General features: G+C 51.3%; 52 protein-coding genes (2 of these 52 only partly in view). 29 read left to right on the top strand and 23 right to left on the bottom strand.

From position 1 onward, the window contains the following. Positions 1 to 1,080, bottom strand: the beginning of a protein-coding gene (locus Q4E40_RS01320) for an AsmA family protein (RefSeq protein WP_303409597.1). Its footprint begins 2,109 nt before the window's first position; the window shows 1,080 of its 3,189 coding nt (coding positions 1–1,080); its start codon is at positions 1,078 to 1,080; its stop codon lies beyond the left edge, outside the window. 293 nt (positions 1,081 to 1,373) lie between these two features. On the opposite strand from Q4E40_RS01320, the gene Q4E40_RS01325 reads away from it, so the two are divergent. Beyond that, positions 1,374 to 1,706, top strand: a complete 333-nt coding sequence (locus Q4E40_RS01325; RefSeq protein WP_303409598.1) for a hypothetical protein — start codon at positions 1,374 to 1,376, stop codon at positions 1,704 to 1,706. An 80-nt stretch (positions 1,707 to 1,786) separates the two neighbouring features. Here Q4E40_RS01325 and dacB read toward each other — a convergent pair whose 3' ends face one another. The 4 genes from dacB to tcmP form a co-directional block, all read right to left on the bottom strand. Continuing rightward, complete coding sequence (gene dacB / locus Q4E40_RS01330) at positions 1,787 to 3,181, bottom strand: D-alanyl-D-alanine carboxypeptidase/D-alanyl-D-alanine endopeptidase (RefSeq protein ID WP_303409599.1); 1,395 nt, start codon at positions 3,179 to 3,181, stop codon at positions 1,787 to 1,789. 102 nt (positions 3,182 to 3,283) lie between these two features. Further along, a complete protein-coding gene (locus tag Q4E40_RS01335) occupies positions 3,284 to 3,958 on the bottom strand; it encodes a hypothetical protein (protein ID WP_303409600.1) in 675 nt (224 codons plus the stop codon). 166 nt (positions 3,959 to 4,124) lie between these two features. Continuing rightward, positions 4,125 to 4,688, bottom strand: a complete 564-nt coding sequence (locus Q4E40_RS01340; RefSeq protein ID WP_303409601.1) for a DUF1543 domain-containing protein — start codon at positions 4,686 to 4,688, stop codon at positions 4,125 to 4,127. 903 nt (positions 4,689 to 5,591) lie between these two features. After that, positions 5,592 to 6,716, bottom strand: coding sequence for a three-Cys-motif partner protein TcmP (gene tcmP, locus Q4E40_RS01345; RefSeq protein ID WP_303409602.1), 1,125 nt, complete (start codon positions 6,714 to 6,716; stop codon positions 5,592 to 5,594). A 126-nt stretch (positions 6,717 to 6,842) separates the two neighbouring features. Between tcmP and Q4E40_RS01350 the strand changes: the two genes are divergently transcribed. Next, positions 6,843 to 7,277, top strand: coding sequence for a hypothetical protein (locus Q4E40_RS01350; protein WP_303409603.1), 435 nt, complete (start codon positions 6,843 to 6,845; stop codon positions 7,275 to 7,277). Between the two features lie 209 nt (positions 7,278 to 7,486). Here Q4E40_RS01350 and Q4E40_RS01355 read toward each other — a convergent pair whose 3' ends face one another. From Q4E40_RS01355 to Q4E40_RS01385, 7 genes are all read right to left on the bottom strand, one after another. Continuing rightward, a complete protein-coding gene (locus Q4E40_RS01355; protein WP_303409604.1) occupies positions 7,487 to 7,693 on the bottom strand; it encodes a hypothetical protein in 207 nt (68 codons plus the stop codon). Positions 7,694 to 7,778: 85 nt separating this feature from the next. Continuing rightward, positions 7,779 to 8,594: a DUF4097 family beta strand repeat-containing protein gene (locus tag Q4E40_RS01360; RefSeq protein WP_303409605.1), complete on the bottom strand. Its 816-nt coding sequence runs from the start codon at positions 8,592 to 8,594 to the stop codon at positions 7,779 to 7,781. Positions 8,595 to 8,639: 45 nt separating this feature from the next. Beyond that, the gene (locus tag Q4E40_RS01365; RefSeq protein WP_303409606.1) at positions 8,640 to 9,509 is read right to left on the bottom strand and encodes a DUF4097 family beta strand repeat-containing protein; all 870 of its coding nucleotides are present in this window, start codon (positions 9,507 to 9,509) and stop codon (positions 8,640 to 8,642) included. 4 nt (positions 9,510 to 9,513) lie between these two features. Continuing rightward, complete coding sequence (locus Q4E40_RS01370) at positions 9,514 to 10,329, bottom strand: HEAT repeat domain-containing protein (protein ID WP_303409607.1); 816 nt, start codon at positions 10,327 to 10,329, stop codon at positions 9,514 to 9,516. Beyond that, positions 10,326 to 10,892: an RNA polymerase sigma factor gene (locus Q4E40_RS01375; protein ID WP_303409608.1), complete on the bottom strand. Its 567-nt coding sequence runs from the start codon at positions 10,890 to 10,892 to the stop codon at positions 10,326 to 10,328. Before Q4E40_RS01375 ends, Q4E40_RS01370 begins: the two co-directional genes overlap by 4 nt. A gap of 177 nt (positions 10,893 to 11,069) precedes the next feature. Beyond that, the gene (locus Q4E40_RS01380) at positions 11,070 to 13,520 is read right to left on the bottom strand and encodes a TonB-dependent receptor (protein ID WP_303409609.1); all 2,451 of its coding nucleotides are present in this window, start codon (positions 13,518 to 13,520) and stop codon (positions 11,070 to 11,072) included. Positions 13,521 to 13,880: 360 nt separating this feature from the next. Next, positions 13,881 to 16,301: an ABC transporter permease gene (locus Q4E40_RS01385; protein ID WP_303409610.1), complete on the bottom strand. Its 2,421-nt coding sequence runs from the start codon at positions 16,299 to 16,301 to the stop codon at positions 13,881 to 13,883. A gap of 233 nt (positions 16,302 to 16,534) precedes the next feature. On the opposite strand from Q4E40_RS01385, the gene Q4E40_RS01390 reads away from it, so the two are divergent. From Q4E40_RS01390 to Q4E40_RS01430, 9 genes are all read left to right on the top strand, one after another. Further along, positions 16,535 to 17,893: a sigma-54-dependent transcriptional regulator gene (locus tag Q4E40_RS01390; RefSeq protein WP_303409611.1), complete on the top strand. Its 1,359-nt coding sequence runs from the start codon at positions 16,535 to 16,537 to the stop codon at positions 17,891 to 17,893. Beyond that, a complete protein-coding gene (locus Q4E40_RS01395; RefSeq protein WP_303409612.1) occupies positions 17,883 to 19,238 on the top strand; it encodes a sensor histidine kinase in 1,356 nt (451 codons plus the stop codon). The genes Q4E40_RS01390 and Q4E40_RS01395 overlap by 11 nt, the downstream gene beginning before the upstream one ends. A gap of 52 nt (positions 19,239 to 19,290) precedes the next feature. Continuing rightward, positions 19,291 to 19,926 (top strand): phosphatase PAP2 family protein, encoded by a 636-nt coding sequence (locus Q4E40_RS01400; protein ID WP_303409613.1) that lies wholly within the window; start codon positions 19,291 to 19,293, stop codon positions 19,924 to 19,926. A gap of 397 nt (positions 19,927 to 20,323) precedes the next feature. Next, positions 20,324 to 20,764 (top strand): hypothetical protein, encoded by a 441-nt coding sequence (locus tag Q4E40_RS01405; RefSeq protein ID WP_303409614.1) that lies wholly within the window; start codon positions 20,324 to 20,326, stop codon positions 20,762 to 20,764. A gap of 90 nt (positions 20,765 to 20,854) precedes the next feature. Further along, on the top strand, positions 20,855 to 21,316 hold the full coding sequence (locus Q4E40_RS01410; protein ID WP_303409615.1) for a hypothetical protein: 462 nt from the start codon (positions 20,855 to 20,857) through the stop codon (positions 21,314 to 21,316). A 240-nt stretch (positions 21,317 to 21,556) separates the two neighbouring features. Beyond that, positions 21,557 to 21,958 carry a hypothetical protein gene (locus Q4E40_RS01415; protein WP_303409616.1) on the top strand — a complete coding sequence of 134 codons (402 nt, stop codon included), beginning with the start codon at positions 21,557 to 21,559 and terminating at the stop codon, positions 21,956 to 21,958. 65 nt (positions 21,959 to 22,023) lie between these two features. After that, a complete protein-coding gene (locus tag Q4E40_RS01420; RefSeq protein ID WP_303409617.1) occupies positions 22,024 to 22,911 on the top strand; it encodes a dienelactone hydrolase family protein in 888 nt (295 codons plus the stop codon). Positions 22,912 to 22,944: 33 nt separating this feature from the next. After that, positions 22,945 to 23,451: a GNAT family N-acetyltransferase gene (locus tag Q4E40_RS01425; RefSeq protein ID WP_303409618.1), complete on the top strand. Its 507-nt coding sequence runs from the start codon at positions 22,945 to 22,947 to the stop codon at positions 23,449 to 23,451. A gap of 120 nt (positions 23,452 to 23,571) precedes the next feature. Further along, positions 23,572 to 28,038 carry a DUF7619 domain-containing protein gene (locus Q4E40_RS01430; RefSeq protein ID WP_303409619.1) on the top strand — a complete coding sequence of 1,489 codons (4,467 nt, stop codon included), beginning with the start codon at positions 23,572 to 23,574 and terminating at the stop codon, positions 28,036 to 28,038. A 93-nt stretch (positions 28,039 to 28,131) separates the two neighbouring features. Here Q4E40_RS01430 and Q4E40_RS01435 read toward each other — a convergent pair whose 3' ends face one another. Then, a complete protein-coding gene (locus tag Q4E40_RS01435) occupies positions 28,132 to 28,545 on the bottom strand; it encodes a VOC family protein (protein WP_303409620.1) in 414 nt (137 codons plus the stop codon). Beyond that, a complete protein-coding gene (locus tag Q4E40_RS01440) occupies positions 28,546 to 29,475 on the bottom strand; it encodes a 2-hydroxyacid dehydrogenase (protein ID WP_303409621.1) in 930 nt (309 codons plus the stop codon). It lies immediately after the preceding gene. A 187-nt stretch (positions 29,476 to 29,662) separates the two neighbouring features. Between Q4E40_RS01440 and Q4E40_RS01445 the strand changes: the two genes are divergently transcribed. The 5 genes from Q4E40_RS01445 (at position 29,663) to Q4E40_RS01465 (ending at position 35,540) form a co-directional block, all read left to right on the top strand. Beyond that, complete coding sequence (locus tag Q4E40_RS01445) at positions 29,663 to 31,219, top strand: protein adenylyltransferase SelO (protein WP_303409622.1); 1,557 nt, start codon at positions 29,663 to 29,665, stop codon at positions 31,217 to 31,219. 226 nt (positions 31,220 to 31,445) lie between these two features. Next, a complete protein-coding gene (locus Q4E40_RS01450) occupies positions 31,446 to 32,516 on the top strand; it encodes a hypothetical protein (RefSeq protein WP_303409623.1) in 1,071 nt (356 codons plus the stop codon). Positions 32,517 to 32,589: 73 nt separating this feature from the next. Beyond that, on the top strand, positions 32,590 to 33,522 hold the full coding sequence (locus tag Q4E40_RS01455) for a hypothetical protein (RefSeq protein WP_303409624.1): 933 nt from the start codon (positions 32,590 to 32,592) through the stop codon (positions 33,520 to 33,522). A gap of 25 nt (positions 33,523 to 33,547) precedes the next feature. Next, a complete protein-coding gene (locus Q4E40_RS01460; RefSeq protein ID WP_303409625.1) occupies positions 33,548 to 34,222 on the top strand; it encodes a response regulator transcription factor in 675 nt (224 codons plus the stop codon). 1 nt (position 34,223) lies between these two features. Next, positions 34,224 to 35,540, top strand: a complete 1,317-nt coding sequence (locus Q4E40_RS01465; protein WP_303409626.1) for a sensor histidine kinase — start codon at positions 34,224 to 34,226, stop codon at positions 35,538 to 35,540. 163 nt (positions 35,541 to 35,703) lie between these two features. Here the strand turns inward: Q4E40_RS01465 and Q4E40_RS01470 are convergent, their stop codons facing one another. From Q4E40_RS01470 to Q4E40_RS01485, 4 genes are read right to left on the bottom strand one after another with little or no spacing between them, the layout of a single operon-like run. Then, complete coding sequence (locus tag Q4E40_RS01470) at positions 35,704 to 36,636, bottom strand: hypothetical protein (RefSeq protein ID WP_303409627.1); 933 nt, start codon at positions 36,634 to 36,636, stop codon at positions 35,704 to 35,706. Continuing rightward, the gene (locus Q4E40_RS01475) at positions 36,633 to 36,821 is read right to left on the bottom strand and encodes a hypothetical protein (RefSeq protein ID WP_303409628.1); all 189 of its coding nucleotides are present in this window, start codon (positions 36,819 to 36,821) and stop codon (positions 36,633 to 36,635) included. Before Q4E40_RS01475 ends, Q4E40_RS01470 begins: the two co-directional genes overlap by 4 nt. Continuing rightward, positions 36,821 to 37,915, bottom strand: a complete 1,095-nt coding sequence (locus tag Q4E40_RS01480) for a toxic anion resistance protein (RefSeq protein ID WP_303409629.1) — start codon at positions 37,913 to 37,915, stop codon at positions 36,821 to 36,823. The genes Q4E40_RS01475 and Q4E40_RS01480 overlap by 1 nt, the downstream gene beginning before the upstream one ends. Before the next feature lie 15 nt (positions 37,916 to 37,930). Further along, the gene (locus tag Q4E40_RS01485; protein ID WP_303409630.1) at positions 37,931 to 38,329 is read right to left on the bottom strand and encodes a hypothetical protein; all 399 of its coding nucleotides are present in this window, start codon (positions 38,327 to 38,329) and stop codon (positions 37,931 to 37,933) included. A 424-nt stretch (positions 38,330 to 38,753) separates the two neighbouring features. Between Q4E40_RS01485 and Q4E40_RS01490 the strand changes: the two genes are divergently transcribed. The 4 genes from Q4E40_RS01490 to Q4E40_RS01505 all read left to right on the top strand — a co-directional run bounded on the left by Q4E40_RS01490 (position 38,754) and on the right by Q4E40_RS01505 (position 44,424). Then, positions 38,754 to 39,302 carry a pseudouridine synthase gene (locus Q4E40_RS01490; RefSeq protein WP_303409631.1) on the top strand — a complete coding sequence of 183 codons (549 nt, stop codon included), beginning with the start codon at positions 38,754 to 38,756 and terminating at the stop codon, positions 39,300 to 39,302. Positions 39,303 to 39,459: 157 nt separating this feature from the next. Then, positions 39,460 to 41,058, top strand: coding sequence for a M20/M25/M40 family metallo-hydrolase (locus Q4E40_RS01495; RefSeq protein ID WP_303409632.1), 1,599 nt, complete (start codon positions 39,460 to 39,462; stop codon positions 41,056 to 41,058). 223 nt (positions 41,059 to 41,281) lie between these two features. Continuing rightward, positions 41,282 to 42,418, top strand: coding sequence for a putative sensor domain DACNV-containing protein (locus Q4E40_RS01500; protein WP_303409633.1), 1,137 nt, complete (start codon positions 41,282 to 41,284; stop codon positions 42,416 to 42,418). 1,094 nt (positions 42,419 to 43,512) lie between these two features. After that, complete coding sequence (locus tag Q4E40_RS01505; RefSeq protein WP_303409634.1) at positions 43,513 to 44,424, top strand: methyltransferase domain-containing protein; 912 nt, start codon at positions 43,513 to 43,515, stop codon at positions 44,422 to 44,424. Positions 44,425 to 44,630: 206 nt separating this feature from the next. Here the strand turns inward: Q4E40_RS01505 and Q4E40_RS01510 are convergent, their stop codons facing one another. From Q4E40_RS01510 to Q4E40_RS01520, 3 genes are all read right to left on the bottom strand, one after another. Then, entirely contained in the window at positions 44,631 to 45,842 is a 1,212-nt protein-coding gene (locus tag Q4E40_RS01510) for a DUF1501 domain-containing protein (RefSeq protein ID WP_303409635.1), read from the bottom strand. A 24-nt stretch (positions 45,843 to 45,866) separates the two neighbouring features. After that, positions 45,867 to 47,279 carry a DUF1800 domain-containing protein gene (locus tag Q4E40_RS01515; RefSeq protein ID WP_303409636.1) on the bottom strand — a complete coding sequence of 471 codons (1,413 nt, stop codon included), beginning with the start codon at positions 47,277 to 47,279 and terminating at the stop codon, positions 45,867 to 45,869. 121 nt (positions 47,280 to 47,400) lie between these two features. Further along, positions 47,401 to 47,841, bottom strand: a complete 441-nt coding sequence (locus tag Q4E40_RS01520; RefSeq protein WP_303409637.1) for a winged helix-turn-helix transcriptional regulator — start codon at positions 47,839 to 47,841, stop codon at positions 47,401 to 47,403. A gap of 116 nt (positions 47,842 to 47,957) precedes the next feature. Between Q4E40_RS01520 and Q4E40_RS01525 the strand changes: the two genes are divergently transcribed. From Q4E40_RS01525 to Q4E40_RS01540, 4 genes are all read left to right on the top strand, one after another. After that, on the top strand, positions 47,958 to 48,587 hold the full coding sequence (locus Q4E40_RS01525; protein ID WP_303409638.1) for an NAD(P)H-dependent oxidoreductase: 630 nt from the start codon (positions 47,958 to 47,960) through the stop codon (positions 48,585 to 48,587). A 74-nt stretch (positions 48,588 to 48,661) separates the two neighbouring features. After that, positions 48,662 to 49,363, top strand: a complete 702-nt coding sequence (locus Q4E40_RS01530; protein ID WP_303409639.1) for a DsbA family oxidoreductase — start codon at positions 48,662 to 48,664, stop codon at positions 49,361 to 49,363. Positions 49,364 to 49,508: 145 nt separating this feature from the next. After that, the gene (locus Q4E40_RS01535) at positions 49,509 to 50,531 is read left to right on the top strand and encodes an LLM class flavin-dependent oxidoreductase (RefSeq protein WP_303409640.1); all 1,023 of its coding nucleotides are present in this window, start codon (positions 49,509 to 49,511) and stop codon (positions 50,529 to 50,531) included. A gap of 226 nt (positions 50,532 to 50,757) precedes the next feature. Then, entirely contained in the window at positions 50,758 to 51,123 is a 366-nt protein-coding gene (locus Q4E40_RS01540; RefSeq protein ID WP_303409641.1) for a spore germination protein GerW family protein, read from the top strand. A gap of 54 nt (positions 51,124 to 51,177) precedes the next feature. Here Q4E40_RS01540 and Q4E40_RS01545 read toward each other — a convergent pair whose 3' ends face one another. Beyond that, positions 51,178 to 51,795: a hypothetical protein gene (locus Q4E40_RS01545; protein ID WP_303409642.1), complete on the bottom strand. Its 618-nt coding sequence runs from the start codon at positions 51,793 to 51,795 to the stop codon at positions 51,178 to 51,180. A gap of 228 nt (positions 51,796 to 52,023) precedes the next feature. Between Q4E40_RS01545 and hflK the strand changes: the two genes are divergently transcribed. Further along, positions 52,024 to 53,007 carry an FtsH protease activity modulator HflK gene (gene hflK, locus Q4E40_RS01550; protein WP_303409643.1) on the top strand — a complete coding sequence of 328 codons (984 nt, stop codon included), beginning with the start codon at positions 52,024 to 52,026 and terminating at the stop codon, positions 53,005 to 53,007. A gap of 3 nt (positions 53,008 to 53,010) precedes the next feature. Then, positions 53,011 to 53,949: a protease modulator HflC gene (gene hflC / locus Q4E40_RS01555; protein ID WP_303409644.1), complete on the top strand. Its 939-nt coding sequence runs from the start codon at positions 53,011 to 53,013 to the stop codon at positions 53,947 to 53,949. A gap of 142 nt (positions 53,950 to 54,091) precedes the next feature. Here hflC and Q4E40_RS01560 read toward each other — a convergent pair whose 3' ends face one another. Further along, entirely contained in the window at positions 54,092 to 54,931 is an 840-nt protein-coding gene (locus Q4E40_RS01560; protein WP_303409645.1) for an MBL fold metallo-hydrolase, read from the bottom strand. A gap of 257 nt (positions 54,932 to 55,188) precedes the next feature. On the opposite strand from Q4E40_RS01560, the gene Q4E40_RS01565 reads away from it, so the two are divergent. The 3 genes from Q4E40_RS01565 to Q4E40_RS01575 form a co-directional block, all read left to right on the top strand. After that, a complete protein-coding gene (locus tag Q4E40_RS01565; RefSeq protein WP_303409646.1) occupies positions 55,189 to 56,949 on the top strand; it encodes a M48 family metallopeptidase in 1,761 nt (586 codons plus the stop codon). A gap of 60 nt (positions 56,950 to 57,009) precedes the next feature. Then, the gene (locus Q4E40_RS01570) at positions 57,010 to 57,342 is read left to right on the top strand and encodes a hypothetical protein (protein ID WP_303409647.1); all 333 of its coding nucleotides are present in this window, start codon (positions 57,010 to 57,012) and stop codon (positions 57,340 to 57,342) included. A 93-nt stretch (positions 57,343 to 57,435) separates the two neighbouring features. Beyond that, positions 57,436 to 57,671: the 5' portion of a helix-turn-helix transcriptional regulator gene (locus tag Q4E40_RS01575; protein ID WP_303409648.1), read on the top strand. 454 nt of this gene lie beyond the right edge of the window; 236 of the gene's 690 nt are visible here — the first part of the coding sequence; it begins with the start codon at positions 57,436 to 57,438; the stop codon falls past the right edge of the window.

The following is a 57,671-nucleotide window of genomic DNA, read 5'->3' on the forward strand; positions in this document are numbered from 1 at the left end:
CAGCGTGAACGTACTAGACTCCGGTGAATGCTTCGGCCCGTTATCCAATAGCCCGGCTATTTGTATATGCGACAGCGTGATGCGGCTGGTGGGCCAGTGCAGTTTACCGTCCTGCAAGGCAAAGTGCAGTTTGTTTCTGGGCCGTTTTGTCGGCCCGGAGTGGCCGGCAATGTGGTAGTGCAGCTTTACGCGGCCTTCGCTCTCCACCTGCCGGAGCAAAGGGATAGACCGGACCGAGTTCATCTGGTTGAGCAGGAAGAAAAAGGGCTGCTCTCCTTTAAAGTGCAGGTCCAGCTCGGAGCCCGGCTCGTTGGCCGTCTTTTGGTGCGTACCCGAAATCAGTACTTCATTTTCGTTGAGCACAGCCCGGCTCTCCTCAATCTTTCCAAGCTTTTTAGCCAGGTCGTAGGTATAGCGTGCATCGGCCGTAAAGCTTCTGTCTTCGAAAAGGCGCAGGTCACGGCTACTAATGTAGTTGATCTTCCCTTCCAGCTTGCCCTTTATTTTGAGGATGTTACCGCTCAGTTCCGCTGCCAGATCGGAGTCGAGCAGTTGCAGAGAGAAGGCGCTCGCCTTGTAATGGTTTTCGCTCAAAAAGCGAGCGTTCCGGATCCGGAGCTGGGGGATGTTCAGCTCGAAATCGCCTGGACCGTCCTCCTGTTTTTGTCCTTTGCCAAAGCTGAGACCGCGCTTGTGGCCGGTCGAGTCTACCTGCTGATGAAACGTGAGGCCATCGAGGTATACCTTGCTGATGCGGAGCCTGCCATAGGGCCATTGCATCACTGGTACCAGCACCTCAGCATGTGTGACAGCCAGTACTTCCACGGGCTGCGCACCGCTTGTGTCCTTTAGCGATATATTGTCCAGCGTCAGGGTCAGGTAGGGGAAATTTTTCCAGTTGGAGATCTCTGATTCAAATGGCGCAAGCACCAGGTTGGGATCTTTGGTTAGTGCCGTTCTGATGAAAACCGGTAGCTTCTCCTGGTAGAGCGGGGCCAGCAGAAACTGAGCTGCCAGCACTAGCGTGAGCACTAGTCCGATTACCAGCAGAAAGATCTTAACGAGGGGGCGCGTTTTCATAACAGATTGCATTGCCTGACCGGAAGCTTAGTTTCCGGTTTGCTTCTCCTTAAACTCGCTTTTTGCAAGAAAGTTTGGTGCGCCCACCCTTGCCCGGACCTCCTGTGTTATATAGATTTCTACTATATGGCTACTTGATTTTGTTCAGACCAACTGGAAGCTGTTTGTGAAGGATAGAAAAGGGGTTTCCTACGCCATTTTCTAACCTAAACCCGGCCCTCGCCCGTACAACTGACTAACCCTGGAGTCTTTCCGGGGTTGGTTAGTTATGTTCTACCTAAAGAAAACAAACCATGAGCGACAACAATAGAAATATCTCCGAAGATCCGAATTCAAGAAAAGGGGAAGGCACAAGCGGCCTGGGCAAAGGCAAGCAGACAGGCCCGGTGGCAGGCGGCGCTGACAATACCCGTGGCGAGAACAAGCCAAGCCGCGAGGGCAGCAGTGGCGGTGCCAAGAAAGGCAAAGACAACCCGAACGAGCAAAACAGTCCGCAGGGCTCTAATGCCAACCTTACCACCACCAGTCGTGGCGCTGACAGCACCGACAAGGAGTTCCGCAACAACCAGCCGAACCCGAGCACGATCACGGATCCTGATATGCGAAACAAAGAAAGAAACAACTAGGGCTATACCTTAGCCCAAAATGAGAAAAGCCCCGGCATTGGTCGGGGCTTTTGTTTTATACCTGCTGGGAGGGCTATACCTTACTTCAGTTCATCCAGTACCACATACATTTTTTTCACGAGCGATGAGGCCGACCCGTTGTAGTTGTTCACCACGAAAGAGAACAGGTATTCCTGCCCGTCTTTGGCTTTGTGGTAGCCGGTAAAGCCTTTTGCGCCACGTATGGTGCCGCTCTTCATCTTCATATTGTTAAAGGTAGGCAGTGAGGCATGGAAACCCGCGTACCACGGCTGCTGACGGGCATGCAGCAACAACTGCACCTGGGCATGCGTCGTCACGCGGTTAAGCGGAGACAGTCCGGAGCCGTCTACCATGGCCAGTTCAGATTCGGCTATCCCTTTACTTTTCCAGTGCTGGCGGATCTTGTCCAGGCCCTTACGGGTGTCGCTGGTACTGCCATCGGCATACGCGATTGTTTTGGCCAGGGCTTCGCCGTACAGGTTGATGCTCTTGCGGTTGAACCAGTATACGATGCTGTCGAGTGGCGGTGATGTGACGGTATGGAAGAAGGTATAGCCCTGCTGTGGCGTGCCGTTGTGCTGCAACACAGCTTGCTGCGGCATGTTGATGCCAAGAGTGCGAAGCGTATCGGCCAGCATGCTCACAAACTGGTTAGCCCCGGAAGGGAGCGCGCCCGAGATCTTGAAACTGCTTTCGTTGACAGGTATGGTGCCCCGGATGGCAGCCGTGCTGGTTCCCACCGGGAAGTAGATGTAGGCATTGTCACCAGTGCCTGCAGCAGCGGATGTCAGCTCGGAGCGCAGGCCATAGCCGTTGAGGTTCGGCACCGTTTTGACGATCGAAACGGGCTCGCCAATCTGCTTGCCTGACTTGAGGATCACATCGTACTGGTTTTCGCGCCAGTTGAGCTTGGCGGCACCAGCCCCGTAGTAGTTGGCAATATCCTGCCACATCCACCCGTCAGGCACGGTTTCTTCATTCCACCCTTCATTGCTCACCACTACCTCGTTCACCGTTTTTATACCTGCACGCTGCATGGCCCGCACTAAGTCTTTCAGCACAGCATCCTCTTTGGTTACCGGCCAGCGCCAGCTTCCAAAAGTAGGGTCACCACTTGGCTGGATGAGGAGCGACGTTTGTTTGCCGTTTTTGCGAAGGGCAAATTTCGTTTCGTAGCGGTAGGCCTTGCCCAGTAGTTCGTAGGCGCTGATGCTGGTGATGAGTTTCATGGTGGAGGCCGGCGCCAGCCCGACTTTGCTGTTGCGATCATACACAACTTGTCCTGTTTTGGCGTCCACTACATATAGCGAGGCGATGCCGTTCTGCAGCTGCGAGTCAGCTTCGAATTTCTGGAACGCGGTGGTGAGTTTAGACGCAATAGACTGCGCCCCGGCATGCTGTAGCGTCAGCAAACAGGCAATCAGGAAGGTGAATGAGGTAATGCGGGTTTTCATAGGCAAAAAGTACGCATTTCTGCCGGTTATCCCCAAACCTTAAAACAAAACGGCCGCTTATTCCTGCGAAAAAGCGGCCGTCAACAATTCTAAACCCTATTTCTACCAGTCCCGGTTATCACGGTACCTGTTGCGCTCGCTGTAGCGGCGCTCGTCATCGAACCTGCGCTGCTGGTTGTGCCCCCGGTTATTGTTGGCGCTGCGCTCCCGGTCTTCGTCGCGGTTGTTATACCTGGTGGAGCCGTAGCCCGTGTCGCGAAACTCGTCAAAGCTGCGGTTGTAGCCTCTATCGCCCCTGTCCTCGTTCCGGTAACCGGACCTTGACAGGTTGCTGTCCATGTAACCCGTGCCACGGTAGCGGCTGTCTGATTCTTGGTTCATGCGGCCGCGGTAGTCGTAATCGCCGGAACCGCTGTAGTTCTGGCGACTGTGCTCGTTGTGGTCGTAGTAGTTTCTGTCGCCACCCATGTGACTTGGTCTTTCACGACCCGACATTCCATAGTTAGAGGGGCCGTAGGCAGAGCCGCCACCGTAGGTGCTGCCGCCTTCGCCGTAGCGTGTTCCGCCACTGAAGTCGCCATAGGCGCGTGTTCCGTGGGACATCCGGCCGCGCTCGTCACGGTTTTCGTAACGGTCGCGATCACTCCTACGCTGGCTGCTTTCGGGGTTAAAGCGGGAAAGGCTGTGGGTGTTGCCGGTACGGGCGTTTCCGTGTTCATCAAAGTCGGCGTAGTGGTTTTTGCGGGGACGGTCGTTATACTCTTCGTTTCTGTTCATAGCTTCGTTATTTAGGTTAATACACTCCCTCTCATAACGCAGCAAACCAGAGGTTGTTCTTTTCCGCTTTTTAAAACTCGATCCCTAACCTATTGCAAAGTCAATTGCCAGACTGAACCTCTGCCTAATTTAAAGTTTTGTTCACAACACTTTAGCACTGCTATACCTACAGTTTATGCAGTTGAAAATACCCCAGGTGCATCTCGTCTTCTGGCCCTGCTATACCTGGCATGACCTCGAGTCTGAACTGCTGTTTGTCCTTAGCTATCAGGATGTCTTTTACTTCAAAAACCTCGTCCACATCCACTCCAAATTTGTCGTCGATGTGGGAAGTGGCGCCTTTGAAACCGGTGTGCTTGTAAAAGGCAGTTTGTTTTGCCTGCTGCACCGCTCCCGCCTGGTCTTGCGCAACGGCCAGCATCTTGTAATGAAATTCGTCGAACTCCCCCGGCTTATAGCCACCCAGATTCAGGAAGAACAGTTTATCTGAGCCAGCTTCAGCAGGTATAGCCTCTTTGGGGACCACCTTTATCCGGAAGCCGTTTACCTGCGTCACTTCCCGCCAGGCATCGACGTGAATATTGCCCTTTGCCTCCGGCCAAAATGCTTTAATAGCTGGTACAAGGTCGCTTACCTGTTCACCGATGGCAAAGAACATGTCGTGCTGCTCGGTGTTGCGCCCCGCCGGCCGACAGCCCAGCATCAGCATAAAGAGTTTTGGATGTTGCATTGGTGTTTTGTTTGTGTGATTAGTTTAAAATTGTTGAAATTTAGATTCTATCGCTGATGTTACTATCGGCTTACTTATTTGTCATCCAGTAAGGATCTTGTTAAAGAGGGCCCCTACCCCCGCCCGTAGCATCGGCTTAACCTCCCTTTAACCAAGTTTCTTAACAGAATGACAGCATGTTTTAAGTATGTCTTCTTAAAATGAAATGGTTTAGCTATCGGGAGGGGTCCCTACCCAAAATGGTGGAAGGAGTTGTGCATGATTGTCATCTCCCTGCCCTCCTTCTTTGTCGAGGACACCTACCACCAAGGGGACTTTTCGGTAGCTACCAATTAACAGGTATAGCATTCTGGTTCCTGCAGTTCAAGTTATTCCCTTACTCAACCCACCCCTGCCCCTCCCAAGAGGGGATTTTCTGGTGTTACTACTTCACAGGTATAAACTTCGTGGCAACTTTCTAAACAATACCGGGTCCAACCACCCCTAACCCCTCCTTATCTAAGGCGGGGAGCCTGTAATTACCACTTTACAGGTATAAACACTGTAGCAAATGACTACCGGCAGGTATAGCAAGACTAACTTGCCCCGGAAGCTATGAAGCAAATAGCACTAGCCCGGTGCACCAAAGACGATTTTGTGTTTGAGCGGTCAGCGAGTTTAAAAGCGTCTTGATTTTTTTGCTTACTTTTTTCATCAAGGAAAAAGTGAGTGCCCGCCGCACAGGCGAAGCAATGAAACAAATCAGTTAGGTATAGGAAGACAGCAGCTACGTCAGGTATGGGTATAGCCATCGGCAATTATACCTATACCTGGGCCAGAGGCCTCTTACAGTAGACACGAGCAAGGACGCTCGCGCCATAGCGTTATACCTAGCCCCGCCGGCCAGGCGACGACCCTTTCCCCTTACTTATACCCAATAATCGAAGTAAACGAAACCTTCCGCATCGGCTGCCGCGAAACCGGGTTGATCGCCTCCACAACCCCCTCCGCTTTCAGCGCCTCCAATGCTTCTTTGTAATTGCCCCTGATATAATTTGTGCCAATATTATGATGGCGGTAAATGCTGTCGATAGGCAGGTTATGGTAGAAGGAACGCTTGCCGGCTAGGTCAGTGATCAGGTTTTTGATCGAGTAACGGTACTGCTCCTGGAACAGCGATAACTGGTGCTTGATGTTGGCGCCGAAAAGCGGCACGCCGTCTTCCTGGTAATCACTGTACATGAGCATGAGTTCCTTCATTTTCATGTAAGGCGCATCGTTCTTTGACACAAAAAACAGGTAGTGGCTGGTTTGGTTCTTCTTAGGCAGACTGATCTTGAACCGGAACGTTTTGTAGTCCTTCTCCCGGAAAACGTCCTCAAACTGGTCGACCATGAAGTCTTCGCGCTGACCGGTATCCTGGTAGCGGTCACAGAACTCCCGAATCTTCTGCAATCGCTCTTTGCCAAACACATCGGCCATGATGCTGTCGTCCGTAGCACCCTGCACCGCTGCGCGCAGTTTGGCCGGCGTAAAAATCATGAACAGATCGAGCCCCCAGCGTCGTACCGACTGCAAGAGCAACTGCTGTGAAAACTCGTAACCGAACGGATCAAGGTATAGCAGTGTGGGCACATCGTTGCCGAGGAGCTTGGCGAGCGTTGCCAGGCTGGCTTCTTCGTGCAGGAGCACCGGCTTGTGCTGCAAGTCCTGGTAATAAGGTAGCTGCTGCAGGTTTTCTTTTAATTTGGCAGTGACGGTCTTCTTTTCGTCGTTGAAAAAAGTGCGCACCACCTTGTTGAGGTTATACTTGTCAGTGGCCCCAAAGATGCTGTTGAGCACCCGGACAGGCGTGGCGGGCTTACCGTCTTCTGTCTTTCCGTCACCTGCGTACAGGTCAATGAAGGCCAGCACCGGGTTTGACTTGTAGCGCTGCCCCTGCAGCTGGGCACTGCACCAGGCCTTAAAAAATTCGTTCAGCAGCTCTGACTTGATCTCAGCACTGCTGCGCTGTTCTATAAAAAAATCGTTTGTATCGGCCGTAGACATGCAATATGGTCTAATCTGCCCGCACGGCAGGTATAGCAATTCAGTTTCCTATACCTGCGGGGTGGGCCTTGTTTTATGGAAAGGTAAAGTTAGGGCTTGTTTCAATTATAAGCGTAATTTTGCAGCATGAAACTGACCGGCAACATTCTCAATATTAAAAACAAGCGCGACGACCGCAATGCAGATGTATCCATCGAGGTGGACAAGATCGAATACGTGACTTATAAAAAGGATGGTAAGTATTACCAGCCCTTCAACGTGGAAGTGGAGTTGGAAGAGTCGCTTGTGATCACCGGAGACCAGCTGGCCCGCAAATCGGAGAAACACCTGCAGGAAGGCGAGTATGATTTTGATGTGTATGACAAGGCAGAGGCAGAGTATGTGCTCAACGAGGATAAGTTTCTATCGGTGCTGCTGGCCTACGACGAGTTTGAGCAGGAGCATGTGCTCTCGTCGGTGGAGTACACGGTCACGCTCTCAAACGAGGAATTCAAGGTGCTGAAAGAAGAGCAGCACAAACTCCGCCAGTCCCGCAAAGGCACAGGCAAAAAGAAAAAATAACCCGCTACACCCAAGGGTATACAAACAGAAAGACCTGCCTCAAGCATTGCTTTAAGCAGGTCTTTCCTTTTCATGTTCCGTCAAACATGGAAGCAATTCTTCCAAAAGCTTCTACAAGCTTTAATTCAGGTTTACGCCTGTCTGAACGATAACATAAAGTCTATACCCAGGTATACGCAAATCTGCGCAGCAGGTTGACGTCCAATCACTTACTTCTTGTTCATACCCAGATAGATACCATAACCGATTAGTCCGGCACCCACAGCAAAAAGCACATACTGCTTCTGTTTGGTGTCCAGGCCGTTGTAGGTATCCAGTCCGAACTTGCCGGGATTCTTCACTACGTTCATGATCTCGCCCGGATTTTCCATCAGGTAGCTCAAAGGATTGGTGGATTTTGATGTATTGGTTTTCATGGTTGTTCTTTTTTTCCTTTTGCTTACGGGAACAGGCGCCCAATAGATAGGAAAATTTCACAAAAGCTATACCTGCATCCGGTGGTTACTTGGCAGCCTTGCGGAGGTAAATGTTGCCGTTCATGTTCTTGATCATGATCTCCGGCCCGCCGCCATTTACCTTGCCCGTGATAAAATCTGCGGTGCTCACCCGGTACAGGCCCTTCTCATTTCGGGTTCCTGTTTTTGCTTGTGCCTGTGCAGCCTCCCGTGTCATCTCAAAATCCGTGTATACCTCTCCCCTGTCGGATCGCAGCTTGGTGTTGAATTTCGAGTTGGCCGGCAGTGTCACATCCACATTACCGTTCAGGGTAGAAAAGGCCATTGGCGACTTGCCATCCCAACGCAGGATATTGGCTTTCACCTTGCCGTTCGTTGTGTTGGCAACCGCATTGCCTGACACATTCTCCAGCAGAATGCTGCCGTTTACGTTGGAGAGCTCCAGGTTTCCGTTCACATTGCGCACAACCAGGTCGCCGCTATTAACAGTCGATAACCGCAGATTAAAGTTTTGAGGCACTTGTATCTCCAGGTTGGCCTGCCTGGTCACCGCTTCAGTGCTTACCTTCACCTGGTTGTTCTGCTCCGTTATCGTCAGGCCCAGATTGGTGTTCGGTATGCGTTTCAAACCTCCGGCATCTTCACGTTCCCGTACCCGGCCTTCGCCTGCACTAGCCTTTATGATCACCTCTTTGCCCTTCGTGCCGGTCACTGTAATAGAGCCGGTTACCAGGCTGACTTCCAGGCTACCCGCCTCGTTGGGCTTTGTAAGCGGAACCGTAATTTCTTCTCCGGTTGTACTCTGAGCAAATAAAGAGGTGCTCAGCATCAAGAATATCAAAATGATGGTGTTGCGTTTCATGGGTTCTTTTAGTTGTTGTTAATGTATATGATCAGGACGAGTGGCTTAGCTTTGCGCCTTCACAATTACTTTTCCATTAAAGGTTTTCAGATACAGCGAGGCCGCGCCCGCCCCTGTTTTATAAGTTGATTCTTTGCCGAGTTTGTAGGTGGTAGTGGCGCCACTTCGATTGCTCACTTTTTCTACTTTCGGAGCCAGTTGCTGCAGGTCTTCCAGGTCGGTGTAAAAGTCGCCGTTGAAAGCGCTGAAGTTGATGGTGGCTGAAAGCGACTTACGGTACAGCAACTCAACGTTGCCGTTCAGCGTTTCCAGCCTCGCCTGCTTTTTTGGGTTTTCGCGGTATTTCGCCACCACGCTCCCATTCACTGTTTGGGCATCCACGTCTCCCGAAATATTATCCAGCAGGATCGATCCGTTGACATTGTTAGCATGAATATAGCTGGCCGTAAGGTCTTTGATCTTCACGTCGCCGTTGTTGATCGTGGTGAGGGCGATATTGGTGTTCTGCGGTACCTTGATCGTGAAATTATGCGTGAATCTGTATCCGAGTTCTCCCGTGATGTTCACTCCCCGATTGGAGGAGCCCGTTCTGTGCGACTGGATGTAAGGAGCCTTCAGATAACTGATGATGCTGTCGCCGCTCACTTCAAACTCCAGGCTCAGCTCTTTCGATTTTTCCAGGCCGTCTGCTGTTTTGGGCTTGATGATGCGCTCTACTTCGATCAGTACCTTGTCGCTGTTATGCGTTTCCACATGCACAAAGCCGTTAATGTTCTCGATCTTCAGCACATTGGAAGGTGACTTGCGGTTAAAGCGCAGCTCCTTTACAATCTTTTCGGTGTGATCCTGAGCTACCAGTTCACTGCTGACACAGAGGAAGGCAAACAGTAGCACCAGGGATTTCATGACTTTCATAGTTTTAGATTAAGACGTTTATACTCTCTTTGATTTTATCTTTCACCAGTTCGTTGGTGCTTTCATCCTGCAGGAGCTGCTTGAGCTGTGGCACTGCTTCTTTTTCCTGCAAGGCCTGCATCAGGTCTGCCAGGGCGATCTGTACCATGGGCGAATCCTGTTTGCTGATGGACAGGATCAGCCCGGCCCTTACTTCCGGTTTTGAAGTATGATTTTTCAGGGCCTCCACAGCCGCCAGCCGCACGTTCACGTTAGGGTCGTTGTTGAGGGAGTTAAACAAGGCATCTATCACCCGGCTATCGGCATTCGTCATCTCCTGTGAGATATTCACGGCTTGCAACCTGTCTACCGCCAGCGGCTGATCGATTAATGTCGTAAAGAGGACCTGCTTCATCTGGCTCAACTCCGTGGCCAGCATTTTTACATCGGGGTCCTGCTGCTGCTGTCGCTGCTTGGGTGAGAAGGCAAGCCAGGCCACTAAAAAGCCGGTAAAAAAGATGACTAAGGTATAGGCGAATTTCGCCGGGCTTAGAAAAATATTCAGCTGCTGCCAAAGGTCGCCCCAGGAAAAAGCGGGTCCCGAGGGCATTACTTTCTGCTTCTCAGTTGCCAGCAGCTGGTTGAATTTCGCATCCAGCCCAGGTCCTGGCTCCGGATCCGGCAAGGTATGGAAAGCCTGGTAGGCAGCCTGCGTCGCTTCCAACTCGGCAGCAGGTATAGCGCCCGTTGCCACCAGGGTTTCAAATTCCTGCTGTTGCACCTCATCTAGGTTTCCTGTCAGGTAATCCAGGATCAGTTCTTCGTATCGCTCGCTGTTCATATGTTTATCCCTTTCGCCTGTAATTTCAGAAAGACCTCCCGGAGGTCGTTTATAGCCCGGAACACCCGAACCTTCACATTTGCTTCGGTGCAGTTGTGCATTTCCGCAATGTCTTTGTATTTCACCCCTTGCAGCTTGCTCATCAGGAGCAGCTCCTTTTTGTCGTGGCTCAGTTGGTCAAGGGCCATTTCCATCAGCAGCAGGTGCTCCTCTTTCTGCTTCGCTTCGCCCGGTACCGTCAGGTCCGCCAGCACCTCCTGCTTCTCGTCAATGTCGGTGGTAATGCCTGCTCTCTTTGCCTTTTTAATGTGGTCGGCCAGCACGTTGCGGGCCAGGTGATAGAGCCAGGTGACAAACTTGCCATCGCCCCGGAAGGTATGGCGGTACTTGAGCACCCGCTCAAAAACATCCTGCACCAGGTCCTCGCTCAGCTCAGCATTCCGGGTAAAGCGGAAATAGAAGCCATACAGGCTTTTGCCATACCGCTTAAAGAGGAGGCTAAGCTTGTCAAGGTCACCAGACTTTACCTTGAGCATCAAAGCATTGTCAGTCAATATTTCCAAATGAGCAGGCTGTTTTGGTGTTCATCTATACAAACTCCGGTTTGAAGAAAAGTTACAGTATTTTGTCACTTATTTTGCGCAAAAGGAGCAAAATTGCTGCGCACTGCCTGCGCCTAAAAGATAAAGGGGCTCAGAAAGCCCCTTTATTCTCACCTTTACAAACAAGCAATATTTCGATCAACCGCCGGTGCGGTTTAATTCTTCCAGATTGTTTCGGCGGCGCTCTTCTACTTTAGCGCCACTGCTAAACTTGTAACGCAGGGTAAATCCGATGTTACGCTGCCGGAAATATTGATCCCAGTCACTCACGTTGCCCTCGCCCAGCGTAGCTCCAATGATCAGGTGCTGCGTTCCAAAAATATCGTTGGCGTTGATGCTCAGGTCCAGTTTCTCATCCATAAAGCTTTTCTTAACCCCCACATTCAACCACCAGCGCGCATCGGCACGGTAGAGGGCGTACACACTAGGCCCCTGGTATACGCCGTTCAGCTCCAGCTTCACTTTTTTAGGTAACAGGATGGTATGGTTAGACTGCAGCATATAAGACACTTGGTCATTTACAGTCTGCCCTTTGTCGATCGCGACATTGTATTCGCTGTAAGACACGGTCAGCGTGTTGTTCGTCTCCCAGTTTTTCATGACACTGTAGGGCGCATTAGCTGTCAGGCTCAGGTTTTTAGAGTCGTCTGCGTTGCCGATGTAATACACGGTGGTGGCCGTTTCAGGATCAATAGCGACCAGCTCTACAATAACATCCTGCGTGTGCTGATAGCTTAGGGTCAGGTTGTAAGTTTTCTTGAACACCTGCGAAATGCTGAACGCGTTGGTATACTGTGGCTTAAGGTCTGGATTTCCCAGCCAGTAGGTATGAGGGTCGCGGTAGGCGAAAAAGGGATTTAGCTGTCCGTAATTCGGGCGCTGCAGGCGGCGGCTGTAGTTATAGTTGATCTGGTAGTCCTCGCTCACCTTCTGCTGCAGAAACAAACTCGGGAAAAAGTTAAGATAGCTCCGCTTCGTGACCTCCCCCGTGGTTAGCAACTCGCCCTTCGACTGGGTCTGCTCTGCTCGCAAGCCTGACTGCAGGCTAAAACGTTCAGTGAGTTTGGTGTTGAAATTCACATAGGCGGCATAAATGTTCTCATCGTACACAAAGTGGTTCGTACGCGTGGTATCCAGCACCGGAACTTCGGCGTTATTAAAGAAAAAGCGGGAGTCAGCGTCGGATATCACCCGGCTGGCTTTTGCTCCTACCTCCAACTTACGCCCTTGCGCCAGCGGTTTCGTAAAATCTACTTTGGCAGCATAAATATCGAACTCGTTAGGGGTATTGGTATACAAAAAATCCTGCCTAACGGCACCCGGATTGTTGAGATCGTAGTAGTAGTTGTAGAAGTCAGCGTCTCCCCTGTTCTTAATCTTGACGAAGTCCAGATCGGCGGTGAGTGTCGTACCCAAGGTGTCATACTTGCCCATGTAATGCAGATTGGCCGTTCTGTTGGAAAAGCGGTTCTGGTTGAAATTGTCCGCATCTATAAACTGGGTGGGCTGGTTAGGCGCAGACCCTATGTAAGTCTCTGTCAGGAAGTCAGCATGCAACTGGTTAGTGGCATAGTAACCCATGACGCCTACGCTGTGCAGGTCGTTAAAGCTGTAGTCTGTTCCCAGGCGAACAGCAGGCGGACCTTCCACCTTAAAATTGCCATCTGCCACCTGGTCGAAGTATGTAGAGGATTCATCGCCTTTGAACACACGGGTGAAGGTGGCATCGCGCCCTCCGACGCGCCGCGCCATATCCAGGTTCAGGAAAGAACTCCACGGTCCGGTCTTGTAATTAACGCTGGCTCCTGTACTGTAGCCGTACTGCTTAAAGTTGTAGTTTCCTCCGGCATACACACTGCCATTCAAACCTTGCACGGTATTCTTTTTCAGGTTAATGTTGAGGATACCAGAGGAACCTTCCGCATCATACTTCGCTGATGGGTTCGTGATGATCTCAATATTTCGGATATTCTCGGCCGACATGCTTTCGAGCAAAGAGCGCAGATCACGTGCGGAGAGGTAGGTCAGTTTTCCGTCCAGCATGACGGTGACCCCTGCCCTGCCGTTGAGCTGTATGTTGCCTTCCTGGTCTATAAAAACGCCTGGCGAGGTGGCCAGCACATCATAAGCCGTTCGGCCTGCTGCCAGCGCGGTGCCTTCTATGCTCACCACCATGCGGTCGGCTTCTTGGGTGATGGTGGGGCGGAGCGCTTCCACCGTTACCTCCTTCAACTGGGTTGTGCTGGGCACCAGCCTGATGTTCCCGACAGTAGCCTCCGGTTTTGACGCCCCGACCGCCACCTGACTAAGGAACTTCTTATGATACCCCAGGAAACTAATGGCCAACTGATAATTGCCCGGTGCTACTTCCGAAAAGGAGAAGCGGCCTCTGGCATCGGTGAGGGCGCTCTGCAATGCCTGCGTATTGCCGGACTGAAGCAGGGCAACTGTTGCATACTCAATGGGCTTGCCAGTCAGCGAGTCGGAAAGTGTGCCCGATATTTTACCTGCCTCCTGTGCCCATGCGGCACTTGAAACGGATAGGAAAAGGCATAGCATTCCCATCAAAAAAAGTACACTTTTTTTCATAGTTTAAAGAATTGTGATTTTATTTTTCCGCTTTTGTAATCGTGGGGTGTAAGCTAAAGACACACATTCCGCTGCACAGTTGCATCCGCACCAAATTAAATCCGCCAGCTTGCAGCACCTCTCCACAGGGGAGACGACCGGGTCGCGAAAACCTTACAGGGTTTTCAACTTATTTTTCACAGGGGCTGCCAAGGGCTGAGCAACACCCGGGTGATGTACACAAAAGGAAACTCCGGTTTTGGAGAAGGTTACAAAATTTCCTGTTCTTTTTTGCAGGCATAAGGTATAGAGAGCTCCCCCGCTCGCTAAGCATACCTGATGATGCGATGAACGGAGGCGCTTCCATCATTTGTCACCGAATCAGTCGAAGCGCAGGTTTGACACCGGATTAGCCATGGCCGCTTTCAGCGCCTGGTAGCTGATGGTAACAAAGGCGAGAACAGCCGCAAATAACCCGGCCACCAGAAATATCCATACCGGTATATCGATGCGGTAGGCAAAGTCCTCCAGCCAGGTGCTCATGGCATACCAGGCCAACGGAAATGCGAGCAGCGCAGAAACCACGATCAGCATCAGAAACTCTTTGGAAAGCAGCGTCACAATGTCTTTGTTTTCGGCGCCCATCACCTTGCGTATACCTATCTCCTTTTTACGGCGCTCTGCTGCGTAGGCCGCCAGGCCAAACAACCCGAGGCAGGCCACAAAAATGGCTATACCTGTAAAGATCCAGAGCAGCGACTTTAACTTATCCTCCGCCTTGTACATCTTCTCAAAGTTGTCATCCATGAACATGTATTCAATCGGGTATTCAGGCGAAAATTTACTCCACACTTCCTTTACATGATCGATCGAGCTGGCCATACTCTCCGCTTCCATTTTCACGGCCACTTTTATGTTTGCTCCCGGGTATATCTGCAGTACCGTTGGGTCTACCTTATCATACAAGCTCTTGAAGTGAAAATCCTTTACAACCCCAATAATTTTGCCTTCCTTCAGGGAGTCCTGGTTATCCCAGGTTGGCCATAAAAGTGTCTGACCGATCGCTTTCTCCGGAGTCCCGTAGCCTAATTCCTTCACGGCAGTCTCGTTGATCATGAAGGCATGATCTGCATCCGTTTTATATGCTTTGGAAAAAGGCCTGCCCGTTATTGTTTTTACATTGAGGGTGTTCAGGTAATCGAAGTCTATCATCAAGATGGTTGTGGGTTGGCGTATCTGCTCCCCATCTCTGGGAACAATGATGCCATCTCCGGCTGTGGCGTCTCCCGGAAAACCATAGCCTATGGAAGCGCTTTTGATTCCGGGGGCTTTCACTAACTCGTTCTTAAAAGTTTCGTAGTTGGTGAACATATTGTCACCCCGCATCTGGAAGAACATGATCTGTTCCTTGTCGAAGCCCAGGTCCTTGTTGTGCAGATAAGACACTTGTTTATACACCACCATGGCACTTATGATCAGGAATATGGATAGGGCAAACTGCAGAACGATCAGTCCGTGCCGCAGCCACTGGATTCTCCCCAGCTTACTGTCTACCACAACGGCACTTTTCAAAACACTAACCGGCTTATAGCCAGACAGCACCATGGCGGGATAGATGCCTGCCAGAAAACCAACCACAAGTGTTAATGCCAGCAATAGCAAAAGGAGCCATGGTTCCGTGAAGACATTAAAGCTCATACTCTTCCCTGTGAATGCGTTTAAGGAGGGCAGAAGCAAAGAGGTGAGTGCAGCAGAAAAGATAACACTGATCAGCGTGAGCGTGACTGTCTCAAAAAGAAACTGCAACATGAGCTGGCCCCTGCTGGCGCCTACCGCTTTTCGTACCCCCACTTCCTTGGCCCGCTGCATGGACTTGGCAGTGGCCAGGTTAACAAAGTTGAAGCAGGCAATGAGTAGGATGAAGATGGCTATAACCCCAAGCGCTCTGACATAAGTTATATTGCCTCTGATCGACTGGTCGTATTTAAAGCTGGCGGAGTACAGGTAAACCTCCCGCAGTGGCTGCAGAAAAGGAAGGTAATCATGTGGCTTATTGTTGTCCGGGTCGATCTGCTTCGCTACAATCTCTCTGAATTTGGATTGCACAAACGCAGGATCTGATCCTTCTTTTAACTTAACATACGTATAAAACTGCTGCCAGCCCCAGCTTTTCATCCTTTCGGCAGGTAAATCGGCCGCCTTCATAGGCAGCACAAAATTGACAGGCAGATGAAACTTGTCGTTGCTCTCAAACACCCCTTTTACAAGGAGCGTGGATTTGTTCAGGGCAATCTCTTTACCTACGGGGTTTGCATCTCCAAAAACCCTTTCAGAAAATTTATCAGAAATGACGACTGAGGCAGGATCATCCAATACCTTTTCGGGAGAGCCATATTTGAATTTGAGCTGGAAAATATCGAAGAACTGGGGGTCAGCAATGAACATCCCGGTTTCATAGATTTGCTTCTCCCCTACCTCTATGAGCGTTTTAGAGTCAAAGGTTACCATTAAGATACGGACCACCGTCTCTACTTCAGGTATACTCTGCTCCAGGGTTGTACCAAACATGGGCGGTACACTGGCAATAAAATCGCCCCCGTTTTCGCCGGTCTGTTGGTTATAAACACGGTATACCTGTTCCCCTTCCGGCAGAAACTTATCGTACTGCAGTTCATCGTGCACAAACAGGCCAATAAGCAGACAGGCGGTAATGCCCAGGGCCAGCCCTGCTATGTTGATAAAGGAAAAGCCTTTGTGCCTTAATAAATTCCGATAGGCGGTTTTGAAATAGTTTCTGAACATACAGCGCAATTTTTATCTACCCGACTAAATACAGAGCATATGCCATAAATGCATGCTGCTAATTATCAGACACTTACAATCAATACATACTATAGCCACGTACATTTCCGTGCAGCAGGTGTGCGATTTCGCCCGCAGGTGTTTTGCAAAGAAAGCTGTTTCCGCTTCTTAATCAGGGAGTTGTATTAATGGCATAATTATAGTTTATTTAGCTACTATTACTATTTCTGCTTATGCTGCTAAAAAAGGCTTCCGTACTGATTGTGGATGATGATGCCGATGTGCTCACGGCGGTTCGCCTGTTGCTCCGGCCGCAGGTCAGGGAGATAATGACGGAAAAGAACCCGGAACAGCTCCCCGCTTTGCTCAGGCAGCACAGCTTCGATGCCATCCTGCTGGACATGAACTTTAAAAGTGCCATCCATACTGGCAACGAAGGCCTGTACTGGCTTCAGAAAATAAAGGAACTGCGACCGGAAGTGGCTGTCATCATGATCACGGCCTATGGTGAAATCGATCTGGCTATCAGGTCGCTAAAGGAAGGTGCTTTCGATTTTGTAGTAAAGCCCTGGCACAACGAGAAGCTGCTGAGCACCATTACCCATGCGGTGGGCCAAAAGGCAAACGGCAGCAAAGCGATGGTCTCCGGCACAGGCATTCCCTCCAGCGACTTGGAGCTGCTGGGAGAGTCGGATGTGATGCAGGACATCAAGCTCAAGATAAAAAAAATTGCCCCCACCGATGCCAATATCCTGATTCTGGGTGAGAATGGCACCGGTAAGGAACTGGTGGCGAAGGCTATTCACGAGCAGTCGCTGCGGGCCGGCAAGCCCTTTGTAAAAGTGGACGTGGGCGCGCTCACCGACTCGCTGTTCGAGAGCGAACTGTTCGGGCACAAAAAAGGGGCGTTTACAGATGCCCGCGAAGACCGCGCCGGCCGTTTTGAAGCTGCGCAGGGCGGCACCATCTTCCTGGATGAAATTGGCAACATCTCGCTGCACCAGCAGTCGAAGCTGCTGAGCGTGCTACAGAACCGCCAGGTGATCCGGGTGGGCGCCAACGAGCCGGTGCCTGTCGACGTGCGCCTGCTCTGCGCTACCAACGTTCCGCTGAGCGAACTCGCCAACGAGTCGCGATTCCGGAAGGACCTCATCTACCGCATCAACACGGTGGAGATCCTGATACCCCCGCTTCGCAAGAGAGGAAAGGACATTGTGCTGCTGGCGACGCACTTTGCCCAGGTATATGCCCACAAATACATGAAACCGGTACCGGAACTCAGCAAGGCGGCTCAGGACAAACTCTTGCACTACCACTTCCCCGGCAATGTGCGGGAGCTGCAGTATGCCGTTGAAAGGGCTGTCATCATGGCCGATGACGCGCTGCTGGATGCTGATGATATTCTATTTTCGCCCATAGAGGCAGCACCGGCCGGCGAAGCGCTGGAGCGCGGCACCAATCTGGAGGAACTCGAGAAACTGACGATCAACAAAGTGCTGCAGTTGCACAACGGCAACCTGACCCGGACCGCCAAGGAACTCGGCATCACCAGAACGGCCCTTTACCGGCGCATGAACAAGTATGGGCTTTAGGAACCTGGAGTGGGCGCTGATTGCCCGGATAATGCTGTTGCTTATCACCATGAGCATCCCAGCTTTTGTCGTGGCCCAGGGCTGGTCGGAGGCGCTGGTGTTCTGGCTGCCTGTATTTGTTTTTCAGGTACTGGACCTGCTACGCTTTTTGCGCAAAACGCAGACAGAATTCAATCAGTTTATCCAGTCAGTACATTACCGTGACTTTTCCCGGCATTTTGATGTGCAGCAGGCCTATACCCAGTTGCAGCCACTCCGCAAGGGCTTCAACGAGATCAACTCCACTTTTAAAACCATCACGCTCGAGAAAGAAACCCAGTACCATAACCTGCAGAAAGTGATGGAACTGGTGGAAACCGGTATTCTGTCCTACAACATGGAGAACGGGGAAGTGGTGCTCATGAACGAATCGCTCCGCAAGCTGCTGCATGTGCCCTTCATGAAAACGATCCATTACCTGTCCAAGCGGGATAAGGCGCTGTACGAAGCCATACTTGGCCTGGAGCCCGGCCATACCCGCATCGCAACCGCGCATACCACCCATTTCGAGAAGCACACCACCAAAGTGCTGCTCTCCGCCACAGCCCTGCAAAACGAAGGGAACAGGTATAAACTGGTTGCCTTCCAGAACGTGAACGAAGCGCTGGATGAGACGGAGTCACAGGCCTGGCAGAAGCTGCTGAACGTGCTCACGCACGAGATTATGAACTCGGTCGCCCCCATCTCCTCCCTGGCCGACACCCTGAAAAACCGCCTGCAGGAAACCCGGCCCACAGGTATAACTTCAGAAGACCTGGAGGACCTGGAGGTAGGTATAGGCACGATCAAGCAACGAAGCGAAGGGTTGCTGCGCTTTGCCGAAACCTACCGGAATCTGAACAGGATCACCAAACTGAACCTGGACACGGTATCTGTAAAAGACCTCTTCGCCAACCTGCAGCGCCTGATGCAGCCAACCCTGGCGCAAAAGGGTATACAGCTGGAAACGAACCTGGCCAATCCTTACATTTCGCTGCATGCCGACCCTACCCTGCTCGATCAGGTGCTCATCAACCTGCTGGTGAATGCCATGGAAGCGGTGAAAACTGTGCCGGCTCCGCAGATAACGCTGGCTGCCTATACCTCTCCGGACGATAAAACGGTCATCAAGGTCATGGACAATGGCATCGGCATGTCTCAGGAAGTACAGGAGAAAATCTTTATACCTTTCTTTAGCACGCGCAAGCAAGGCAGCGGCATCGGCCTGAGTCTATGTAAGCAGATCGTGCTGTTGCACCGGGGAACCATACAGGTACAGTCGGCTCCGGGAGAGGGCACCACTTTTATGCTGCGTTTCGGGCAATGAAATTGAAAAGGTCACGTATAGGAAGCAGAAATAAAAGAATTAACGCATACTCATGTTCCTGCTCCAGCATCCTGCACTTTTGCTCCTCCTTACTGCCACCCTCTTCGAAACCCTTGCCAATCTGGACCTGGCCACACTGCAGCTGCTGAATGGCAGCCGGGCAACAGACCTGGACTTCCTGCTGCTCACGTTGACAATTACCGCCTACGGACTTGGTGCCCTGGTACCAATTTGCCTATACCTGGCGGGGCATTTCAGGCGGATGGTATCGCTCAAGCTGAAGGCCTACCAGTATGTATTTGCCATGGGGCTCAACATTCTGTTTATCGGCTTGTTGAAGTATACGGTCGATCGCCCCCGCCCCTTTGTGACGCACGATACCATTGAGCAGCTTGCGGAGGCCAGCAGTCCCTCCTTTCCTTCCGGCCACACGGCTTATGCGTTTACAGCAGCCGTCGTGCTTGTGCTGATGTTCCGCAACCCAGCCCTGCGCAGCCTTATCGTGACCTGGGCCTTGCTCGTTGCCTATTCCAGGCTGGCCCTGGGTGTGCACTACCCCAGCGACGTGCTCGGCTCCATGCTACTCGGATCAACCGCCGACTTCCTCTCTACCTACACCTTCCGGAAACACCGGGAGCAGTTCTATACCTTGTTTAGGTGGGGCCGGAATTTAAGGATCGTGCGCTAGGTATAGCAGTCGTCTTTAAGGGGTTACCTGTCAGCTCCAGCCAGCTAAATGCTGCTCCGATGCTACCAACATCCGTTTTTTGAAACGTATAGTTGCGTTTATAAACCCTTAAAGACTCTTCCTAGATTCGTTGCCCATCATTCTGGCTATTTCCTGGCGATAGAAAATGTTGATTCCACTCAGGGGAAAAACTACTAATCCACCCTAATCACTTGATTTACAAAATCTTTACCTCTATGGTTAGCCTCGTGCTGGAAAAATAATGAGTCAGTTGGAGAGTTGCGGTGAAAGCACTATATTAGTAAAGCACTATGGAAGCGATCAGGTTTTGAAGCAATTGCTGTGGCACTCCACACATAGTGCAGATAAGCCGAATAGACTTCCGTTTAGCAACTAGTTGGCAGTAAGAAAGATTATAAAAGAAATGGTTATAGCTGATAAAAACGAAGTCTACGCACTTCAAAAGTTACTGGCGAAGGTCAAGTTCTCTGACCAGATAGACAGCTATGACTTAAATGAATTTGCTGGCAGCCCACTTTTAACAAGCCTTCTGATAAAAGCGAGAGAAGAAGTAATTGAAAACTTCAAGGAAGAAGGGCGTGCTGATGTAGTTGAAGACTGGTTAAAAATGTCAGTTTACAAATTTGATAGCATTACAGGCAAAGCAATAGCAAATCGACTAAAGCATCTCTCTGACTCAACACTTAGCACATTAGCAGGCTGGAGCAGAGATAAAGTAAGAGACTATGCTGTCGGGTTGATCGAACCTTTGGAATATGAAAATAGCGAAGTTGATAAACTGGTTGATTACATATATCAAATTGCTAAAGAAAATTAAAAATTCCTTCTGCCAACAAAGTTCATAATTTAGGTTCGGCTACGCCTCCCCACATTATGCACGAGTAACGTTGTAGGAATATATAATAAAATGAAACTCACTTTACTCTTATTACTAACGCTCTCTCTCAATACAGCCATAGCTTGTTCATGTGGCAGAGTGTCTATATTTAAGAATTTCAAAAGATCCGATAGTGTATTCAAGGGAAAGGTAATTGAAGTAAAAGAGATTAAAACAACAGAACAAACAACGGCAGGGAAAGCAGCGGAATATAGCCGTTATGAATTCAAATTTGAAGTCATAAACAGGTATAAAGGACTAAAGACAAAAGAGCCTATCACTATCACTACTACAGGTGGTGGCGCTGATTGCGGTAATTACTTTAATTTAGGTGAAAGCTATATTGTGTATGCCTACAACTGGGACACTATGTTAACACGGCAATTTATAGACAAAAAAACGGACGAGTTCTTGACCACAAATTTATGCACCAGAACAAAAAAGGTTAAGCCTTGGACAGTTTTTGAATCGGTCGTACTGGACATAATCTAAAAATACATCTGCCAAAACAGCACAGGCAGCATGTTCGGCTAATGCCTCAAGCGTTGCCTGTACGAGACCGTTATCCACTAAATAATAAACCAATGCAACTGAAACAGCATTTTCTGGGTCAATCATTAAAGAGTTAACACCTTATGAAAAATAAGAGTAACGAATCAGCTTTTTCAATACCACGGGCTAAATAACATAGAAATGGGGAAATGCTTTGCTTTATTAATCTCAATCATAGCATTGACAATAGCTTCTTGTTCAAATAACAAGGATGAAACCCCTGCTCCTACTGATATCTTAGGTAAATGGACACTAAACCAGGTATATGCGAATGACCATTGGGGTGGGCCACTATACTGGCAACCAGCGAAATCCGGTATAGAGATCGAATTCACTTCTGACAAGAAATTTTTCAAGAAATATCCATCAGATGGTTTCTATTCTCTGCAAGGCAGCTTTGTGAAGTTAAATGACAGCACCCTCCAAATAACCCGCTTGAATCCTGCTGATCCCTCCTTTCCCACTTATGAGCTGAGTTATTCATTTGAGACCGGAGGGGTTTTAATACTGGGAAACAGGCATATGCATGAAGGGGTGGTAAAAGAAAAGTTTAAAATTCAAAAATCCGATACTTCAAAGTAATAGCTTAGAAGCTCTGTATATAACAAACGTACTTCTCTCAAACTAATCAACAAAACCCAGCCCCTATGGACGAGATCAAGAAAGAAGACATCAAGCAGGAAGTGTTTGACCTGTACGACGACTATGCCCACAACCGCATCAACCGGCGGGATTTCATGCAGAAGCTCTCGATCTATGCGGTGGGTGGGCTAACGGTTGGTTCGCTCACAAGCTTTCTGATGCCGGATTACCAGAACAAAGTTCAGTTGGCAGCTAACGATCCGCGCATCATTTCGGAGTATATCACCTACCAGTCTCCCAAAGGTGGGGGACCGATAAGGGCGCTCCTCTCGATGCCGGCTAAGGCGAAGAAAAAACTCGGAGGCATCGTGGTTGTGCATGAAAACAGGGGACTCAATCCGCATATCGAGGATGTGGCCCGTAGAGCGGCCCTGGCCGGATTTATCTCACTCGCACCGGATGCCCTCACTCCGCTGGGCGGCTATCCGGGTACCGATGACGAAGGCCGTACCTTGCAGAGCCAACGCGACCGCAACGAAATGCTCGAGGACTTCATAGCAGCGCACGACTACCTCAAAAAACACAAGAATTGCAATGGCAAAGACGGAGTCGTGGGCTTCTGCTTTGGCGGCTGGATCTCGAACATGATGGCTGTGCGTATACCTGATTTGGCGGCAGCCGTTCCGTTTTACGGCGGGCAGGCGCCGGTGGAGGATGTGCCACAGATCAAAGCCCCCCTCCTGCTACACTACGCCGAGCACGACGACCGCGTAAACGAAGGCTGGCCAGCTTACGAAGCGACTTTGAAAGCGAACAACAAGAAGTACACCGCCCACTTCTACCCAGGCAGCAACCACGGCTTCCACAACGACACCACGCCGCGCTACGATAAAGCAGCAGCTGAACTGGCCTGGCAACGCACTGTCGATTTTTTCAATCAGTACCTGAAATAACGATTTACAACGGGCTATACCTAAAGCAGGCAAATGATCAACTTCAAACTACGCCCATGGACCATAAAGGACCTCGACAGTCTGGTGCGGTATGCTGACAATTTTAACATAGCCCGCAACATGGCGGATGTTTTTCCGCATCCCTATACTTACGAGAAAGGCAGGGCATTTATAGAAATGGCAAACCAAAGTAACCCGCCCAACATTCTGGCGATCGAGGTCGAAGGCGAAGCCGCCGGAGGTATAGGGTTACATCCACAGCAGGACATCTACCGAAAAAATGCCGAAATGGGTTATTGGCTGGCCGAGCCTTTCTGGGGCGAAGGCATCATCACGGAGGCTATTCGCCAAATGGTGGACTACGGCTTTGCAAACTTGGATATCACGCGGATTTACGCCCGGCCCTTTGGGTACAACATCGGCTCGCAGCGGGCACTCGAGAAAGCTGGTTTTGTGCTGGAGGCGAAACTGGAAAAGACCTTTTATAAGAATGGGGAATACCAGGATGAGTTGATCTATGCGGTGAGGCGGCCGGCGTAATGGCAGTGGTATAACACAAGGCAACTAGCGGAAAAGCGTAACAAGCTTATGTATTAACAGCTAGGTATATATGCTTTAATAGTTATATTTACACCAGTATCATCTACCCTTTTTCAGCCTATGAGAACAACTTTACTGCTGCTAATTTCTTTTTTCTTCATCTGCATCCAATCTAATGCCCAGATTGCCAACTTTGATCTTTACCAAAAAGTAGGGATAACGGTAGGTCTGGAGAACGACATTGCAGTTGACTCCGAGGGAAACATATACCTACCTCACCAAAAGTTGCAAAAGTTTACTCCCGAAGGCAGGGTTATTCATAAGGATCCCTTATGCGACATAGATTTCAGGGGTTATAATAGCTATAGAATAGCTTTCGACGCAAAAGGCAATCTATATGCACTCAGCTATTCCGTCTCAAAACTTTCTAAATACAACAAGGAGGGGAAGCTGCTTTTTGAGATCGGAACAAGGGGGAAAGGGCCGGGCCAATTCAGTTATCCGAATAATATTAAAGTAAACTCCAAGGAAGAAATTTTTGTAGCGGACAGCGGAAACGGCCGAATTCAAAAGTTTGACAAGGAGGGGAATTTCCTGCAGGAAATTCCGCTTGTTACCGGCAGCATTAGCCTGGATGCACACGACAATTTATTCGCGCTTGACGTTCCAAATAAAAGAATCATCAAGTACTCTCCCCAGGGTGAGCAGTTACTGGTATTTGGCAACAGCGAGGATGTCGGCACCAGGCTGAATGGTCCGGTTCAGCTTGATGTAGACAAGAAAACGGGGCAAGTGTATGTGTTTGACAACCTAATAAATGGTTATGGTTACAAAGGCTTCCTTGTGTTTGACGCGAACGGAAACTTTGAAACTAAATCTATTCTGGACTCTGGGCCCGGACGCTTAATGGGATCAAGTCATTTGATAACCGTTAATCACGAAGGCAATATCCTGATAGTTGATCAAAGCCATCAAATCGGCAACAGTCAAATATTTCTTTATGATAAAAAAGGGCAATACCTGGACTCGTGGGGAAGAGAATGGTCACCAAAGGAAATTACTCTGGATGAAGATGACAACATTTACATTATAAACTCTACCGGTAAGGTAACGAAGTTCGATCATGAGGGTGAGGTTGTCATGGAATTTGGATACGCAGGTTCAGGTTGGAGCATTTCAGCTCCCAGTGCTATTTCCGTTGACATCTTTGGAAATATCTACGTCCTCAATAGTTACAAACACGGGAACGCTGGCAATGCCATCTTCAAGTTTAACAGCAAAGGACAATTTCAGCAGCGCTTCACTGATTTTGGTGATGCAAATTCGGAAAACTATTTTACAGACCTTGCACATGACGCTGCAGGGAATATGTATGTGACGGACTATTACAGCGGAGTAGTCCGCAAAATAAGCCCCCAAGGAAAATTCATCACAAAAATTGGCAGCAGGGGTCCAGGTCCAGGCCAACTTTGGGTGCCCCAGGCTGTCGCTGTCGACCTGCTTGGAATTATTCATGTACTCGATTACAAGGGAACACGCATTCAGCAATTTGATGCCACCGGTAAATTCATCCGCGAGTTTGGCAAGTACAGTTCCAGCTATATATCATGGGATGTGGACAGTGATCTTGCACTGGATGGCAAAGGCAACATCTACGTAGCCTCGAACATTGCAGGACTTTTTCAAATTTTTAATGCTAAAGGGGAGCTTCAGCATGAGGAGAAAAGAAGTTTGGATTATGTTTCGGCTAACAGAAGTGGTTCCCGGCTGATTTTGGGAGGCCGTTATGCCAACACTTTTACTATCTACCAATCTTCTGATTATCAGGAACCTAAAAGCCTTATCACAGGATTTGTGTATCATGACACAAACAGCAACTGTACCCTGGATACATCTGAACAGACGCTTGCTGGTATTGTGGTGCAGGCCATGCCAGGTCCTGTTTATGGGGTAACGCGTGCGGATGGCAGGTACCAACTTAAAGTAGATCCGGGCAATTACTCACTTCAGACGATCCTGCCAGACCAGATTGGCAGAAAAATAAGCGCTACCTGTCCGCAGCCTGGGGAACTTAAGAATGTAGCTATTACCAGAGCAGGCGAAATCGTCGATGCCATTAACTTCGGCAACCGCGTCGCCCTCTCCCCCTATCTTTCCGTCAGCGTGTCCTCTACCCGCCGTCGCCGCTGCTTCGAAAGCACGACGACTGTGCATTACATCAATTCCGGATTTGCCACTGCCCCAGACGCGAAGGTATACCTGCAGCTGCCCGGCGAAGTGGCACTCCTCTCGGCCGACAAGCCCTATACCCTTTTGTCGAACGGCACATATGAATTTTCAGTAGGCGATTTGTCAGGAGGCCAGAGCGGCACGATCACCATCCGGGACATTGTCACCTGCGGCGACGAGTCGGTGCGGGGCCGCACGGTATGTACCCGCGCCTGGATCACACCCTCCAACAACAAACCGGCTGAACCCACCCCGACCGTTTCCATCACTGGCCGCTGTAATGCCGAATTGGGCATGATCCGCTTTGTGGTGCGCAACACCGGCACTGCCGACATGGACCAGCACGAGTTGTTCCGCAAGTTTGCGAACGGTGAACTAGCATCGCAGGAGCAGTTCCGCCTGGCAGCCGGCGACAGCCTCGTGCTGTGGGTGCCCTCGTTGGGCTATACCTGGCGCCTGGAGGCCGACCAGCCAGACGGCAACGGCGACAACACCACGGCCAGCGTCACCATCGAGGGCTGCCCCAGCGAGGCGGCAAGTTCGGTAAGCACAGGGATGGTCAACCTCTTGCCTACCGACGACGAGGAGGCCGAGAAGTCGGAGGAGTGCATGCCGATCACCGACTCCTACGACCCCAACGACAAGCTGGTCACGCCCGTGGGCCGCACCGAAGAGTTCTATACCCCGACGAACACGGCTCTCAAATACAAAATCCGCTTCCAGAACACAGGCACCGATGTGGCCTACCGCATCGTGGTGGTGGACACACTCTCCGAGCATCTGGACCTGAGCACGCTGCAGTTGGGGGCCACCTCCCACCCGAGCCGCGTGGAGGTTTCAGGCAAGGGGCAACCAGTACTGACCTGGACCTTCGACAACATCATGCTGCCCGACTCCACGGCAAATGAGCCCGGCAGTCACGGCTACGTCCAGTTCAGCATCAAGCCAAAAGTGGACCTCGCGGAGAAAACCCTGGTGGAGAACTTTGCCGACATCTTCTTCGACTTCAACTCGCCGATCCGCACTAACGTCACCCAGAATCGCATCTTTGACATGCCGCCGGTAATCAATGAAGCGGTGCGCGTAAACCTAGAGGATGTGCTGGCCACGCCAGGTATAGCAGCCTTTGTCCCTAGTGCTGGTAAGTTCGGCAGCGAGGTCACCATATCAGGCAAGCGCTTTGCATCTGTGCCTGCCGACAACAAGGTGTACTTCGAGGGCAAGGTGGCCACTGTGGTGAGTTCCTCGGCCACCGAGTTGAAAGTGCTTGTTCCGGCTGGCGCAACTTCTGGCGCCTTGCAGGTCATTACCCCAGACGGCGGTGTGACTTCCACGACTAAATTTCAGGTATACCAGCCGCCTGTGCTCGCCTCCTTCAGCCCGGTCGAGGGCCTGGTGGGCCAGACGGTGATACTCACGGGGGAGCATCTGCAAACCGAACTAATCGAGGGCATCAAACTGGGCGAGCTGAACTGTGAGATCCTCAGCAGCAACAGTCAAGCGGTGACAGTGCGTGTGCCGGCAGATGCTACGACAGACGTTTTCCAGATCAACACCAAAGGCGGCGAGGCCCTGAGTAGCTCTGCCTATACCGTGTGGTATGCCCCTAGCATTACAAGCCTGAGCAAGAACACTGATATTGTAGGCGCCAGCATCACCATCACGGGGGATAATTTTGCCGCGGACAAAACCCGCAATAAGGTTCGCTTCGGTACGGCAATGGCCGAGGTACTGGAAGCCAGCACACAACAGCTGACCGTGCGTGTGCCGGAGCAGGCCGAGACGGGCTTGCTCTCCGTGGAAACGCCCGGGGGCAAGGCCATTTCTGCTACTAACTTCGAAGTCATTCCGAGTCCGAGATTCACCGCCATGCAACCTACCAAAGGAAAAGTGGGCACCGTGGTTGAGATCACCGGCAAGCACTTCGGCATCATGGGCCTGCAGGACAAGATCATCTTTAACGGAAAGGAAGCCCTGGTGCTGGAAAGCGCCGGCAACAAGTATAAAGTGCGCGTGCCGCGGGGAGCCAGCACCGGCAAAGTGACCATCACCGGCTACGGCGGCCAGGCCCGCAGCAGCGTGGATTTTGTGGTGGAGGAGCTGGCCCCGGCCGAGGCCATCAGCGTCTACCCCAACCCGAACAGTGGGCAGTTCAACGTCAGCCTGCGCCATGCCGACTTCGACGTGCAGCAGATGGAGGTATACGACGCGCTGGGCAAGCGCCTGCACCAGATGCACATCACCGGGCCAAGACCCGAGGCAGTGGACATCAACTTAGCAAATGCAAAGCCAGGATTGTATTTCCTGCAGATCCAGACCGAACGCGGCACGATCACCAAAAAGCTGACAGTGCTGTAAACGTAGCGAACCTAAAACGGAGCGGCCGCTTAGTTCTACCTAAGCGGCCGCTCCGTTTTTTTAAATTATAGGGGCTATACTTAAAACAGTCAATCAAGAAGCAAACACCTCATCCTGATTTTTAAAAGCCTTAAACTCGAGTGGGTTCTTGCTGTGGTCGAGGATGAACATGGTGCGCTGCTCTCCTACCTGCCCTTCGTAGCGGGTATAGGGCTCAACCACGAAAGGTATAGCATGCTGCACCAGTCGCTCGCGCACCTGATCGAACTGCTCGTAGCTGAGCAGGCAGCCAAAGTGCGGCACCGGCACACTGATGCCGGCTACCTGTCCGCAGTAATCGGGCTCGGGTATGTTGGCGCTTACGTGCGCCGAAAGCTGGTGACCGAAAAAGTCGAAGTCGATCCAGTGCTCAGTACTGCGCCCTTCCTTGCATCCTAAAATGTCCACATAAAACTGGCGCGTCGATTCGATGTCCTTCACTTTGAAGGCGTAGTGAAATGGGTTCATTTAATATCCTTTGGTTTTAGAAACAACATTGATGAGGGACTCCCCGTGGCGCATGCGGTCATAGTTTTCCAGAATCTGCGACACCGCTGAGGCCGGATTGGTGATGCTGGCGATATGGGGCGTGACATGGATCAGCGGGTGCTCCCAGAACGGATGCTCCTCCGGTAACGGCTCCTCCCGAAACACATCCAGACTGGCTCCGGCCAAATGCCCCTGATTGAGCAGTTCGATCAGATCGTCATCCACCAAATGCTCGCCCCGGGCTACGTTGATGACATAGGCTCCTTTGGGAAGCCTGCCCAGCGTGTCTTTGTTTAAAATATTGGCGGTCTCGCTGGTAAGCGGCAACAGGCAGATCAGGATGTTGGCTTTTTCCAGAAAGGCGGTTAACTCCTCCGCCCCGGCGTAAGCGCTTATACCTTCTATCAGCTTAGGAGAACGGGACCAGCCGTTCACCTTAAAACCGAGCTTGCTGAGCTGCTGAGCCGTATGCGCCCCCAGTACACCCATGCCCATCACCCCGATCACAACTTCGGAGGTTCGCTTGTAACTATGCTGTTTCCAGGTATGGCTACGCTGCGCTTCCTTATACCTGTGCAGGCCGCGCACATGATTGAGCACCTGGGCAGCCACAAAAGTGGCCATGTCCTGCGTCAGGTCTTCGTCCACGATGCGGGTAATCTGTATACCTGCAGGAAGCTCCGAATCTCGCAGAATGTGATCGACGCCAGCGCCGGTAGAGGCAATGCATTTCAGATTCGGGAAGTTGGTGAAAACACCCGGCGGATGATTCCAAGCCAGTGCAAACTCCACTTGCTCGGCAGGGCCTGTATCCGGGTAAACATGTACTTCTAAGCCCGGTCGGCATTCCTTCAGGGCATTTTCCCAGCGGCTCGTGTTTCTGCCCTGGCTGAATATGGTGATTGACATAAAAGCTGTAAGTCTGTTCGGTGATGCGTGGCCAGGTATAGCCTGGCCCCTTACTATCCGTTAAACAGGGATAGTCTGCTAAATTTAACTAATCTTGCACAAATCTTGTTAAAGAGAAATCAAAAGGCTGGCAAAAGGTTTAGAAGAATTGCCATGGCCAGCTACCTTATACCTAAAACTGAATAAGATGGAGCAACTGAGCTCAAAGATTTATAAAAAAGAATTTGTAAAGGCCTTTGCAGGCGACGACAGCGGTACGCTCACGCCACGCCAGACGCCGGGCGTGCTTTACAGCAAAGCCAGGCCTACGCCAGTTGAGAAAGTGACGCTTCTGGCCTGGTCCGATGAGCTGGCCATTGAGCTAGGTATAGTCAAGCCAACAGTGCAGCAGGAGATTGATATACTGGGTGGCAACCGCGTTGCGGACAGCATGTACCCCTATGCCGCCTGCTATGCCGGGCACCAGTTCGGCAACTGGGCTGGTCAGTTGGGCGACGGCCGCGCCATTACGCTGGGCGAATGGGAAGCGCCTGACGGCAAAACTTGGGAACTACAACTGAAAGGTGCCGGTCTTACCCCCTATTCCCGCCGCGCCGACGGCCGTGCTGTGCTACGCTCTTCGGTGCGCGAGTACCTGATGAGCGAGGCAATGCACTACTTAGGTATACCGACCACCCGTGCCCTCAGCCTGGTGAGTACCGGTGAGCCGGTGCTGCGCGACATGTTCTATAATGGTAATGCGGCCTACGAACCGGGAGCGATCGTCATGCGGGTAGCGCCGAGCTTCCTGCGCTTCGGCAACTTTGAGATGCTGAACGCCCGCAAGGAAGTCGATAACCTGCGCCAGCTCGTCGACTGGACCATCAGCCGCTACTATCCGCACATCACAGGCGAGAACAAAGTAATTGACTGGTACAAGGAGGTCCTGGATCGCACCGCCCGCCTGATGGTGGAGTGGATGCGGGTGGGTTTCGTGCACGGCGTGATGAACACGGATAACATGTCTGTCCTGGGCCTGACCATCGACTACGGCCCCTATTCCTTCGTGGACAATTACGACCCGAACTTCACCCCGAACACCACCGACCTGCCCGGCAGACGCTACGCCTTCGGAAAGCAGCCTTCCATCGGGTACTGGAACCTGGGTGCTCTGGCCGGTGCCTTGCTGCCGCTGGCCGACAAAGACCAACTGGTTGCCACACTCGAAACGTTTAAAGACGTGTACTGGACGGCCTACTATGCCATGATGGGCCTCAAACTGGGCCTCGACCAGGTAACACAGCTAGACCGCGACCTGATCGGTCAGTTCGAGAAAACACTGTCGGAACTACAACCTGACATGACCATTTTCTACCAGTTGCTCATCGACCTGCCATTGACTGTAGATAGTGAAGACGCAGTTGCTGATTTCTTCAAACAGGCTTTGTATGATGACCTGACTGCAGCACAGAAAACAGCACTCTATACCTTGATCAGCAACTACCTGGAGCGACTCAACACGAACAAGATCAGGCGTTCGGACTCACAGGAAATGATGCGCAAAGCCAATCCCCGTTTTGTGCTGCGCAACTACCTGCTGCATCAAGCCATCGAAGGACTGGAGAAAGGTGATGATACCCTTTTCGTGAAATTGCAGGAAGCGATCAAGGAGCCCTATGCTGCCAAGTTCGACGAGTTCTTTCAGACAAGGCCGGAATGGGCCTCGCAGAAAGCCGGGTGCTCGATGCTATCGTGCAGTTCATAGGCTAACAGTACTAAAATATAGATCACCTTAACGATTCCATCCCTTTACCCGGCAGTACGTACCCCGCAATGCCAGGTAGAGGGCCGTTTTTTGGCTATATCAATCAGTCGGAAAATCGTTCCGAAAAAAATATTTTAAAAATTTTCGAAAAAAAACTGTTCTTCATGTTGTCTTCATCTTGACATTATAGTTTTGGTGCATAATCTGATTAAAACCATTTAAAGACATGAAGAAAATAACTATCCTTGCTGCCGCGCTGCTAAGCACCGCTACAGTGTTCGCCCAATCAAACAACACATCTGTAAAAGCAACTTCCAACACATCTGCTGAGGTATCTGCAAATGATAAAGGACAACAGATTAGCGTTAGCAATTCTTCCTCCACCTCAGCTGCTTCTGAGACTGAAGCCGGCCCTGCCAAAGGCAAAGCCAACAGCAAGGCAGCCCTCGATGGCTCGGCTAAAGTGAAGACGAAGAGAGATAAGAGAAAATCAGCAGAAACCACGCCGGCTCCGGAAGCACCTACCCAGGACGGAGACAATGCACCGCAGGAGAACCACGGCAAACTGGTATCTGAAACAGCGCATAACCTGAAAGCAACAGCAGCTACCGAAGGCGAGCAGACAAAGCAGCGCGGTCAGGCGGTAGCCGAAGTGGCACAAAGCAATGCTGCAGCAGTTGAGGCGAAAGGCCGCCAGGCAGCCATAGATGGCGCTGAGGCAGCTGTTGAGGTAAGACAACAGTCTGAAGCGAGCCTGAAAGCCGGAGGCAAAAGAGCTGAAAATACTGGCAGAGCAAACGTAAAAGCAGCGCAGCGCACTGAGGCAACCGTGCAGGCCGACGCAGCCGAGCGGGCTGAAAAAGGCTTGCAGCTAGCGGCCGAATCGTCACAAAAAGGCAAAACACAAGCCGCTGTACAGGCTGAGAATGCCCAGTCGCATGGTCAGGCGGTTGTAGAGACAGCCCAGGGCACGCAGGCCTCTGGCCAGGCAAAAGGCCAGGAGGTAAAAGAAGTGGCCACCGCTAAAGCAAAGGAAAAGCCCACTACTGTAAATGCGAAAGGCGAAGCAGCCAGCAAAGTCAGAGTAACAGGCGGCGCCAGCCGTGCAGCCGGTGTAACAAGAGCGAACGGCGCTTCCCGCACCAAAGCAGGTGTAGGTGCCGGAGCAACTACCAAAGTTGGCAGCACGGTGAACAAATCCACGAGAGTCGTAACGCCAGCTGTTTCTAACCGGCCTGTACAGGTAGGCGGCGCTGTGAATGTAGGCGTAGGCTCCAAAATAAAAGTAGGTAACTAATTCCTATCCATTTCAGTAATGCCTGGCAGTCTGAGTAACCATTCGGACTGCCAGGCTACTAAAGATGAATCAGATGAAGACATTTTGGACACGCATTGGGTTGACACTGCTCCCGCTGCTCCTGTTGGGCACCTTTTCGGTGCAGGCAGAGACTGCAGCTGAAAGCGACACAACCAGGATCGGGTGGTGGGTACTGGGGATGGAAGCTTCTAACAACTCATCTTTTTTTGGCCGCAACACAGCCACACGCTACCCCTACGTCGCCCCATCTGTGACTTACGTTCACCGCACGGGCTTATGGGCTTCGGTTTCGGCTTACCAGCTGTTCAACACCGAAGACTACATCGACCAGTTGGATATGACTTTGGGGTATAGCTTTAAACTACGCAAGCGACTGGAGGTGGACCTGGCTTACTCCCATTTCACCTTTGGGAAGCATACGCCCTTGGTAAATGCCAGCACGACGGATGCCCTGTTGGCAAAAACTGCCTATGACTGGAAGTACGTGTACACCTCCCTGACCGGCAGCTACATCATTGGCAGCGGCAACGATGTGTTCACCGTGCTGGAGAACTCGCGCTTTATTCCGCTCAACCCCATCTGGAAAGGAATCATACCTGTGGGGCTGGACCCGAAGGTGAGTATAACAGCAGGTACACAGCGTTTCTCGGAGACGCACACAGCCACCACTACCCGTAAGAAAGCCGCCTCAGGTGGCTCATCTGGTGGTGGGCCGTTAGGCGGCGTCCTTGATCCGCTGAAGCCCGGAGGCGGTAGCAGCAACCCGGAGGACGGCACAACGGAGGAAACCACCACTACGACCACCACAACCAATGTGAGTCGCTTCAGAGTGCTTAACTATGAGTTGAAAGTGCCGCTGGTGGTGTATTATGGCAGCTTCGAGTTCGAGCCGTCCTGGCGATATGCTATACCTGTTAATAAAATTAAAGGCGACGAATCTCGCGCCCAGTCCTTTTATACTTTAAGCGTGAAGTACACGTTTTAGCACCTGTTATATAGCTCTCCTTAACATGCACGTACTCATAGTAGAAGATGAGGTTAGCCTGGCAAATGAACTGATGCATTTTCTTACCCAGGAACACTACCTCTGTGACTGGGCCTTTACGGGACGTGAGGCCTCAGAGAAAATTGCAGTAAACCGTTACGATTTCATCCTGCTCGACCTGGGTCTCCCCGACTACGAAGGGCTGGATCTACTCCGGGAAACCAGACAACTGGAACATGAGCCGGCCATCATCGTGCTCACGGCCCGCGGTGCCCTCGAAGACCGGATCGAAGGACTCGGTATGGGAGCAGACGATTACCTGCCCAAACCGTTTTCACTGCTGGAGCTGCAGGCCCGCATGCAGGCGATCGTGCGTCGCAAGTTTCAGGTAAAATCGCATGTGCTGGAGTTTCGTGGGATCGAGCTCGACAGCATGGCCCGCCGTGTGACTTACCAAGGCAATGAAATTACGCTCACCAAAAAGGAATTTGACCTACTGCACTACATGCTGCTGCACCGCAAGCGTATCATGACCCGTCTGCAGCTTACAGAGCATATCTGGGGCAATGTTTTGGAGGATAGCTATGACTCCAACTACATCGATGTTCACATAAAGAACCTGCGCAAAAAGCTAGCGGAGTACATCCCGAATGATTGGCTGGAGACCGTTCGTGGCGTAGGTTACCGACTTGTTGCGTAGCATGAAACTGCAGTCCAAGCTCACTCTCTTCAGCGCGGCAACCAAAATCATCATCTTACTGGTGCTGGTGATGGTGTTGCCGTCTGTCGTGAACCGCGTCGCCCTATACAGCACTGATCAGCGCCTGCTCCAGAAAAAGGAGCAAGTTTTTGATATTATTGAGGAAAGGGGAATTGAGTCCTTTCTGTCCGATGGAACAGACGAGACCTACGGAAGCTACAACCTGTTGAAGGAGGAGTTTATCTCCATGGAGCCCATCGACCCGTCGCAGATCAACAACCGCATAGAAAACACGTTGCGGAAAGTAGAGAACGAGGTGGTGGAATACCGCGTGTTGAGTCTGGGTTTTGAACTGCACGGGGCAACCTATCTGCTTGAAATTGGCCGCAGCCTGGACACGATCCGGGAAACAAGCAGCACCCTGCAAAAGTATGCGCTGTACTTCCTGTTCAGTGTCGTGCTGCTGACCGTTTTCATGGATCTGGCGTTCATCAAGGTGCTGTTGCGTCCGCTCACCCTTATCCTGCGTAAACTCCAGCGCATCGGACACCCGGATTCGTTCAAACCCACTCCGCTGCCCACCAATACCAGCGACTTCGTTTTCCTGAACGAAACCATCAATGCCATGATGGGGCATGTAAAGGAAGCTTTCCGCAAGGAAAAGGAGTTTATCGGGAACGTATCCCACGAACTGCTCACGCCCATCTCTATTTTGCAGAATCGCCTGGAGAACCTGATGGCGGACCCCGCAGTGCCTGATACAGTGCTCCTTAAGCTGGTGGAAAACCAGAAAACCCTTCATCGCCTCAAAAGTATCATCCAGGCACTTCTCCTGATCTCGCGGATTGAAAATGAGCAGTACCTCAAAAACGAGCGGGTTAATTTGCTGGCTTTGGTGCAGGACGTGGTGGATGAAATAAGCGACCGGGCTGAGCTGAAAAACGTGACCATCAGCGTGTCGCTTTCACAAAGTCCGGTATTGCAAAAAGCCAACTACTCACTGCTCTTTACCATGCTCTTTAACGTGGTGAACAATGCCATTAAGTACAATAAAGAGGGCGGCAGTATTCACATTAGTGGTGTGCGGAAAGATACCAGGTATGAACTGTGTGTAAGTGATACCGGCACAGGTATAGCAGAAGACCAGCTTCCTAAGATCTTCAGCCGTTTCAAGCGCACCCATGCCCCCGATGGCGAGAGCCATGGCCTGGGACTGGCCATTGTACAGACAGTAGCCAAATTTCACAGGATTAAACTGGACGTAAGCTCGGAGCCAGGCAAGGGCACTGATTTTAAGCTTTTGTTTAAAGAGTTATAAAGCGCTTCCCCCTGTGGAAGGTAGGGGAGCCTTGTCCGGAGCTGCCTCTTGCGGTTAAACAGAATGCACCTGACTCCTCAAAGCCTGACTGGCGAATGACAATGAAACTAAAGGAGCCCCTGACAAATCAGAGGCTCCTTTATAATCATGTCAAGTATCAGATTTAAAAACTCTTCCGGTGCATCCTTACCGGGAACAACCGGTAATCCATCAAACTCACGGCATACGGATACCCCCGCCAGTGCACGACTGGAACGTGCCGGGCCGGACTGGGCCCTTTTGTATCAGGTATAGCCAGCATGGTGTTGCCAATGTAGCTCAGTTCCCCCTTGTCAATGGCCAGCTTGCCCGCTACATGCTGCAGGAAAAGGTCTTTGTCGGTATCCGAAGAGGTATAGGAAATTTCACGTGACATGGTAGCACCGCCCTCCAGTTCCGGGGAGTAAAACACACGGGAGAAGGTTTCGATGGCGATCACCGGGACAGCCAGCGTGGGCACCTTGGCCTGCAGCACATCCGGCGGTGCCATTGGTGCCTGGTTAGCTACCCGCTTCACCATCTCCGTTACTTTCTGGGCCGTATAAATGCCCTTGATCGTTTCGGATTCGATGCGCTTGAGCACCTGCTCTACCTTCGATTCGAAGGGCTGACCGGTATTTTCCTGGCGAGGCGGAGTTGCCGGACGTGGTTGCGCCTGACCGGGCGGACGTGGCTTCTGTACCTGCGCCAGCGGCTTTGGCTTCTCGCGCTCCGGTATGTAACTGTCTTTGATGTGCCGCTCGTGCACGTTGATCACCGTTGTGAAGGTATTGATAAAGTGCTCCGTGTTCTGCACATGAAACAGCTCCAGTTCCTGAATGCGTTTGCGCGTCACCAGGTAGTTGTGCACCAGCTTGGTCTTCTCAAAAACGGCCAGCAGTTTTTCAGCGTGCGGTGTGTGCTGGTAGCGCTCGTAGAGTCTGTGCAGGGCGTTGAGCCTGGCGTTGGAGGCGCGGATGTACTGCATGGCACGGGCATCTGCGGCACCGGGGTGCGTCACAACCGTGCGGGTGTTCTCCTGCCCCATTCCGAAAAGCGAACGAAAAAAACCGATCATTTAGACAGGATGCGTTTGAGGTGCTGGGTTTCAATTTCGACCTGCAGCTTTTCCGAGAGTTTCATCTCTTCAAACACATTGTCGATATGCTGGATATAGAGGTCCAGCACCGCCTCCTGTTCGTCGCTCAGGATCCGGTGCCGGACGGCTAATTCTTCTTCTTTCTTATCCCCGTTATATATCATTATTCAATCTCAATCTGTTTGGACTTGCCGAACGTGCCGATGATCTTGCTGTTGAGCTCTTCCTGCACCTGGGCTAGTTCTCTTACGGCTTCCGCGCGTTTCTTGCTGCCTTCTTCCGATATCTTGATCACCTGATCGAGCGTTTCCACCATATCCTTGTTCACTTTCTTGAGCGTCTCCACGTCCACGATGCCGCGCTCGTTTTCCTGCGCCGCGATCACTACGTTTTTCTTGAGCAGCTCCGAGTTTTTGCGGAGCATTTCGTTGGTGGTGTCGGTCACTTTTTTCTGGATCTCGAGCGCTTTGCGCTGCTTCTCCAGACCAAGGGCAATGGCCACCTGCTGACGCCATACCGGAATCACCGTCACAATGGAGTTCTGGATCTTCTGGGCCAGCACATCGTTCGTGGTCTGGATCATGCGGATCTGTGGCATCGACTGCGTAGCGATGGTATGTGATAGCTGGAAGTCATGCACCTTCTTCTCCAGGCGCTCCTTGAAGGCGATCATGTCGCTCAGGCGCTGCACGGCCAGTTCGTCCTGGCCGCTGGTTTCCACTTCATCCTGCAGCTTCGGAATAAAATCGGTCTCTATTTCCTCGATCTTCATCTTTCCGGCCGCGATCACCGAGCGGATCTCGTGGATGTACTCTACCGCCTGGTTGAACATCACTTCCAGACTGGTCGAGTCTTTCATGATGCTCTGGCGGGTGCGCTCCAGTTTCACCACCACATCGTCCACGTTGGCCGAAACGGAGTTGTACTGCGTAGCGAGCTGCTTCGACTTATCGGATATCTTTCTTACGAAAGGCAAACGCGAAAAAAAGCCCCCTTTCTCCTGCTCGTCAATCTTGATCATGTTGATCTGGTTGAGGAGCTCGTTGATGGCATCTCCTGCCTCACCGGAGTCTTTGGCTTTTACTTTGGTAAGCAGTTCGTTGGAGTAGTGTCCCAATTTGCGCTGCGTTTCCACCCCAAAATTGCTCAGGCTTTCCGGATTGCCCGGATCTATGGATTTAGAGATCGCCAGGGCTTTCTCCTTTATCTTCTCTTGATTCTCTGCGATCGTGATCTCTGTTTTCGCTGTTTTTTCCATCTTGTTTTATTACCTCTAAAGGTTGCGGTTGATTAGGTCCAATGAGTTTAGGTATTTTTTGATGTTCTCGTGCCGGTCGGTGGTTTCATACCACTCAATGTCGTTAAGCGGCAGGTACTCACCCAGCAGGTCGCGCACTTCACTTAGCAGCGCTTCGCCTTTCTTTGTTCTGAAATCGGGGTTGCGGTACTGCGCGCTCACGTATTCCACTTTCACCTGCCCGGTTTTGGTAATGGCTAGCTCACGCACCTCCACCACCAGTTCCGACGACTTTCCGTTGTCAGTCACGATGGTCTTATACACGCCTTTGTTGCCTTCCTCGAGGGCGGCGGCGCATTGCTTGCGCACATCCTGCAGGGCCTGGCGTAGTTTGCGGTTCGGCATGACGTAATGCCCCACTATATAACCTAACAAAGCTGCTATTAAGAATGTCCAAAAAATCACTTTTGTATTGATAAAGTTAAAAGCTCAATTACTTATGTAATGAAGCAAAATAAATTGAAGTAATCAAGTGACGGCGTGACGGATGTGCCTATGGTGACCAATCATAGCCCGAATGATTCCTTCCTCCACCTGTTTCGTCTATACCTGACCGGCCTTTTTTTACCTTTTATACGCGGAAGCGGTTGCACGGGCTGTCGCCAGGGCCGGGATAGGATTAACAAGGTATAGCGTGCGCATGTTCCCGGGATGACTGTGTCTTTTGTTTGTCCTATTACGCAAAACGGGCCGCTGCCTTTACGGTGCCTGCCGATAAATTCGGGGGTTTTGTCTAATTTGCGGCTTCATCCATACCTGATTTCATACCTTCGCTTGCATGCAGCACCGGCATTTTATTTTGCACAAACCTTACGGCTACATCAGTCAGTTCGTCACAGACAAGAAAAAGAAGAAGCTTCTCGGCGATCTACACGACTTCCCGGCCGGCACCATGGCCATCGGGCGGCTCGATGAAGCAAGTGAGGGCCTGCTCCTGCTCACCACTGACGGCAAAACGAGTGAACTGGTCCGTGGCAAGCATGTGGAGAAAGAGTACTATGCCCAGGTCGACGGGCTGATCACGGACGAGGCCATCGCCCAGATGCAGGAAGGCGTGGCCATCGGTTTGTACGGCGAGCAGTACGGCACCCGCCCCTGCACGGCTTTCCGGCTGGAAACAGCACCCGATTTCCCGGAGCGCAGCCGCCGCATCCGCGACGACCGCCACGGCCCGACCAGTTGGGTGTCCATCACCATCTCAGAGGGTAAAAACCGGCAGGTGCGCAAAATGACCGCCGCCGTGGGTTTCCCGACATTGCGGCTGGTTCGTGTGCGGATCGGAAATATCCGTCTGCAGGCGTTTGATCCGGGTGCAGTGGCCGAAGTGGAAAACTTTGATTTGGGGTGAAGCCAGCAGCCTATACCTTAAAATTTCAGCGGCTGTTAAACCAAAGTAGTCTTCGCAAGTCTATAGAGGGCTTCCGGCTTAAGTAACGCAATTTTACTATATTGAGCGGGCATACGCTTTACTTATCATACAAACAATCCATACCTTAAACATTACCATGAAGAAAAACCCTATTCACATGCTGGCCCTGGCCTTGATGCTGTCAGGCGGTGTGAGCAGCGTGGCTTTCGCGCAGCGACCACAGCAACAGGAACAGGCCCAAAAACCACAGGATCCTGTTATCCAGAACATCATCAAGATGGCTACCGAAAATTCGCAGCTCGAGACACTGGGCCACGAACTGATGGACGGCATCGGACCAAGACTGGTAGGCACCCCGCAAATGCAGCAGGCAGCAGACTGGGCTGTAAACAAGTACAAAGGCTGGGGTATTGATGCCCGCGTGCAGAACTACGGCGAGTGGCGTGGCTGGGAGCGCGGTGTGACGCACATCGACATGGTGCATCCGCGTGTAAAATCAATTGAAGGCATGCAGCTGGCCTGGAGCCCTTCTACTCCATCCAAAGGCGTGACGGCTGAGGTAATCACCATGCCGGAATTCGCTGACTCGCTTGCTTTCAAGCGCTGGTTACCAAGTGTGAAAGGCAAAATGGTGATGGTATCGATGAACCAGCCGAGCGGTCGCCCGGAGTACAACTGGAAAGAGTTCGCTACGCCGGAGTCCTTTGAAAAAATGAAGAAAGTGCGTGACGAGCAGAATGCCGCCTGGAGCAAGCGCATTGCCGCTACCGGCAAGAACGCCCGCACGCTGCCAGTTGCTTTAGAGCAGGCCGGTGCTGCCGGTATCGTGATGTCGAACTGGTCGCAGGGTTTTGGCGTGAACAAAATCTTCAGCGCCTATACCAAGAAAATCCCTACCGTTGATATCGCCCTGGAAGACTACGGCATGCTGTATCGTTTGGCAGAGAATGGAAGCAAGCCACGCATCAAGGTAGTAGCCGACTCGAAGCATTCGAAGAAGCCGGTACCTACTTTCAACACCATCGCCGAAATCAAAGGCTCTGAGAAGCCGGACGAATATGTGATCCTGTCTGCCCACTTCGACTCATGGGACGGTGGCACAGGTGCTACGGACAACGGTACCGGTACGATCCTGATGATGGAAGTAATGCGCATTCTGAAGCAGGTATACCCGAACCCGAAGCGTACCATTCTGGTAGGCCACTGGGGTAGCGAAGAGCAGGGCCTGAACGGTTCGCGCGCGTTCGTGGAAGACAACCCGGAGATCGTGAAGAAGACGCAGGCCGTTTTCAACCAGGACAACGGTACTGGTCGCGTGGCCAACATCTCGGGCCAGGGCTTCCTGAACTCTTACGACTACATGGGCCGCTGGCTGAACGCCGTGCCGCGTGAGATCACCAAAGACATCCAGACCTCATACCCAGGTTTCCCGGGTGGTGGTGGTTCTGACCATGCCTCTTTCATTCCGCACGACATCCCGGCCTTTATGCTGAGCTCCCTGAGCTGGTCTTACGGCAACTATACCTGGCACACCAACCGCGACACCTACGACAAGGTGGTGTTCGACGACGTGCGCAGCAACGTGATCCTGACAGCGATTCTCGCCTACATGGCCAGCGAAGAGGCGGAACTGGTATCCCGTGAGCGCAGTGTGATGCCGGTGAACCCACGCACAGGTGAAAAGATGACTTGGCCTGAGCCAAGACCTGCCACCCGCAAAGGTGGTCTGGACTAATCTATCATTTCGCAGGTCGTATACCTGATCATTCTAAAAGCACCGCCGCTGCAGACTTTCTGGAGCGGCGGTGCTTTTTTTGTCCGTCCTGTTTTCACTCGGGCTATCGTTTTTAGAGGCACTTGTAGTTTTTGGGCAGAACACCGTATAAAAACTTTGGCAGTGCAACAGCATCGTTTTTGGTCTGCATGCCGCCGCGTATACCTGAAACCCGAAGACACACATGATTGGTAAATCGACATACAAGGCCGCACGCGAAGTAGCCCAGGTCGCAGAAGACCATTTTGCCAGCCAGATCAAAGCTGCCAAAGAAATAAACGGTACCAACCTGGCGACTGTCCCCCCGGCCAGCATTATCGAGACCATGATCGATGCCGCCTTCTGGGCGAGCCTGCGGCGGGAAGAAGGGCACTCCCCCAGGTTATCACTCGCCTTTCTGCCACCCGAACAGTCGGAGCAGCCGCTCATGTTTGAGCATCACCTCACGCTATCCTCCGCTGTGCTCACCAAAATCGGACCGGGTGTGGAGCGGCCCGGCATACACCTGGGCGTGTGGTACGAAGGCGACTACCTGCACATCTGGGGCATGACGCGCAGTATACCCGACTTTTGCTTTGTGCTCGATGTGTCGGAGCCCGGTTTGCTGGTGATCAAGCACCGCCGGCAGGATGGCTTTGGCAAATTTGTGAACGTGGCCGTGCTGACGGGGGACCAGGTCAAGATCGTAGACGAACAAAGCGTCAACATACCTGACTGCCCTGATCTATTGTACTCGCTGCTGGGTTTCAATTCGCTGACTGTCTGGAACAAGTCGCTCAATGTGATGGTGCAGCTGGCTGTGTCGATGCGGTCCCATCAGAAAGGCGGCATCCTGCTGGTTGTGCCTACGGGCTCCGAGGCATGGCGCGAGTCTATCCGGCACCCGATGCGGTATGCGGTAGGGCCTGCCTATTCTGAACTGGCGGAATTGATGCTGCGGCAAGACGATAAAGACCTGCATTGGCAGGATGAGATGAAACGGGCGATTGATGCGATGGCCGGCTTTACGGCGGTGGACGGCGCCACCATCATCAGTGACAAGTATGAACTGTATGGCTTCGGCGCCAAGATTGACCGAAAGCTGGGGAGCAAGCCGGTAGAGAAGCTGATCTTGACAGAGCCCGTCATCGGGGGCGGGGCAACCATAGACCAGCCTGCACTGACTGGCGGCACACGGCATTTGTCGGCGGCCCAGTTCGTACACGACCAACGTGACGCGATTGCAATGGTCGCTTCCCAGGACGGTCGCTTCACCATCTTCAGCTGGTCCACCTGCGAGAACATGGTGCAGGCTAACCGCATTGACTCGCTGCTGCTATAAGGGCCTTTTATATTCTTTTTCTGATATTCTACCTTATATATTATTTTAATTAGAAAAACTACCAATGATCAATATTTTAAAATTTCTGTTTCATAGTGCCTATATTATTATAGGCCTTCGTCTCTCTTGTATCTTAATTACTGAAACTAACCTTTGCACAATAGCAGGTATAAACCAGATAATTATTCTCAAATAGAGCTGATAAGGTTTCCAGATTTGGTTTCCTCCTTTAAGGGGAAATATCAACGTATAATGAAGCACTAATTCTCCCTGTATGCATACAGGGAGAATTAGTGCAATTTGATTGGAAACATTCATAGCCTGAAACAAAGGCTCCAAGGACTCAAAGCAATAAATGTAATTAATTTCTCATTGTATTTGTACTTGAAGCTAAATATTTATTCTGACATAAAAATTAGCCAATTAGATATTGCTTATGATAATTAGTTCTGAGTAAATAATCTTCTCGTTCCATCCGCATTTACTTAAAACCTACTTCCAACATTAAACTTACGTGTTAGACGGTGGCTAGTCAAATAAAAATTTTAATGACTCTTATAGGCATAGTTATCAGGGAAATAAAAAATTCACCTATAATTTAAATAAAAATAGTTAATAACCATTTTTTATTATGATTTTTACTATAACAATTTACACCTAAATACGTTTTTAAATTTATTATATTAATAAGAATGATAGCATCATTACTAAGTTTTGTTATTATCCTATCTATTAGAAAAATATAAGTTTAATCATAACTATACCAAAACCTGATAATACGACTTGTTATACAAATATCATTTTATACATATTTAGCAAGAACAAAATCTACCATTGCATTTAAATGTAATGGTAGATTTTTCTCCTTCTTTTTAATAGAAAAGTTTACAACAATTTACGATAGAAGAGCTAGTGAATAAATAAGTTATATTTTGATTCACATATCTTAGTTAAAGATAAATTGTAAATTTTGCATGTTTTATATAGTTATTACCAATACCAATGTAAAACTATATTGATAAAGCAGGCAACAAGAATCAAACTACTCTTATAGGATTAAAATAAATATTTTAACATCTGAATTTTGGAGCTATATGGATTTCAAATATAAATGTTACCTACAGAGAGTGTTTTCTGCAATTCCAAATGGAGAAAAACTAAACTATATTTTTCAGAAAAACATAACCAAACGCTTACCTCGACCTGATAAAATATTTAACAGAAAGATTGATAATGCCTTAAGCCATTATGAAAATTACAAAGTCTTCAATAGGTTAAAAGATAGTCCGGATATAAGGCAATATTATGAATTTGGAGCAGGTTGGGATCTCATCATACCACTATCTATTGCTCAATTAGGCTTTGAAGTAACCTGCATTGATATACGAAAACTCCTGATGCCTGAGTTGATTTTAAACACAATATTAAGGTTAAATGCATATAAAAATGAAGCAAATGACCCAATAAGTGCTGAAGTAAGTGATAAGTCAGATGAAACCTTACTGAAGTATATGAAAGATAATTTTAACTTAAATTATTTTGCACCAAAAGATGCAAGAGATACGGGCTTTGCGTCTGACAGCTTTGACTTTATCTCTTCCTCCAACACATTTGAACATATTCCTAAAAAAGATATATACGCCATATTGCTTGAATCATACAGGATACTTAAAGTGGGCGGTGTTTTCTCAATGCGTATTGATTATCAGGATCATTGGTCTTATTTCGACAAAAATATATCTGCCTATAACTACCTTAAATATTCTTCTGAGGAGTGGAGAAAGTATAACCCTTCGCTACATTATCAAAACAGATTAAGGCATTCAGATTATATGGGTTTAATTTCCCAAACTGATTTCAAAGTTGTTAAAGAAACACCTCGTTACCCCACAAATTCAGACCTTGAAGTACTCAACAGATTAGACATAGATGAGGAATTTTCTAGCTATGATAAGAACGATTTGGGTATACGTGGTTCTGAGATTGTGCTGTTAAAACAGTCTTAAATTTTAATTTCAGGCTCGAGTCTGGACTTAGGATGTTAAATGTGAATTTACTGTTTAGTATTTAGACATATTAATCAAAGCAGAAAGTTACCAGGTATAGTCGGTTAACTACAGCACACGGCGTCTGATACTTTCTCACTTATCCGCCTGTTTTTTAATGCTTCAAACAGTTTATACTCCTACCCCTCTTGATACTTTACTAGTTGTTATAAAAGCCCGGTTAGCAACTGGGTCTTACCGCCCAGTATACCTGCTGCGTTTCCGTCCAGCCAGTTGTGCAGCAGCGTGGCATAGATGTTTCGGAAGTCGATGCTATACCTTAAGTCGCCCTGGTCGAGGTCCTGCAGGTTAGGGCCTTCGTTGTAAACGCCTGCCTGCTTCAGTTTTCCGCCGATCAGGAACAGGTTGTTGGCCGTTCCGTGGTCGGTCCCGTTGCTGGCGTTCTGCGCCACGCGCCGGCCAAACTCCGAAAACACCATGATCACGGTATTGTCAAACTCCTGCTGCTGCCTTAGATCCTCCACAAAGCTGTATAGGCCCTCTGAAAGCTCCCGCAACAGGTTCGCCTGCTGCCCCGCCTGCCGCACATGCGTGTCGAACCCGGTAAGCGAGGCATAGTATACGCGCGACTCCACTCCGGAGGCGATCAGCTCGGCGATGGTTTTCAGGTTGCGGGCAAACTCACCGTTCGGATAGTTTTTTTTGCTGCGGTATACCTTGGTTTTCTCCTGCAGGTAACCGGCCGATTGCTGGGTATCGATCAGCGTCTTATAAAGGTAGTCCACTTGGTGGTGTGAGTGTTCCTCTGCGTGTAACTGGGCCGCCTGTTTCAGGAACTGGTCGTTCGTGGCCTGGAAAAAGCGCTTCACATCCTGCACGGCTATACCTGTGTATTGCTCCCCTTTCAGCGCCAGGCTGAGCGTGTCGTCCACTTCAATGGCGGCATAGTTGGCCGAAGGCCCGGATAAGCTGTCGAGGTAGCGGCCCAGCCAGCCGGTGTTCAGGTATTCGTCGGAGGCGCTGCCCGACTGCCAGATGTCCATGGAGCGGAAGTGTGAGCGGTCCGGATCGGGGTAGCCGACGCTGTTCAGAATAGACACGTAGCCCTGGTCGTATAGGAGCCGCATCTTTTCCATCGCCGGATTCAGTCCGAGCCCTTTGTCCAGCGTGAGCACTTCCCGGGCAGGTATAGCCAGGGTGGGACGCGCTTTGTAGTACAAGTCGTTCTGGTACGGCACGACGGTGTTCAGGCCGTCGTTGCCGCCGCTGAGCTGAATCACCACCAGCCTTTTGCCATTAGAATTGGCCAGCAGCGGCAATCCACCCCGATCCAGGCCGTGCAGAAAATTGGGAACCAGCAGCATACCCGAGGCCAGCGCCGACATTTTGATAAATTCTCTTCTGGAATTAGTTGCCATAGTGCAAATGTGAGCGGTGGAAAACTAGCATAACTGGTACTCGGGTAATGAAAGCAGCCGAAGCGTCAGCAGCGTGACTTTGTCGGCGTGCGCGGCCCCCGACGGTACATGCTGCGTAAGCAGTGCTGTTGTTTCCGGCCGCAGGGGCACTTGCAGCAGCTTTTGGCTCAGCTTTTCGATCAGCTCACTATCCTTTACTTTCTGCAATTGCTGGTGCAGCCCGCTCAGGTCGGCTTTGGCGCGCACGGTCCGTAAGCCATCCTGCCGGCGCTTTCGCGGTGCGGTGGGTTCAGTGTCGTCGTCAGGTTTCAGGCTCACTTCCAGCGCCGCATCCTGCAGCAGCGCCGGGCCGATGCGCAGTCTAAAAGCGAGTGTGGAGCTGTCGATCCAATTGCGGCCACCAGCCCAGCCACTTACATTCGGCGGCCTGAACAGTTCCTGCCCCATCGCCCGCTGCAACACCAGCGGACTGCGGCCATCGGCATAGGTCAGGTCAAACTGGCGCTGCAAACCAGCCAGTAGCTCAATTGGCGATTTGATTTTGCTCCCCACTACATCCGGTCCGTAAAACCACTTTGCCCTGAAGATCTTCTCCAGCAGCTTGGGTATATCGTAGCCTGTTTCGTAAAAATAACTGCTCAAGGCCTGAACGCGCTCCGGATTGGGCACATCGCTCACAAAAAAGGCATAGAGCTTCGCTGTCAGAAATTGGGCCGTGCGCGGGTTTTCGACGATCATTTGCAAAATCTCCTCCCCGCTAAAATTTCCCCGCTTCCCCATAAAAGTTTTTTGGCCCCGATCGTGCTGGCGCGCCCGGAACACGAACTCGCCCTGCGGGTTGTAAGACCAGCCGGTAAAGGCACGGGCGGCTTCCTTGATGTCCTGTTCGGTATAGTGTCCGCGCCCCAGCGTAAAAAGCTCGAGCAGTTCGCGGGCAAAGTTCTCGTTGGGGCGCTGTTTGCGGTTTTGCTGGTTGTTTAGAAACTGCAGCATACCGGGGTCTTTGGAAATGGCCAGCAGCAGGTCGGGGAATTTGCCGAGCGCATGCTCACGCAGGGTGTTGTGCTGCAGCAGGGCAAAGCGGGGCTCCCGCAGACGGCAGGCGAAGTGTCCGTGCCAGAAGAGTGTCATCTTCTCCCGCAGCTGGGCCTCGGAAGTAGCCATTTGCTGGAGCCAAGTATTATTGAGCAGTACAAACCCCTGCTGACGCTCCCGCTGCCGCAACTGGCGCATCTCGGCATTTTGAGCATCAGCCTGCCGTGAAGTTTCAGTGTGTGGAAGTGTTACCTGCAGCGGGGCTACCTGGCCCGCTGCATGAAGTAGTTCACGAACGGCTTGCTTGATCCCGGGGATCGCCTGATCCGACCTGAAAGGTATACCAAAACCAGCCCGCCAGTAGAGGTGCTGTAGCTTTTGTTCGCGTGCTGAAGTTTTCATGCGGATGCCATTTAAACTTAGATGAAAAAGTCTCACCAGGGTTTAAATATACCTGAAAATATATATCGTCAGGTATGGCCTCCAACAAATTTAAAATCAGCTGGTTTTGAGCAATACGCTGCTACGTAAGCTGTGCCTGTTTTTCCTTTTTCCCATACCTTTCCCGCGCCGCCAGAATCTGATCGATGTTGAGTTTGGCCCAGTCGGCGAGTTGCAAAAGCTGCAGCAGCAGCCCCTGCCCCAATGGCGTCAGGCTGTACTCCACGCGGGGCGGAATTTCAGGATATACCTGCCTGCTCACCAGTCCATCCTCCTCCAGCGAGCGCAGCGTGACGGTGAGCATGCGCTGCGACACGCCGGTGATCTGGCTTTTCAGCTCGTTAAAGCGCACCTTTTCCTGTTTACCGAGCGTGAGGATGGTATAAATGGACCATTTGTCGCCGAAACGGGCCAGAATGTCTTTGATCGGGCAACAGGATTCTACCTCTGCTTTGCCGCACAAAACTTTATCGATCTTTTTCTGAATCGCAAGTCGCTGATTCTCAACTATAGTTACTTCCATGTTACTTGGTGCGGCTGAAGTGCCCGCTTGACAGGTCCAAATTTAAGAAATACCTTTGAGTTACCAAAAGTAACCTAGTTATGAAACGTTACTGGTAATTTAACTGTTGTATAGACATGAATATCCTGGAAACCTTACAATGGCGCTATGCCACCAAACGCATGAACGGCCAGCGGGTGCCGTCCGATAAAGTAGAACGCATTCTGGAGGCGATCCGCCTGGCTCCCTCTTCCAACGGCCTGCAGCCTTACTCGGTGCTGTTGATCGAGGATGAGGATTTGAAGAAGCAGATTAGGACGGTTGCCAACAACCAGCCCCAGATTGAAGAGAGCTCGCATTTGCTGGTGTTTGCCGCCTGGGACGACCTGACGCCTGCCCACATAGAGGAGTTTATTTCGCATACCGCCTCGGAGCGCAACATGCCGGTTGAGAACCTGCAGGGCTTTAAAGACTCCCTGCTAGGTATGGCGGCGGGTAAGACGCAGGAGCAGAACTTCAACTGGGCCGCCCGCCAGGCATACCTTGCCTTCGGTGTGGGGCTGCTGGCAGCCGCTGCCGAGAAAGTGGACGCCACGCCGATGGAGGGCTTCGACGCCGCCGCGCTGGACCAACTGCTCGACCTGCCTGCCAAAGGCCTGCGCAGCGTTACCCTGATGCCACTCGGCTACCGCGATGCCGACAACGATTGGCTGGCCAACCTGCCGAAAGTAAGACGCCAGAAAGAAAAATTCGTACTGGAAGCATAAGCTTCAGTATTGCATATTTTAGCCGACAAAGCCTGTTTCAGATTTTGTCGGCTTACGCATTTAATTAAATGACCATGACAAAGCAGAAAATCAAAATAGACATTTTCTCCGATATCAACTGCCCCTGGTGCTATGTGGGCGAACGCCGCCTTCACAAAGCGCTGCAGCAGGTGGGAGACCAATACGAGGCTGAGATCAGTTTCAAGGCTTACGAGCTGAACCCGAACATCCCGCAGGATGGCCTGGCCCGCCTCGACTATTTCAAAGGCAACTACGGTGAGCAGATTGTGGCGCAGTTGCCGGCGATGGACCAGCGCATGACAGAGGCCGGCGCCGGAGAAGGCATCGAGTTCAACTTCTCGGACAGCATGCCGGTGAACAACACCTTCAACGGGCATCGCCTGATCTGGCTGGCAGACCAGTACGGTGTGCAGCACGAGGTAGCCAACGCCCTATTCAAAGCTTATTTCACGGATAACCGCCCTATGAACGACACGGCGGTGCTTAAGGAAATAGGTATAGCACAAGGTATACCGGCTGAGCGTCTGGAAAATTTCTTTGAAGGCGAAGAAGGCAAAAAGGAAGTACGCGACATGGAAGCTTTTGCGCAGTCCGCAGGTATAAGCGGCGTGCCCGCCTTTGTGATCAACGACCAGTACCTGGTGAGCGGTGCGCAGCCTGCCGAAGCATTTTTGAACGTGTTCCAGCAGGTAGCTCCTTCTATCCAAAAACTCGACCTGGAAGGCAACAGCTGCGAAATAGGCGGTGTATGCTAATCACTAGCAAGCACTAAGACAAAAGAACTTTAGACAAAGGAGAAAAGATTTTTTGAAGACCAAAGCATTTCATTCAGATGGCTGCCTAACGCAGCGTGCTTTTGTAAAATCAAAAGACTTTTGTCCGGCTCAATAACCAAGCACGATGGCACACAAGAAGCTACAAGATATCAAACTTTCCGTACTCGACCTCGTGCCGATCCGCACCGGCAAGAGCATCCACGACTCCTTTCAGCATAGTCTGGAGCTGGCTCGTCATGTGGAGGAGCTGGGATACACCCGTTACTGGCTGGCGGAGCACCACAACATGCCCGGCATTGCCAGTTCGGCTACCGTAGTCCTGATCGGTTACATTGCCGGCGGCACTTCTACGCTGCGCGTCGGATCCGGCGGTATCATGCTGCCCAACCACGCCCCGCTGGTGGTGGCCGAGCAGTTCGGCACGCTCGAGAGCCTGTACCCCGGTCGTATCGACCTGGGTCTGGGACGAGCGCCTGGTACCGACCAAGTGACGGCCCATGCCCTGCGCCGCGACCTGCAAGGCAATGTGGAGGACTTCCCGAACAACGTGGCGGAGCTGCGCCAGTACCTGAGCAAGGAAAACAGCACGGCCAAGGTACGTGCTATACCTGGCGAGGGACTGGATATACCTGTCTGGATCCTGGGCTCGAGCACTTTCGGGGCACAACTGGCCGGCATTATGGGATTGCCTTACGCTTTCGCCAGTCACTTTGCCCCAGCCGCCCTGCACCATGCTCTCAAGGTATACCGTGACAGTTTCCGTCCGTCTGACCAACTGCAGGAGCCCTACGCCATGGCCTGTGTGAACGTCGTAGCCGCTGATACGGATGCGGAGGCAAACCATTTGGCAACCTCCCTATACCTGTCATTCCTGAACGTGATACAAGGCAAGGCCCTGCCGATGCAGGCGCCCGTGGAGAGTATGAAAGACCGTTGGAGCCTGCAGGAGGAATACGCCGTGAAACAGATGCTCCGCTACAGTTTTGTGGGCAGCAAGAAGTCGGTGCAGGAAGAGCTAGAGGCCTTCGTGGACGAGACGCAGGTAGACGAACTGATGATCTCGACGGGTATCTTTGATCCGGAGAAGCGCCAGCATTCCTATACCTTGCTGTCGGAACTGATAGATTTGAAAGCGGCCAAGGTATAAGCGTATAACTCAGCCTTAGATCCAATGCGGCGCAGGCCCTCTACCTGCTCCGCTACGCATTAACAGACCCGAGCATACTTCGGGTCTGTTTTTTTTATCCCTAAACCTTCCCGCTGCTACTCCTCACCCATCCTATGTGGCCGCTCTCATGCTTTTGCGAAACGATTGGATTCCGTCACGTACAACCTTTTAGTACATCATCTTCAAACAGTTAAAATAATAGCGCATGGAAGAGACAGCAAAGAAAGACCAGAACAGTTTTATTGAGCGCCTGGCGCAGCGGCTGGGTATATCAGCAAGTGCCAGTACCATTTACGGCGAACCAGTGGAGCGCGACGGCGTAACGGTTATACCTGCGGCCAAGGCCATGTATGGCTTCGGTGGCGGCAGTGGCTCCAAAGCGGGCGAAGAAGGAACCGGCGGCGGTGGCGGCGTAGCCGTCAAACCGGTGGGCTATATTGAAATAAAGGACGGCAACACAAAATTCAGATCCATCCCGGACCCAGAAAGGGTTATCAAGATAATTGGCGTGAGCGGTGTCATGGCCTTTATCTTGCTGAGGACCGTCAACAAACTGGTTAACAAGCGCTAACGCTGGTTAGTTAACAGGAATTAACCCGTTTGCATAGGTATAAGAAAGCAACTGCTACTTACTGTCCCCTGCTTTGGCTCTGGGCGGGTTGATCATGATGTGCGCCCCATGCGTGCCCGGATGCATGATCCAGGGCATGGCCACGGCGCCCTGATCGGGCTTGATCGGAAGGCCGGTGCTCTCGGCGGTTGCCCACGGTATGTAGACCACGTAGCGCAGATAGCCATCCGCTACCTCGCCGGTGCGCGCGTTCACCTGCTCATCAGGGGCACTGAACACGAAGAGCGAAGCGGGTTGCTTGGGCAAGGTCAGTTTTCCGCTTTTGGCTTCCTTCTCACGGGTCTCGAAAATGTCATTGGCGCTCATACCCTGCTTGCGCAGTTCGCGGCCACGGGTCATGAAAGGCTCCAGGTCGCGGTGGTAGCACGACACCGAAAAGCCGGGTTGACTCGGGTCATCCGCCAGACAGATCAGTTCGTTTGTGCCTTTTCTCAAAGTGACCACCTCCCCTTTCTGATTATAGCCCAACACGGTGGCGCCTTCCCGTTTGTCGGCTGGGGCGGCGAGCACGGCGGTCTTTATCTGACTCTCAACAGGAGGTATAGCTGTGCCCTGGGACTGGGCGCTATACCCTATCAACAGGGCGAAAACAAAAGCGAAAAATTGTTTCATATCGGTTTGGGCTAAGTGAAAATGACAAAACTAAAGGCTGCCTGTTTGTTTTTACCCTGTACGAAGAAAACCCGGAAAAAGCTTAGTCCTATCCTTCTGCCTGGACTCCATCACTTCCCTATACCTGCGCTCGTGCACCTTAAAGCCATGGGGCTATACCTATCAAGACATTAACATATTAAGATATTTTAGTTATCTTAACGCTACGAACTAATCGACGCATTGCCCATGGCCGAGCCCAATTACCGCCTGCAGCATTATATGTTTTTGATCAGCAAACACTTCCGAAAAATATTACTCGGACTTTTTTTGCTGATCCTCCTGCTTACTTCCGTCAAAACGGTGGGCCCTGAAGAAGAGGGCGTGGTGATGTATGTGGGCCACTACGACCGCACAGTGCAGCCGGGCCTGAACTTTATATTGCCTTTCGGGATAGAGGAAATGCAGAAGATTCCGGTGCAGCGCCAGCTCAAGCAGGAGTTTGGTTTTAGGACGACCGACACAGAGCAGAACACCCAATATTCAAAGGCAGACTTCAACGACGAATCGCTGATGCTGACCGGCGACCTGAACCTGGCTAATGTCGAGTGGGTGGTGCAGTACCGGATCGTGAACTCCTACAACTACCTGTTCAAGGTGCGCGACGCGGAGAAAGCCCTGCGCGACATGTCTGAATCCGCGATGCGCAAAATAGTAGGTGACCGCACCGTGAACGAAGTGCTCACTGTCGGGCGTCAGGAAGTGGCCACCAGTATGGAGGTGCTCCTGCAGCGCATGTGCGATGAGTATGAAAACGGGATTCGCATCGATCAGGTGGTGCTGCAGGACGTAAATCCGCCCGAGACCGTGAAGCCATCTTTCAACGCTGTGAATCAGGCTCAACAGGAGCGCGAAACCCTGATCAACCAGGCTGAGTCGGAGTATAACCGCATCATTCCGCGTGCCCGTGGTGAGGCCGACGAAACCGTTCAGTTGGCCGAGGCTTATGCACTCACCCGAGTGAACGTGGCCACGGGTGAGGCCGCCCGTTTCAACTCACTTTTTGATGAGTATGTGAAAGCCCCTGAAGTGACTAAGAAGCGTCTATACCTGGAGACGATGGAGCGCATCCTGCCAAAAATTGGTGATAAGGTGATTGTGGACGAGCGCGGCAACAACGTGCTGCCACTGCTGAACCTGAATCAGAATAAAACGCAAACACAAACGAAATAGCCTGTGAACACCCCCAAGATACTCTCGCTCCTAGCCGCTGTGTTGCTGCTTACCTTGCTTTTCACCAGCGTATTTGTGCTCGACGAAACCAAGCAGGCTATTGTCACCCAGTTTGGTAAGCCCGTAGGCGAACCACGCACCCAGCCGGGTCTTCACTTCAAGATCCCGATTGTGCAGAAGGTGCAGTTCTTCGACAAGCGCTACCTCGAGTGGGACGGCGACGCCAACCAGGTGCCTACCAAAGACAAGAAATTCATCTTCGTGGACTCCTACGCCCGCTGGCAGATCACCGATCCGCTGCAGTTCTTCATCCGTCTGCGCGACGAGCGCTCCGGCCAGTCACGCCTCGACGACATCCTGGACGGTGAAACCCGCAACGCCATTGCCAGCCACGACCTGCTCGATATCGTGCGCTCTACCAACCGCGAGCCGGAAGTATCGGACGAAGTGATGGAGGATTTGGAGAACCTGGAAAAGATAACGTTTGGCCGTGACAAAATTGAGGCGCTGATCCTGAAACGCGCTAACGAACGCACCTCGGACCTGGGTGTGCAGATCCTGGATTTCCGCTTTAAGCGCATGAACTACGTGGATGAGGTGCGTAACCGGGTATACGACCGTATGATCAGTGAGCGTAACCGTATCGCCGACCAGTTCCGCTCCGAAGGCCAGGGTGAGGCCCGCAAGATACAGGGCAACAAAGAGCGTGACTTGGCCCAGATCACTTCTCAGGCCACCCGCGAAGCCGAGGTAATCCGTGGTAAAGCCGACGCGCAGGCAACTTCCATCTATGCCTCCGCCTACAACCGCAACGCCCAGGCCCGCGAGCTCTACGGCTTCCTCCGCTCCATGGAGACGCTTGAAAAATCTTTTGATGACAAGACGAGTGTCATTCTGTCTACTGATTCAGAGTTGTATAAGTATCTGAAGCGGGCGAATTGAGAGGAATTAGAAAGGTAGAAAATCGGAAAAGCCCGATAACGTTAGGTATAGCGTCATCGGGCTTTTTGGCATTGAAAGTTTTGTAGGAAGAGGTCACGCCCCGTCCGAATCGTGCACCGTTTCTTGTAGCTTGTCCTTATAGTTAAAACAAAGACAGTTGCTCCCCAGCCGGTGTGATATCCGCTACTGACAAGGTACGCTCGAAGATATCGCCTTGGCAGCTGATGGTATACACGGGTGTTTCTTCAAATCTTGAAGCAACCACCACTTCCGTACCGTCGGCGCAGGTTTCAAAAAGGTTTTTCGCCAGTTTCGGGCAGTTGTTGTCTTTGGAGAGGTGCGAGAGGAACACATGGCTCATGAAGGCTGGCTTGTGTGCGACAAACAGCTCCAGTGCCTGCTTGTTGGACATGTGGCCGTGGTTGCTGCTGATGCGTCGCTTGAGGTAGTAAGGGTAGTAACTCTGCTCCAGCATGCCCTCGTCGTAGTTCGTTTCCAGAAAAGCGGCGTGGCATTGCTGGAAGTGCCGGATGACATGGTCGCAGGGCGTGCCGATGTCCGTAAACACTCCAATCTTTACGCCATGGCCTTCCACCACAAAACTGTGCGGGTCGGCCGCGTCATGAAACTTCGGAAAACCTGTCACGGATAAACTACCGATCTGCACCGGCTCGTATCCTGTGAAAGACACCACCTCCACCCCACTCAGGTCCATGCGGGAGCGGTACAAGGTACTGGTCGTAATGTAGACCGGCAATTTGTACTTACGCGCCAGCACCGGTATACCTTTGATGTGATCGGAGTGTTCATGCGACACAAAAATAGCCTTCACCTGCTTCATGCTCAGTCCAAGCCGCTGCATGCGCCGCTCGGTTTCGCGGCACGAAATACCGGCATCCACCAGCACAGCTTCCTGGCCGTTGCCGATGTAGTAACAGTTGCCGTTGCTGCCGGAATTTAATGAGGTGATGGCTAATTGCATAGAGGTACAAAGGTCGGGTTTATTCAGGGATTAATCAACTTGCAAAATTCCGAAATTTCCTTAAACTCTGGCTTCACCCCCAATCAACAGCAGCCATTTCCTAAAAGGTTTTCACAAATAATAATTCCCATCAGTCGTTCATCTAGCCGGTTCTAAAACTTTTATATTAAAGTGCAAAAAAGTATAGCGGGCAGGATTGTAAATATAGAATTATACTTATATTTAAGGTCTAATAAAAAACCACACCTACCTTTTTCATGAAACAACTTTACCCTGAAAGTCCCCAGCGTATACCTGCTGGCTTTACACTCCCCTCATCCTCCTACAAAAGCCAGGTGGTATATGTGCTGCTGGCCATGTTGGTCTTTCTGATCCTATACCTGTCCATGGTGGTTGCGGCCGGTTACCTGCTATACCTGGCTATTATGTACCCAATGGAGACGATCAACCGATGGACTATTCTGCTGAAGCTTGGTGCGATCGGCATGGCAGGTATGCTGTTTGGTTTTATGTTGAAGTTTCTCTTCAAAAAACACGATACCAGCAACCCGCTGAACGTCGAGATAACAGAGGATGAACATCCGCAGCTCTTCGCTTTCATTCGCCAGCTCTGCGCCGAAACCAATGCCCCTCTCCCACACAAGGTGTTTGTCAACCACAAGATCAATGCCTGCGTGTTTTACAACAGCACCATCCTCAGCCTCTTCCTGCCTGTGAAAAAAAATCTACTGATCGGTCTGGGACTGGTCAACTCGATCAATCTGACAGAATTCAAAGCAGTGCTGGCACATGAATTCGGGCATTTTTCACAAAGCAGCATGAAACTGGGCAGCTATGTGTACATGGCCAACAGCATCATCCAGAGCATTGTGTATGAGCGGGACAAGTGGGATGAGCTGCTGGAAAAATGGAAAGGCTCCAACATCCAGCTGGCCATATTTGGCTGGTTGCTGATGCCGGTGGTTTGGCTTATCCGCAAGTTCATGGCCCTGATTTACCAGGCCATCAACCTGGTACACTCCTCGCTATCGCGCCAGATGGAATACAATGCTGACCGTGTGGCCGTGAGCGTGACTGGTAGCGATGCCATCGTGAATGCGCTCTACCGACTGGGGCCTGCCAGCCAGGCTTTTGAACATTCAAACAATTACCTTTCTACTGCCATCGATAACAGGATCTACACCACCAACCTATTCTATCACCAGCGCAAAGCCGTTGAGTACCTGAGCCAGACACGCGAAAGCTTCAAGCAGTCGCTTTTAGACAACCTGCCCCAGCAGCCTGCAGGTGCACGATTTATCTTCTCCGACGAAGACGGACACTTAGCCGAGATGTATTCCAGCCACCCCTCCAATTACAAAAGAGAGCAGAGCGCCAAGGCCACCTATATTACAGGTATAGAAGACGAGCGCTCGCCCTGGCTGCTTTTCAACGAGCCGGAAAAGCTGGCGGAAACCGTTACGCAAAACCTGCTTCGTATCAACCTGCAACTGCACCCGAACATTGAGTTTACCCCGGCCGAAGAGGTGCAGGCTTTTGTGGAAGCAGAGCAGCAGGAAACTACTTTCAAAGCACACTACCTGGGCGTATACGACAACCGCCTGCTTACCGAACTGGACCTCTCTGAGCCAGAGGCGCTGGTCTCAAAAGCAGGTATATCGTCCGATTTATTGCCCGAGGCTCTAAGTTCGCTTTACGGAACAGGCTTGCAGCAGAAGATGGAGGAACTAGGTGGCCGGTATAAGGACATCCAGACCCTGACGCTGATCCTCCAGAAGCAGGACAAGCGCAAAACCTATACCCTGAGCAACGGCTTCACTTATGAACCGCAGGAGGCTCAGGCACTGCTGGAGCAAAGGCTGCAGCAGTTCCCGGCTGACGAGGCTTGGTACCAGCAGTTCGACACCAAAGTATTTGCCGCGCATTACCTGCTGACAGCAACACAGCCTGCGCAAAGAGCGGAATTGCTGCAGCGCTATACCTTCCTGGTGGCCTGGGTGAAACAGTACAGCGCCTAGCAGCAGGAGCAACAAAATCTGCAGAACGCCATCGATGCGGCCATCCGCAAAGGAAGTCATATGACAGAAAAGGAGGCCAAGGGCTTTGCAGCAGAATTCCGGCAACACCGCAATACGTTTGATACAATTCTGATAGAGACCGACACCCTCAGATTCCCGGCGCTGCAGAACATGGATACGGATCAGTCAGTACGCCATTACCTGTTGCCAGAAGAGCTGATCTGGATGTCGGCTGACACGCTGCATGGAGAAGAACTGAACACGCTGATCAACCAGACTGTGACTGTTGCCGAGCGTATGCAACGGGTATACAGGAAGTGTCTCGGCAGTTTGCTGAGTCTGCAGGAGCAGTTGGTGGCTTCCACTTCTACAATTGAAAAAGAATTGGTATAGCCAGAAGATATGTTTTCGTATACTTGGAAGATGATGATGTAAAAGGAACAATGACACTCCCTGATTTTGCATCCTTCACCTCCATTTAGAATTATGAACAGAATTGACCGGCTCTTTGGTATCCTGACGCTGCTGCAGTCGAAGAAGTATGTGACGGCAGAGCAGATTGCCGAGCGGTTCGGGATCAGTGTCCGCACCGTGTACCGCGATGTGAAGGCGCTGGGCGAGCAAGGCGTGCCGGTGAGCTTCGAGCAGCACAAGGGCTACTTTATCGTGCAGGGCTATTTTCTGCCACCGGTTTCCTTCAGTTCCGAGGAGGCCAGTGCGCT

The organism is Pontibacter coccineus (genome assembly GCF_030546575.1).
GTDB classification, from domain to species: Bacteria; Bacteroidota; Bacteroidia; order Cytophagales; family Hymenobacteraceae; genus Pontibacter; species Pontibacter coccineus.

Bases quoted from the DNA above. Each gene is read 5' to 3' on its own strand.
- Q4E40_RS01325 (WP_303409598.1), top strand. From the start codon at position 1,374: ATGAGCGACAACAATAGAAATATCTCCGAAGATCCGAATTCAAGAAAA.
- dacB (WP_303409599.1), bottom strand. From the start codon at position 3,181: ATGAAAACCCGCATTACCTCATTCACCTTCCTGATTGCCTGTTTGCTG.
- Q4E40_RS01335 (WP_303409600.1), bottom strand. From the start codon at position 3,958: ATGAACAGAAACGAAGAGTATAACGACCGTCCCCGCAAAAACCACTAC.
- Q4E40_RS01340 (WP_303409601.1), bottom strand. From the start codon at position 4,688: ATGCAACATCCAAAACTCTTTATGCTGATGCTGGGCTGTCGGCCGGCG.
- tcmP (WP_303409602.1), bottom strand. From the start codon at position 6,716: ATGTCTACGGCCGATACAAACGATTTTTTTATAGAACAGCGCAGCAGT.
- Q4E40_RS01350 (WP_303409603.1), top strand. From the start codon at position 6,843: ATGAAACTGACCGGCAACATTCTCAATATTAAAAACAAGCGCGACGAC.
- Q4E40_RS01355 (WP_303409604.1), bottom strand. From the start codon at position 7,693: ATGAAAACCAATACATCAAAATCCACCAATCCTTTGAGCTACCTGATG.
- Q4E40_RS01360 (WP_303409605.1), bottom strand. From the start codon at position 8,594: ATGAAACGCAACACCATCATTTTGATATTCTTGATGCTGAGCACCTCT.
- Q4E40_RS01365 (WP_303409606.1), bottom strand. From the start codon at position 9,509: ATGAAAGTCATGAAATCCCTGGTGCTACTGTTTGCCTTCCTCTGTGTC.
- Q4E40_RS01370 (WP_303409607.1), bottom strand. From the start codon at position 10,329: ATGAACAGCGAGCGATACGAAGAACTGATCCTGGATTACCTGACAGGA.
- Q4E40_RS01380 (WP_303409609.1), bottom strand. From the start codon at position 13,520: ATGAAAAAAAGTGTACTTTTTTTGATGGGAATGCTATGCCTTTTCCTA.
- Q4E40_RS01385 (WP_303409610.1), bottom strand. From the start codon at position 16,301: ATGTTCAGAAACTATTTCAAAACCGCCTATCGGAATTTATTAAGGCAC.
- Q4E40_RS01390 (WP_303409611.1), top strand. From the start codon at position 16,535: ATGCTGCTAAAAAAGGCTTCCGTACTGATTGTGGATGATGATGCCGAT.
- Q4E40_RS01395 (WP_303409612.1), top strand. From the start codon at position 17,883: ATGGGCTTTAGGAACCTGGAGTGGGCGCTGATTGCCCGGATAATGCTG.
- Q4E40_RS01400 (WP_303409613.1), top strand. From the start codon at position 19,291: ATGTTCCTGCTCCAGCATCCTGCACTTTTGCTCCTCCTTACTGCCACC.
- Q4E40_RS01410 (WP_303409615.1), top strand. From the start codon at position 20,855: ATGAAACTCACTTTACTCTTATTACTAACGCTCTCTCTCAATACAGCC.
- Q4E40_RS01420 (WP_303409617.1), top strand. From the start codon at position 22,024: ATGGACGAGATCAAGAAAGAAGACATCAAGCAGGAAGTGTTTGACCTG.
- Q4E40_RS01425 (WP_303409618.1), top strand. From the start codon at position 22,945: ATGATCAACTTCAAACTACGCCCATGGACCATAAAGGACCTCGACAGT.
- Q4E40_RS01430 (WP_303409619.1), top strand. From the start codon at position 23,572: ATGAGAACAACTTTACTGCTGCTAATTTCTTTTTTCTTCATCTGCATC.
- Q4E40_RS01435 (WP_303409620.1), bottom strand. From the start codon at position 28,545: ATGAACCCATTTCACTACGCCTTCAAAGTGAAGGACATCGAATCGACG.
- Q4E40_RS01440 (WP_303409621.1), bottom strand. From the start codon at position 29,475: ATGTCAATCACCATATTCAGCCAGGGCAGAAACACGAGCCGCTGGGAA.
- Q4E40_RS01445 (WP_303409622.1), top strand. From the start codon at position 29,663: ATGGAGCAACTGAGCTCAAAGATTTATAAAAAAGAATTTGTAAAGGCC.
- Q4E40_RS01450 (WP_303409623.1), top strand. From the start codon at position 31,446: ATGAAGAAAATAACTATCCTTGCTGCCGCGCTGCTAAGCACCGCTACA.
- Q4E40_RS01455 (WP_303409624.1), top strand. From the start codon at position 32,590: ATGAAGACATTTTGGACACGCATTGGGTTGACACTGCTCCCGCTGCTC.
- Q4E40_RS01460 (WP_303409625.1), top strand. From the start codon at position 33,548: ATGCACGTACTCATAGTAGAAGATGAGGTTAGCCTGGCAAATGAACTG.
- Q4E40_RS01465 (WP_303409626.1), top strand. From the start codon at position 34,224: ATGAAACTGCAGTCCAAGCTCACTCTCTTCAGCGCGGCAACCAAAATC.
- Q4E40_RS01470 (WP_303409627.1), bottom strand. From the start codon at position 36,636: ATGATCGGTTTTTTTCGTTCGCTTTTCGGAATGGGGCAGGAGAACACC.
- Q4E40_RS01475 (WP_303409628.1), bottom strand. From the start codon at position 36,821: ATGATATATAACGGGGATAAGAAAGAAGAAGAATTAGCCGTCCGGCAC.
- Q4E40_RS01480 (WP_303409629.1), bottom strand. From the start codon at position 37,915: ATGGAAAAAACAGCGAAAACAGAGATCACGATCGCAGAGAATCAAGAG.
- Q4E40_RS01495 (WP_303409632.1), top strand. From the start codon at position 39,460: ATGAAGAAAAACCCTATTCACATGCTGGCCCTGGCCTTGATGCTGTCA.
- Q4E40_RS01500 (WP_303409633.1), top strand. From the start codon at position 41,282: ATGATTGGTAAATCGACATACAAGGCCGCACGCGAAGTAGCCCAGGTC.
- Q4E40_RS01505 (WP_303409634.1), top strand. From the start codon at position 43,513: ATGGATTTCAAATATAAATGTTACCTACAGAGAGTGTTTTCTGCAATT.
- Q4E40_RS01510 (WP_303409635.1), bottom strand. From the start codon at position 45,842: ATGGCAACTAATTCCAGAAGAGAATTTATCAAAATGTCGGCGCTGGCC.
- Q4E40_RS01515 (WP_303409636.1), bottom strand. From the start codon at position 47,279: ATGAAAACTTCAGCACGCGAACAAAAGCTACAGCACCTCTACTGGCGG.
- Q4E40_RS01520 (WP_303409637.1), bottom strand. From the start codon at position 47,841: ATGGAAGTAACTATAGTTGAGAATCAGCGACTTGCGATTCAGAAAAAG.
- Q4E40_RS01525 (WP_303409638.1), top strand. From the start codon at position 47,958: ATGAATATCCTGGAAACCTTACAATGGCGCTATGCCACCAAACGCATG.
- Q4E40_RS01530 (WP_303409639.1), top strand. From the start codon at position 48,662: ATGACAAAGCAGAAAATCAAAATAGACATTTTCTCCGATATCAACTGC.
- Q4E40_RS01535 (WP_303409640.1), top strand. From the start codon at position 49,509: ATGGCACACAAGAAGCTACAAGATATCAAACTTTCCGTACTCGACCTC.
- Q4E40_RS01540 (WP_303409641.1), top strand. From the start codon at position 50,758: ATGGAAGAGACAGCAAAGAAAGACCAGAACAGTTTTATTGAGCGCCTG.
- Q4E40_RS01545 (WP_303409642.1), bottom strand. From the start codon at position 51,795: ATGAAACAATTTTTCGCTTTTGTTTTCGCCCTGTTGATAGGGTATAGC.
- hflK (WP_303409643.1), top strand. From the start codon at position 52,024: ATGGCCGAGCCCAATTACCGCCTGCAGCATTATATGTTTTTGATCAGC.
- Q4E40_RS01560 (WP_303409645.1), bottom strand. From the start codon at position 54,931: ATGCAATTAGCCATCACCTCATTAAATTCCGGCAGCAACGGCAACTGT.
- Q4E40_RS01565 (WP_303409646.1), top strand. From the start codon at position 55,189: ATGAAACAACTTTACCCTGAAAGTCCCCAGCGTATACCTGCTGGCTTT.
- Q4E40_RS01570 (WP_303409647.1), top strand. From the start codon at position 57,010: ATGACAGAAAAGGAGGCCAAGGGCTTTGCAGCAGAATTCCGGCAACAC.